The organism is Dactylosporangium sp. NPDC049525, assembly GCF_040676755.1.
Classification (GTDB): domain Bacteria; phylum Actinomycetota; class Actinomycetes; order Mycobacteriales; family Micromonosporaceae; genus Dactylosporangium.
The window spans coordinates 54,918-112,588 of sequence record NZ_JBFAPO010000027.1 but is presented as its reverse complement, the minus strand read 5'-3'; the positions used below and the strand labels follow the sequence as shown (position 1 = coordinate 112,588).

Sequence of the window (57,671 nt, the reverse complement as noted above, 5' to 3'; positions counted from 1 at the left end):
TTGCCACCTCATTACCTCCGGCTCTCGCCTCGATGGGGGTTCCGGTTCTCGGTGTCATTTCGCACCTCCGCCGGTCTCGGCCGCGGGCGCGAGCTCGCCGGCCAGTTCACGGACCACGGTCGCTTGGTAGAAGTTGCGCACCGGCAGCCGCCGACCCTGTTCGGCGTCGATCAGGTCGATCACCTCCATGGCCGTCAGGGACGTGCCGCCGAGGGCGAAGAAGTCGTCGTCCGCGGACACCTCCCGGTCGAGCTTGAGCACCCGCCGGAACACGCTCTGCACGTACTGGATGCGGTCCTCGTCGTGGATCAGGGCCGTGGTGGCCATCGTCATCACCTCGTCCTCGTGGCGGCGGCCCCGTGGCGCGCCGGTCGCTGGTTCTGGTCGTGGGCAAGCAGTTCCCGTGCGGCGTCCACCACCGCGGCGGTGCTCACCCCGTGCGCGGCGAGCGCGTCGCGCTGGCTGGCCACGCGGCCGCCGGGGGTGCCCCGCACCGCGAGCCGCCGCATCGGCACGGCCAGGTCGGCCGACACCACCTCGGCGACGGCGTCGCCCATGCCGCCCTGCGGCCGGTGCTCCTCCACGGTCACCACACCGGCGCGGCCGCGGCAGCCCGTGAGGAGCCCGTCGCGGTCCAGCGGGTGCAGGGTGTGCAGTTCCAGGACCTGCGCGGCGACGCCGTCGCCGGCGAGGTCCTCGGCCGCCTCGAGCGCGAACAGCAGCGGCAGCGGACCGGTCGCCACGATCGTGACGTCGGTGCCGTCGCGCAGCACCCTGGCACGGCCGAGGTGGAAGTCGGGCGCCGGGCCGGGCGGCACCGGCGTGGCGGAGCGGCCCAGCCGCAGGTACGCGGGGCCGGGCAGGTCGTGCAGCTGCCGGGTGGCGGCGCCGATCTGGCGCCCGTCGCCGGGGACGACGACGGCCAGCTCCGCCAGCGCCCGGGCGACCGCCAGGTCCTCCAGGGCGAAGTGGGTGGTGCCGAAGTGCGCGGCGGACAGCCCGCCGTGCGTGGCGATCACCCGCACCGGCAGCCGGTTGCCGACCACGTCCAGCTTCAGGAACTCCGCCGCGCGCATGGTGGCGAACGTCGCCATGGTGTGCACGTAGGGGATGAAGCCGCGGCTGGCGAGCCCGGCGGCGACCGTCATCAGGTTCGCCTCGGCGATGCCGATGTTGACGTACTGGTCGGGGAACTGCTTGGCGAAGGTGTCCTCCAGCCCGCCGGTGTCGGAGTCCAGGCAGATCACCCGCGGGTCTTCGGCGGCCAGCTCCGTCAGGGCCTCGCGGTAGGCGGTGCGTGGATCCGGGCCGAGGACCACCTCGGCGGTGTCGACCACGGCGGTCACGACGCACCTCCCGCAGACCGGCCGATCGCGGCGAGGGCGCGCTGCACCAGCGCCGGCTTGAGCTTGGCGTAGTGCCCGGCGACCCGCTGCTCCAGGAACGGCACGCCGCGGCCCTTCACGGTCTTGGCGATCACGACGACCGGCCCGTCCGGGGCCGGGCGCAGCGCCTCGCGCAGGGCGGGCAGGTCGTGGCCGTCGACGGTGCGCGCCTGCCACCCGAAGGCCTCGAACTTGGCGTCGAGGGGCTCCAACCCGACGGTGTCCTCGGTGCCGCCGGTGATCTGCAGCCCGTTGCGGTCCACCACCGCGACCAGCCCGGACAGCCTGCGGTGGCCGGCCAGCAGCGCGGCCTCCCAGACGCTGCCTTCCTGCAGCTCGCCGTCGCCGAGGACGGTGTACACGTGCCGGTCGCCGCCGCGCAGCTGCTCGGCGAGTGCGAGGCCCACCGACAGGCCGAGCCCGTGGCCGAGCGAGCCGGTCGCGAACTCGACGCCGGGCAGGTCGTGCCGGGGGTGCCCGAACAGCCGGCTGCCCGGCTGGGCGTAGCCGTCCAGCTCCTCCGCCGGGAACCGGCCGAGCTGGGTCAGCGCGCTGTACAACGCGGGCGCGGCGTGGCCCTTGCTGAGCACGAAGGAGTCGCCGGGGCGCAGCAGCTCGGCGTGCAGGACGGCCATCAGGTCGGCGCAGGACAGGCTGCCGCCGGCGTGTGCGCCCTCGGGGCCGCCGGCCATCCGGATGATGTCCTGACGGATCCGCTTGGCCATCGCCGCCGCGTCGAGCGTCGTGCCGGATGCGGTGTCGGATGCGGTCTCCGAGGCCGCCGGGTCCTGCGCCGCCGGTTCGAGCGTTGCCGCGGGGGAGTGCGGCGGGCCTGTCGTGGTCGGCACGGCCATGTCTGGCTCCCTTCGAGGTGGAGGTCGAGCTGGGTTCGGGTCGGGCGGGTCAGCCTCGGCGCAGCACCTCCCGCCAGCCCGGGGCGGGCCGGGAGCCGGCCATCCGGCGGATCAGGTCGAAGTGCTGCCAGACCTTCTCGAAGGCGTCGGCGTAGCGCTGCAGCAGCGGCCCGGCGTCGGGGTCCAGGTGCCGGCGCTGCAGGCACAGCGAACCGTCGATGACGTCGGCGGTCACCGGGAAACGCTCGGCCACCCAGTCCAGCGCGGCGTCCTCGGACAGCCCGGCCGGCCGGAACGCGGGATGCGCGGGCAGCGGCGCGACCTGCCACTGGGAGACCGGCACACCCTCGGCGCGCAGCGCCCGGTGCAGGGCGGTGCGCAGCCCGGCGCGGTGCTCCGGGTCCAGGCCGAGCTCCTCCGGCTCGGGCATCAGGCGCAGGATGTGCCAGGAATGCGTGCGCCCCGCGGGGGTCCGCGGCACGTGCAGCCCGGGCAGCTGCTCCAGCCGGTCCAGGAAGGCCCGGATCCCGGGCTCGCGCCGGCGGGTGTCGTCGTGGAAACGGGCCAGCTGGGAGCGGGTGAACGCGGCCGCGACCGGCGCGATCCTGGCGTTGAGCGCGGTGCGGTGGGAGATGTACGTGCGCGCCCCGGTCGGTGCCAGCTCGCCGAAGTTGCGCAGCCGCACCAGCTGCTCGTGCAGGTCGTCGTCGTCGGTGGTGACGAGCCCGCCCTCGCCGCACGTCGGCAGGTTCTTGTGGGGGTGCAGGCTGAAGCAGCCGACCGTGCCGAGCGCGCCGGCCCGCTCGCCGTCGAGCTGCGCGCCGTGCGCCTGGGCGGCGTCCTCGACGACCCGGACGTCCAGCCGGCCGGCCAGCCGGTTCAGGGCGTGCATGTCCGCCGGCAGGCCGTGCAGGTGCACCGGCAGCAGCGCGGCGGTGCGCGGCCCGGCGGCCTCGGCGGCGGAGTGCGGGTCCATCGTGTACGTGTAGGTGTCCGGCTCGATGTCGGCGAACACCGCGGTGCCGCCGGCCGCGTGGACGGCGTGCGCGGTCGCGTTCATGGTCAAGGCGGGGACGATCACCTCGTCGCCGGGGCCGATCCCGCAGGCGCGCAGTGCGACGTGCAGCGCGGCGGTGCCGGAGGCGACGGCCACGCAGTGGCGCACCCCGGTGGCCTGGGCCCACGACGCCTCCAGCCGGCCGACCTCCGGCTCCCCGGGTGAGGCGGCGTTGAGCTGCCCGCTGCGCAGGACGCGGAGCACGGCCTGCTCGTCGGCCTCGGTGACGATTGGCCAGACGGCGTCGGCGCAGTCCTTGGGCACGGCCCGCGGGCCGCCGAGCAGCGCCAGTTCGGCGCCGGGACGGGTCGCCGCGGGACGGCTCACGGTGCGGGTCGTCTCAGACATGGGTGGGGCACCTCCGGTCGGACGAGTTCGCGCCGGGACGCGGGCGGCGGCAATCCGTCGTCGCAGACACTCGGCAGACAAAATGTAGACTCTGCGCCGTGCGATGCAGTGTTGAACGTTGGCTATGTGGTCTCGTCGGCCAGCATCGCCCGGGTCGCTGGCATCCGCAAGTTGATCTTCACGGCCCCGAGCGCTCACCTGAACTCCGCCGGAATGTGGTGTGTAGCAGCACTTTCCTTGCACTGGAAGGGATTGGCGGGATCACCGCCGGTGGCCGCACCCAGTGATCGCCACCGATCAGTGGAGGGTCCGAAGAGATTGTCGCTCAGGATGTGCACTCGTGAAGCATGTGTTAGCTTCTGCAGTGTTGGCAAAACAGTAATCACACAATCTAGCGGAGGCAACTATGACTGTTGCTGTGACTGTGCAGTGCCCCGAGTGTGCGGGTGCGGTCCCTGTTTCCGACGAACTGCTGGTCGCCGAGATCGTGATCTGCCAGCACTGCTCGAGCGAGCTCGAAGTGGTGGCGACCGGGCCCGTGGTGCTCGCGCTGGCCCCCGAGGTCGAAGAGGACTGGGGCGAGTAACCGGACAACCCGACGACCGCGAGCTGGAAGGAGTTGCCCGGTGAAGGTGAGTGTTCTCGGCGCGGCCGGATACACCGGCGGGGAACTGCTCCGCCTGGTGCACACCCACCCCGAACTCGACCTGGCGCAGGCCGTCTCACGGCGGCACGCCGGCCGGCCCGTCGCGGAGGTGCACCCGAACCTGCACCACCTGGGGCTGACCTTTCAGCCGCCGCAGGACCTGACCCCGGTGGACACCGCCTTCCTGGCGCTGCCGTCGGGAGCCTCCGCCGAGGTGGAGGCGGGCGTCGCGGAGGTCGCCGGGACGATCGTCGACCTGAGCCCGGACTTCCGCTTCGGCGCCGACTCGGTGTCCGGCGAGACGTACCGGACCGGGCTGCCCGAGCTGTACGCCGACGAGCTTCCCGGCGCGGCCCGCATCAGCGTCCCCGGCTGCATGGCGACCGCCGCCGTGCTGGCCCTGGCGCCGCTGCAGCGGGCCGGGCTGGTGGCCGGCGACGTCGTGGTGGACGCCCGGACCGGCTCGTCCGGCTCCGGCGCCGAGCCGGGACCCGCCTCGCACCACGCCGAGCGCGGGCACGCCTTCCGGGTCTACCGGCCCACCGGGCACCGGCACGAGAAGGAGATCGCCGCGCTCGCCGGGGTGCGGCCAAGGATGACCGTGACGGCCGTCCCGGCGGTGCGCGGCGTGCAGGTCATCTGCCACGTCACGCCGCCCGAGCCGGTGACCCGCCGGGACGTGCTGCGGGTCCTGCAGCTCGCGTACCGCGACCACCCGTTCGTCAGGGTGGTGGCCCGCAGCCGCGGCGTGCACCGGATGCCGGACCCGCAGTTCCTGTCCGGCACCAACTTCACCGACATCGGCTGCGCGGTCGACGAGGACGGCGGACGCATCGTCGTGGTCGCCGCGCTGGACAACCTCGTCAAGGGCGCGGCCGGCGGCGGCGTACAGAGCCTGAACGTGGCCCGCGGGCTGCCGGAGGACACCGGACTGGAGTTCCCCGGCCTGCACCCCGCCTGACCGGCGGGCGCGACCGGACGGAAAGCAGCGAGACGAACAAGCGTCGGGAGGTGAGCGGGGAATGGCACGGGACGACAGCCAAGACCTGGCCCAGGAACTGATGGTCGACGCGCCGGCCGGGACCGCCATCCCCGCAGGGGTGATCGTGGTCAAGATCGGCGGCGGAGCCAACCCCGAGACGGTGCTGGACGAGGTGGCCGAACTGGCCGCTGCCGGCCTGCCGACGGTGCTGGTGCACGGCGGCGGCGCGGCCGCCGACGAGCTGGCCGACCAGCTCGGCGTGGAACGCGAGGTGATCAAGTCACCGGACGGCACGCACAGCAGGCGCACCGACGAGCCGATGCTCGAGGTCATCACCATGGCCCTGCTCGGGCAGGTGAAGCCGGAGCTGGTCAGCGGGCTGCGGGCGCGCGGCGCCCGCGCGGTCGGCCTCAGCGGCGCCGACGGCGAGATGCTGACCGCGAAACGCAAGCCGGCGATCCGGTCGGTCCAGGACGGGCGGATCGTGCTGATCCGCGACGACCGATCCGGCCAGATCGAACGGGTCGACCCCAGCTCCGTGCAGGCGGTGCTGGAGCACGGCGACGTCCCCGTGGTGTCCCCGCCGGCCAGCGACGACGAGGGGCACCTGCTCAACGTCGACGCCGACGAGACCGCCGCCCGGCTCGCCGTGGCCCTGGACGCTTCCGCGCTGGTGCTGCTCACCGACGTGAGCGGGGTGCTCGAGGATCCGAACGACCCGTCCACCAGGCTCGAAGAGGTCGGCCCGGAGCACCTGGACGGCGACATCGTGCAGGGCCGGATGCGGCACAAGGTGCGCGCCGGGCTGCGCGCCAGCCGGACCGTGGACCAGGTCGCCATCGCCTCCGCCGAACAGGACCAGCCGATCCGGCAGGCGTTGAACGGCACCGGAACCTTCGTCCGCGAAGGGGACCGCGATGCGTGACGGGCCGCGGGAGGACTACCCGGCGTGGCTGCTGCGCGCCGCGCTGAGCATCCCGTCCGTCTCCGGGCAGGAGCTGCCGCTCGCCGGGTTCCTCGCCGAGCAGCTGGACGCGCTCGGGTTCGACGCGCACGTCGACGAGGTCGGCAACGTGCACGGCGTGATCGGCCCGGGCGACGGACCCACCGTGATGCTGCTCGGCCACATCGACACCGTCCCCGGGCACGTGCCGGTCTGTCAGGTCGGTGACCTGCTGTACGGCCGCGGCTCGGTGGACGCCAAGGGCTCCTTCGTCACGATGATCTGCGCCGCCGCCCGCAGCCGCGGGGTGCGGGTGCACGTCGTCGGCGCGGTCGGCGAGGAGGTCGCCGGTGGGCGCGGCGCCCGGCACGTCATGGACACCGTGGCGCCCCCGGCGGCCGTGGTGATCGGCGAGCCGAGCGGCTGGGACGGGGTCTGCCTGGGGTACAAGGGGCGCATCGGCCTGGGATATGAGATGCACCAGCCGCCGCTGCACACCAGCAGTCCTGAGCCGACCGCGGTGGAACGCGCCGCCCGCTTCGCCCACGACGTGCAGGACTACCTGCGCGGCCTGTCGGGCGAGCCGGACCCGGACCCGGTCGCGTTCGGCGTCGCCGCCGGCACCCTCGTCCGGCTCTGCGGCGACCTCGCCGACGCCGAGGCGTTCCTGACCTGCCGGGTGCCGCCGGGCTTCGACTTCGCGGCCCTGGAGCGCTTCGCCCGCAGCCGTACGCACAGCCGGATCTGGGTGGACGAGCGGGTGCCCGGGGTGACCCGGACCCGGTCCGACCCGGTGGTGAGCCAGCTGCGCGCCGCGATCGCCGCGCAGGGTGCCCGCCCGACGTTCAAGCGCAAGGCCGGCACCTCCGACATGAACACCCTCGACCCGTGGGGCGTGCCGATGGCCGCGTACGGGCCCGGGGACGCCCACCTGGACCACACGACCGACGAACACCTCCCGATCAGCGAGCTGTACCGCGCGATCGACGTCCTCGCCCTCGCGCTGCCCCGGCTCGGCCGGCAGCTCGCCGCGACGCCGTCCCGCCCGCCCGAACCGGCCCCTGCATCGGCACTTGATTCGGCACGAGAACCGGCACTGGCCGGGTCCAATCCACTGGAGGCATGATGTTGCTCGACGGGAACGTCGCCATGATCACTGGCGCGGCCCGTGCGCTGGGCCGCTCCCACGCGCTGACCTTCGCCCGCGAGGGCGCCGACCTGATCCTGGTGGACCACTGCGATCCGGAGGCCGGCCCCTACCCGATGTCCGGCCGGCGCGAGCTGGAGGAGACCGCCGATTCCTGCCGGCGCTTCGGCAGCCGGGTGCTGACCGGCGTCGCCGACGTCCGCGACCAGTCCAATGTGGACAAAGTCGTCGACGAGGGTCTCGACGAGTTCGGCCGGATCGACGTGCTGCTCAACAACGCCGGCGTGCTCGGCCCCGGCGGGGTCCGCGCGCACGAGCTGACCGAGGAGCAGTGGCAGCTCGCGCTGGACGTCAACCTCAGCGGCACCTGGCGGTGCTGCCGGGCGGTGCTGCCGCACATGGTCGGGCAGGGCGGCGGGCGGATCGTGAACACCGCGTCCACCGGCGGCAAGGTCGCCTTCGAGATGTACGCCAACTACGTCGCCTCCAAGCACGGCGTGATCGGGCTGACCAAGTCGATCGCGCTGGAGTACGGCCGGCACGGCGTCCGCGCCAACGCCGTGTGCCCGAGCACCGTCGCCGACGACGCCGAGCTGGGCACCCGCAGCACCCGCGCGGTCGCCGAGGCCCTCGGATCCGAACTGGACGACTACGAGCAGAAGTCCGCCTCACTGCACGCGATCGGCCGGCTGGTCACCGCCGCCGAGGTGTCGGCCGCCTGCCTGTGGCTGGCGAGCCCGAACTCCGGCGGCGTCACCGGCACCGAGCTGGTGGTCGACGGCGGCTTCACCGCCCGCTGAGCCGGGCTCCCGGACGACACCGGAAGACACCGGAAGACCCCCGACGGACATCTCCACGGACATCTCGACGGACAGGGAGTTTCCAGCCATGGATCAGCCGACCGAGCTGCAGACCCGGGACGGTGCCGCCGCTCCGCAGGACCTCGCCGCGCTGCGGTCGCGGCTGGCTGAGCTGAGCCCGGACAAGCGCCGGCTGGTCGAGCGGATGCTCGCCCGCAAGGGCACCGACCTCGGGATCATCCGCCGGGCCGGCGGCGCGCCGGAGGCACCCTGCTCGTTCGAGCAGGAGCGGCTGTGGTTCATGTACGAGCTGCTGACCCGCCGCGAGATCTTCCACGTCCCGGTCGCGCTGCGCATCGACGGCGACCTGGACGCGGGCGCGCTGGAACGGGCGCTGCAGCAGCTCGCGGCGCGCCACGAGGCGCTGCGCACGGTCTTCCGCCAGCGCGACGGCAAGCCCTACCAGCTGGTCCAGGACCGCATGACGATCCCGCTCGAGCAGGTCGACTGCAGCACCGAGGCGGATCCGGTCGGCACGGCCCGGCACCTGGCGTCGGAGCTGGTCACCGAGGACTTCGACCTGACCGAGGGTCCGCTGGTGCGCTGCACGCTCTACCGCGTCGACGAGCGCACCCACCTGCTGGCGCTGGTCCAGCACCACATCGTGTCCGACAACTGGTCGCTGGGGATCCTGCTGGACGACCTCGGCCGCCTGTACGCCAACGAGCTCGGCGTGCCGGTCGAGCTGGCGCCGCTGGACGTGCACTACCCCGACTTCGCCGAATGGCAGCGCTCCACTGTGGACGGTGCATCGACGCGGCGCATCCTGGAGCACTGGCGGGAGCGCCTCGACGGTGCCCCGGACGCCCTCGACCTGCCCACCGACCGGCCCCGGCCGGCGATCCGCGGCAGCCAGGGGCAGTTCCACCACGTGCGCTTCGACGCCGACCTGGTCGCCGGGCTGCGCGACCTGGCCAGCAAGCACGACACCACGCTGCTGGGCGCGTTCCTGGCCGGCTACGTCGCCCTGCTGTCCCGGCTGGTGCGCACCGAATCCCTGGTGGTCGGGGTACCGGTGGCCGGCCGGCCGCAGGCGGAGACGCAGCGGATGATCGGCTACTTCCTCAACTGGCTGCCGATCCACGTGCGGGTCGGCGACCGGCCCGACCTGCACACCCTGGTGCGCCGCACCGGGTCCGCCCTCGCCGCGGCGATGGGCCACCAGGACATCCCCTTCGACATGCTGGTGCGCGAGCTGGCGCCGTCCCGCCGCCCCGGCGTCACGCCCATCTTCCAGACGTCGTTCTCGCTGCGCGACGGCGCGCCCACCCCGCCCAGGATGCCCGGCCTCGAGATCGACTTCTTCGAGCTCGAAGGCGGCGCGACCCACTACGACCTGATGGCCGAGCTGTGGTGCGAGGGCGACGAGGTCGTGGGCTACCTGCCGTTCGACGACGAGCTGCTCGACGCGGCGACCGTCGCCCGCTGGGCCGGCTGGCTGGAGACGCTGCTGCGAACCGGCCTGGCCAACCCGGACGTCCCCGTCGCCGACCTGCCGATGCTCGGCGAGGACGAGCCCGCCGTCATCCCCGCCCGCGGCCTGGCCGGCACCGGCGGTGTCGCGGCGACGCTGCCCGCCGCCTTCGCCGCGCAGGCCGATCGGCACGCCGACGCCGTCGCCGTCTCCGACGACCGGCAGAAGCTCACCTACGCGCAGCTGTCCGAGCGGGCCGGCCGGATCGCCGCCGCCCTGCGGGACCGCGGCGAGGGTCCCGGCAGCATCGTCGGCCTGGTGCTCGACCGCGGCGTGGACCTGCCCGCCGCCATCCTCGGCGTGCTGCAGGCCGGTGCCGCCTACCTGCCGATCGACCCGGAGAACCCGGCCGACCGCACCGCCGACCAGTTCGCCGAGTGCCAGGTGCGCACCGTGCTGGTCGTCCCGGCGACGGCGAAGGCGCCCGCGCTCGGCGCCGACGGCGGCCCGCAGACCCTCGTGCTGGACTGGCAGGACCAGGCCTGGCAGGGTGCCGCGCCCGCGCCGGTCGCCGTGGACGTGTCCCCGGACGCGCCCGCCTACGTCATCTACACGTCCGGCTCCACCGGCAAGCCCAAGGGCGTCCTCGCTGCGCACCGGCATGTGCTGCGGCTCATGGCCGCCTGCGACGAGCACATGCGGTTCGGCCCCGACGACGTGTGGACGCTGTTCCACTCGTACGCCTTCGACTTCTCCGTCTGGGAGCTGTGGGGTGCGCTGCTGCACGGCGGCCGCCTGCTGGTCGTGCCGCAGTGGGCCACCCGCGCGCCGGACGTGTTCGCCGAGCTCGTGCTGAGCGAGCAGGTCACCGTGCTGAGCCAGACGCCGTCGGCGTTCGGCCAGGTGAGCGCCGCCCTGCTGGAGCGTTCCGAGCGGCAGGCGCTGCGGTACGTCGTGTTCGGCGGTGAGGCGCTCAACCTCGCCGCGCTGCGCCCCTGGGTGCGGGCGCACGGCGACCGGCAGCCCGAGCTCATCAACATGTACGGGATCACCGAGACCACCGTGCACGTCACCGTCCGGCCCGTCCGCGAGGGCGACCTGGCCGAGACCGCGTCGCTCATCGGCCCGCCGCTGCCGGACCTGTCGCTGTACCTGCTGGACGCGTCGCAGCACCCGGTCGGCACCGGTGTACCCGGCGAGATCTTCGTCGGCGGCGACGGCGTGAGCCACGGCTACGTCGCCAACCCCGCGCTGACCGCCGAGCGGATGCTGCCCGACCCGTTCAGCGCGCGGACCGGCGCCAGGATGTACCGCAGCGGCGACCTCGCCGTGCGCCGCGACGACGGCGAACTGGTGTACCTGGGCCGCGGCGACGACCAGGTGAAGGTGCGCGGCCACCGGATCGAGCTCGGCGAGGTGCAGGCGGCCCTGACCGCCCTGGACGACGTCGCCCGGGCCGCCGTGGTGCTGGAACGCGACCGGGTCGGCGCCGCCACCCTCGCCGGCTACGCCGTGCCGGCCGGGGACGCGCAGCCCACGGGCACCGCGATCCGCCGGGCGCTGCTGCGCACGCTGCCGGAGTGGATGGTGCCGGCGTCCGTCACCGTCCTCGACGAGCTCCCGCTGACCCGCAACGGCAAGCTCGACCGCAAGGCCCTGGCCGGCCGCCGCGACAAGGCCGCCCCGACCGGGCCGCGCGGCGAGGCGCCCCAGGGCGACACCGCGGTCGCGCTCGCGGCGATCTGGACCGACCTGCTCGGCGTGCCCGCCGTGGGCGGCGAGGACAACTTCTTCGAGCTCGGCGGCCACTCGCTGATGGTGATGCACATGGTCGCCCGCATCCGCACGGCGCTCGGCGTCGAGGTGCCGATGGAGACCCTGTTCAGCAACCCGCAGCTGCAGCCCCTCGCCGATGCCGTCGACGAGGTCGGGACCCGTACCCCAAGCGCCGGCGACGGGCCGGCGGACGAGATCGAGGCCGTGCGTGCCGACATCGCCGAACGGGCCGCGGGGATCCCCCGGCCCGGGGCGCGCGACGCCGCCGACCGCGACACGGTGCTGCTCACCGGTGCCACCGGCTTCGTCGGCCGGTTCGTCCTCGCCGAGCTGCTCGGTGCCGGCGCGCACGTGGTGTGCCTGGTCCGCGGCGGCGCCGGCCGGCGCGCCGACCTCGTCGCCGGGATGACCGACCTCGGGCTGTGGCGCGAGGAGCACCACGAGCGCCTGGAGCTGGTCGACGGCGACATCGCCGCACCGCGACTCGGTCTGTCCACAGTGGACTTCGACCGGCTGGCGGACGGCGCCGGGCGCATCGTGCACGCCGCGGCGTGGGTCAACCACGTGTACCCGTACGGGCAGCTGGCCGCCGCGAACACGCACAGCATGGCGGCCCTGCTGGAGCTCGCCGCCGCCGGCCGGCGCAAGGCGCTGACCGTGGTGTCGACCAGCTCGGTGTACGACGCCGCCGGCGACACCGTGTCGCCCGGCCCGCTGCAGGCCCTGCCGTCCGCGGCCAACGGATACGTGCGGTCCAAGGCGGTGGCGGAGCTGTACCTCGACCTCGCCGGCGAACTGGACGTGCCTGCCGTGGTGGTGCGCATCCCCAGCGTCTTCGGCGACCAGCGGCGCTTCCAGATCAACGCCGCGGACGCGGTGTGGAGCTGGTCCCGGGCGATGATCGACACCGGGTCCTTCCCGGAGAGCTTCGCCCTCGACGGCAACGAGCTCTTCCAGGCCCTGCCCGCCGATGCCGCCGCCCGGGCGATCCTGCTGGCCGACCGCGGTCACGCCGACGCCGGCACCCGTTACCTGGACGCCGTTCCGGCGGCGATCGGTGGCACCCAGGACCTGGTGGAGGCGATCCGCGCCGCCGGGCACCAGCTGCGCCCCAGTCCGGACCGCGAGTGGTATGCGCGGGTCGGCGAACTCGACCCGGGCCGGGTCTGGGTGGCCGGCATCGCCGGCCAGGTCGCGGCCCAGCTGGCGGCCGACCCCTCGGTCGCCGCCCCTCGCACCCTGCGCCGCTTCGCCGTCCCCGACGAGGGTGCCATCGGCGAGCTGCTGCGGACGCGGGCGCTGCACACCCCGGCGCACCTCGCCGGGTACATCCGGACGCTCGACGCGTCCTGACCTGCCGGCCGCGTCCGGCGGCCCAACCACACGTCCACGACGGGAAACGGACCGGGAGGAATGCCCCAGGCCCAGGTTTTGCACGGCCAAGGACGAGACCGCACGTCATGAACGATGGGAGTGACAGTGAGCACGGACGAGCGTACGTATCTCGTGGTGCGTAACCACGAGGACCAGTACTCGATCTGGCCCGCCGGGCAGGACATCCCGGACGGCTGGGCCGCAGAGGGCTTCGACGGCCCGAAGGACGCCTGCCTGGCGCACATCGCCGAGGTGTGGACCGACCTCCGGCCGCTGAGCCTGCGCCACGCCGGCGTCGTCGAGGGAGGTGTGCACGTTGGCTGAGATGGTGCACACGCCGCCGATGACCCCGGACACGACCGACGAGCCGCTCGCGGTGATCGGCATGAGCTGCCGGTTCGCCCCTGACCTCGACACCCCCGGCCAGCTGTGGGAGCACCTGCGCGCCGGCCGCAGCGCCGTCGGCGAGATGCCCGCGCGCCGCTGGGACCCCTACGAGGCCGACCCGAAGACCCGCGCGATCCTGCGCCAGACGACCCGCAAGGGCTCGTTCATGAACGACATCGAGGGCTTCGACGCGGAGTTCTTCCAGATCACGCCGCGCGAGGCCGAGTACATCGACCCGCAGCAGCGCATCATGCTGGAGATGGCCTGGGAGGCGCTGTGCGACGCCGGGCTGCCGCCGACCTCCCTCGCCGGCACCGACGCCGGCGTCTACGTGGCCGCGAACACCAACGACTACGGCCGCCGGCTCCTGGAGGACCTGGACCGCACCGGCGCGTGGGCGGTCAACGGCACCACGTTCTACGGCATCGCCAACCGCATCTCGTACTTCCTCGACGCGCACGGCCCGAGCATGGCGGTCGACACCGCCTGCGCCGGCTCGCTGACCGCCCTGCACGTCGCGTGCCAGGCGCTGCGCAGCGGTGAGACCAGCGTGGCGATCGTCGGCGGGATCAACATCATGTCCTCGCCGGCCCTCGTGGTCGCCCTCGACGCGGCGTCCGCGACGTCACCCGACGGGCGCAGCAAGGCGTTCGACAAGGCCGCCGACGGCTACGGCCGCGGTGAGGGCGGCGGCGTCGTCATCCTCAAGCGCCTGTCCGACGCGGTCCGCGACGACGACCCGGTCTACGGGCTCGTCATGGGCAGCGGCGTGTTCCAGGACGGCCGCTCCGACGGCATGATGGCGCCGAACAGCGAGGCGCAGCAGCGGATGCTGGAGGAGGTGTACCAGCGGGCCGGGATCGACCCGAACACGGTGCAGTACGTCGAGGCGCACGGCACCGGCACCCAGCTCGGCGACACCGCCGAGGCACGGGCCATCGGCAACGTCTTCGGGCCCAACCGCGACAGCGACGACCCGCTGCTGCTCGGCACGCTCAAGCCCAACGTGGGCCACGTCGAGGCCGCCTCCGGCATCGCCGGCGTCATCAAGGTGCTGCTCGGCATGCGGCACGGCGAGCTGCCGCCGAGCCCGCACGAGGAGGTCAACCCCGAGCTGGGCCTGGAGTCCAGCAAGATCCGCCTGGTCGAGGAGACGACCCCGTGGCCGGAGAGCGAGCACGGCATGCGTGCCGGCGTCTCCAGCTACGGCGTGGGCGGCTCGATTGCGCACGCCATCCTGCAGGAGCCCCCGGCGCACCAGAGCGATGCGGCCACCCCCACGCAGACCGTCCGCCCGTGGGTGTTCCCCGTGTCGGCGGCCGCCGGTCAGGGCGTCCGCGACCTCGCCGGCGCCGTCGCCGAATGGGTGCGCGAGCACCCCGACGCCGACCTGAGCTCCCTCGCCCACACGCTGACCGAACGCCGCTCCCACCTGGCGCACCGCGCCGGCGTGGTGGCCGGCGATCGGGACGAGCTCCTGGCCGGCCTCGACGCGCTGGTCGCCGGGGAGAACTCGCCGGCGGTCGCCATGGGCGCGGCACGCACGTTCGGCGACACCACCGCGGAGGGACCCGTCTGGGTGTTCTCCGGGCACGGCGCGCAGTGGTCCGGCATGGGCCAGGAGTTGCTGCGGACCGAGCCGGCGTTCGCCCGGGTGATCGACGAGCTGGGCCCGGTCTTCGCCGAGGAACTGGGCTGGACCCCGCGTGAGGCGATCGACGCGGGCGGCCCGTGGACGGTGGCCCGTACCCAGGCGATGACGTACGCGATGCAGGTCGCGCTCGCCGAGGTGTGGACCGAGCTGGGCCTGCGCCCGGGCGCGATCATCGGGCACTCGGTCGGTGAGATCGCCGCGGCGACCGTCGCCGGCAGCCTCGACCGCGCCGACGCCGCCAGGTTCGCCTGCCGGCGGGCCCGGGCCCTGGAACAGGTCGCCGGGCGTGGCGCGATGGCGATGGTGCCGATGGCGTTCGACGAGGTCGAGCGGAAGCTGGCCGGCCGCGACGGCGTCGTCGCCGCGATCGCCGCCAGCCCCCTGTCCACGGTGATCTCCGGTGACATCGACGCGGTCGAGGCCGCGGTCGCCGGGTTCGAGACCGAGGGCATCAAGGCCCGCAAGGTCAACACCGACGTCGCGTTCCACAGCCCGCACGTGCGGGGTGCGGTCCTCGACGAGGTCCGGCAGGCGGCCGGCGCGCTGCGCGCCCGCGACCCGCAGGTGACGCTGTACAGCACCGCGCAGACCGACCCGCGTTCCGGCGCGGCCCGCGAGGGCGAGTACTGGGCCACGAACCTGGCCGAGCCGGTGCGCTTCAACCAGGCCGTCCGGGCCGCGCTCGACGACGGCAACCGGGTGTTCCTGGAGGTCTCCTCGCACCCCGTGGTGGCGCACTCGATCACCGAGACCGCCCTGGACGCCGGGATCGCCGACGCGCAGGTCGCCATCACCCTGCGCCGGGACGAGCCGGAGCAGCGCACCGCCGTGTTCAACCTGGCCAAGCTGCACTGCCTCGGCACGCCGGTGACCTGGTCGTACCCGGGTGAACTGGTCGACGTGCCGGCGGTGCGCTGGCAGCACCGGCCGTTCTGGATCTTCCCCGACACGCCGGCCGAGCAGGGCGCCGGCCGCGGCCACGACCCGGAGACGCACACGCTGATCGGCGGGTACACCACCGTCGCCAGCGCACCGGTGCAGCGGGTCTGGCAGACCGAGCTGGACATGTCGAACCGCCCCTACGCCCAGTCGCACAAGGTCGTCGGGGTCGAGACGGTGCCCGCCTCGGTGGTGCTCAACTCGTTCATCGGCGCCGCCGCCGACGCCGGCGAGGGCGACGTCCAGTACGGGCTGCGCGACATCGTGTTCCGCATCCCCCTGGCCGCGCACCCGACCCGCGTGGTGCAGCTGGTGATGGAGCAGGACAAGGTCCGCCTCGCCAGCCGGATCAAGCGCGAGGAGGGCAGCGGCGGGGTCCACGACAACGAGTGGCTGACCCACACCACCGCGACCGTCGTGCCGGAGCCGGTCGTCGGCGCCACCCCGATGGAGGACGTGGACGCCATCCGCGCCCGCTGCCCGGAGTCGTGGAGCTGGACCAAGGTCGACGACATCTTCCGGGGCATGGGCGTGGACGGCTACACGTTCCCGTGGGAGGTGGAGGAGCTGCTCCGCGGTGACGACGAGCAGATCAGCACGGTCCAGGTCGACCACACGCCGAAGCGGCACCCGTCCAGCTGGACCGCGGTCGTCGACGCCGCGCTGACCGTCAGCGGCGTGCGGGTGATGACCGAGGACTCCTCGGTGCTGCGGACCTGCTCGCACCTGGAGTCGCTGTCCTACCGGGGCGCGCCGCCGGCCCGCATCTACGTGCACACCACGTTCGACCCGCGCACGCCGGACACCATCAACATGGTCGTGGCGAACGACAGCGGCGAGGTCGTGTGTGAGGCGCGCGGGCTGCGCTACGTCCAGGTGCAGGACATCGGCACCGGCGCGGTCGGCCCCCGCGACCTGGTGCAGGAGCTGGCCTGGGAGCAGGTCACGGTGCGCGACGACGCGCCCGCGCCGCGGCAGGCGCTCCTGGTGGGGCAGCCCGACGGCGGTCCCGCGCTCGTCGAGGCCCTCGCCGCGCAGGGCGTCGAGGCCCGCTCGGCGCTCGACGCGGCCGCGATCAGCGACGGCACCCTCGCCGCCGGTGACGTGGTGATCGTCGCGCCGCCGGCGCTGCTGCCGGACGAGGCGCCCGAGCAGGCGGCCCGCCGCAACGCCCAGGCGCTCGTCGACGCGGTGCAGCGCATCGCCGAGATCCCCGACGAGCAGCGCCGGCCCACGGTCTGGGTGCTGACCAAGGGGGTCCGCGACGGCGACACCGAGGCCGCGCTGGCGCACGCCCCGCTGTGGGGCGCCGGCCGGATCGTCGCCGGGGAACGCCCCGACCTGTGGGGTGGCACGATCGACGTCGCCGGCGACCAGGACCTCGCGTCCGTGGCCGGGGTGATCGGTGCGCTGCCGCCCAACGAGGACGTGCTGTCCGCGACGTCCGAAGGGCTGTTCGCGGCCCGGCTGCAGCGGGTCGAGCGGCCCGCCGAGCGCGACGACGCGGCGGTCTGCCGCCCGGACGGGACCTACATGGTCACCGGTGGTCTCGGCGCGCTGGGCCTGGAGGCGGCGCGGTACCTGGTCGAACAGGGCGCCCGCAGGCTGGTGCTGGTCGGCCGGCGGGGGCTGCCGCCCCGGTCGGAATGGGGCCAGATCAGCGACCCGGCGGTCGCGGCGCAGGTGGCCGAGGTGGTCGCCCTGGAGGCGGCCGGTGCCACGGTCCGCGTGCTGCGGCTGGACATCGCCGACGCCGAGGCGACGGCCCGGGCGCTGGACCCCGGCGCGCTGGACCTGCCGGCGATCCGCGGCATCGTGCACTGCGCCGGCGTGGTGTCCGACGCGCTGGTGGAGAAGACCGGCGCGGCGAACCTGGACACCACGATGGGGCCGAAGGCCGACGGCGCGATGGTCCTGCACCGGCTGTACCCGGCCGGCACGCTGGACTTCTTCACGATGTTCTCCTCCTGCGGCCAGTACGCCCGGCTCACCGGCCAGGTCAGCTACGCCTCGGCGAACTCGTTCCTGGACGCCCTCGCCGCGCTGCGGCGGGCCCAGGGCGAGGCCGGCGCGACCAGCTTCGCGTGGGCGCAGTGGATCGGCCGCGGCATGGGCGAGACCACGGGCAAGGCCACCATCCTGGAGGCCGAGTCCCGCGGTCTGGGCGGCATCACCGTCACCGAGGCGCTGCGCAGCTGGAGCTACGCGGACCGGTACGGCCTGCCGTACGCCGCGGTGATGCGGGTGATGCCGGGCCACACGCTGCCGGTGTTCTCGCACCTGTCGGTCACCGACGCCGACGCGGAGAACGCCGCCGACGGCGCGGTGGACTGGTCCGCCGTGCCGGCGGGCGAGCTGGAGGAGAAGGTCCTCGCCGAGACGCACCAGCAGGTGGCCGCCGAGCTCAACCTCGCGCCGGACGACATCGCGATCGACCGGCCGCTGCTGGAGCTCGGGGTCGACTCGGTGCTCACCGTGGCGCTGCGGGTGCGGCTGCACCGCTGCTTCGCCGTCGACCTGCCGCCCACGATCCTGTGGAGCAACCCGACGGTCCGCGCGCTCGCCGGCTTCCTCGCCGGTGAACTGGGCGGCAGCGCGGAGGACGAGACCCCGGCCGAGACGCCGGCCGGTGCGCCGGCCGAGGCTGAGGCGCCCGAGACGGACGGCGGATCGGACCTGACCCGGCAGGTGCCGCAGGTTCGGCGCGAAGAAGCCCCGGTAGCCGCCGCCTGAGACCGGACCGGGGCGGAGATGATCTCGAAGCCCCGGTCCACCCGGGCCCGGGACGGTGTGACCCACTCGTCCCGGGCCCGTCGTATCCCTAGACTCTACATATACTTCAACATGGGCTTGAGCTGCTAAAAGGGGCCGTCAAGCGACGCTGGCGGCGCACAGTCGACAGGACGCGTTGCAGAGTCCACGATATGATTCCCACTAATGACTGTGGGGTCTGTGCCCCGAGGCACCGTTCACGTTGAACCATCGAGGGGAAGCCACTGATGGACAACTCCGAAGACCTCCGCGCCGACGACGTCGCGCAGAACGGTTGGGCACACGGCCGTCTGCCGCTGCCGACCGAAGGACGCGAATGGCAACGCTTCGCGTCGGCCTGGGACGACCTGGTCCCGGACGCCTATCTCGGCGACGCGCGCTGCCGCCGCAACCGGCGCTACGGCAGGGTGCTCGCGCACCGCGACGGCACGCTCGAGCCGCTGGTGGGCACCGAGTTCTTCCAGAGCAAGCAGATCAACCGCGCGTTCGGCGACCAGCTGCGCGTCTTCGAGCCGCTGACGGACGAGGCCCTCGCCAGCCCGCGGTTCAGCCAGATCCTGCGCGAGTCCGTCGGCGTCGTCAACGAGGCGGCCGGCAAGCGCGACTGGGAGCTCGGCATCCACTTCATCCGGGTGATTGCCGACGCCGAGGACGCCTCGGAGCCCGCCCCGGAGGGCCGGCACTCCGACGGCCACGAATACGTGGTGATCCACCTGATCGACCGGCACCGCTGCGTCGGGGGCGAGAGCCGGGTCTTCCGCCGCGGCGAGGAGCAGCCGCAGCACAAGGTCACCATGACCGAACCCCTCGAGGCGCTGGCGCTGTCCGACACCGAGATGGAGCACGCCGTCAGCGAGATCCGCACCGAGGAAGCGTGCGACTGCGGCTGGCGCGACACCATGATCGTCGACTTCAACACCGTGCCCGACCTCGCCGACGTCGAGGGACGCACGCACAGCTCGCTGCAGTGATTGGAGGGTGCAATGAGCCAGGTTTCAGACCATCCGGTGCTCACCTCCGGGGCGTATGACCGTCTCGTGCAGCGGCTGCCGGGCACGACGGCACACCCGGATTTCTGCCTGATCGGCATCGACGACCTGCTCAACAACCGCGCCACGACCGGCGTCGGTGACCTCGACGTGGGCCGCTTGAACGCGTGGGGCAACTCGTTCCCGTCGCAGGAGCTGCCCGAGCCCGGCGCCGTGATCGAGATCGCCGGCATCCCGTTCGTGTGGCCGACCGCGCACGCCGACGGCGACAACGTCCGGTCCGAGGGCCAGGTCATCGACATCCCGTCGGGCCGGTACGACTGGATCTACCTGCTGGCCGCCTCGGAGCGCCGCAGCGAGGACACGCTGTGGGTGCACTACGACGACGGGCACGCCGACCCGCTCCAGGTCGGGGTCTCGGACTTCCTGGACGGCACGCCGGCGTTCGGTGAGCTGCCGGCGTTCCGGACCGCGCAGATGCACTACCCGCACCATGTCCAGGAGAACCTGCCGACCACGATGTGGCTGGCCCGGGTCGGGATGCCCCGCCGCGGGCGCGCGCAGGCCCTGCGGCTGCCGCGGCTGGTCGCCCTGCACGTCTTCGCCATCACCCTGGTGACCGGCATCGACGTGCGGCTCGCGGACGGCGCGCTGGCATGATCGAGACCGCACCGAAGGTCCAGCTCTGGACCCGCGACCTCGGCAGCTGCCTGCACGGCACCCTCGCCACCGTGCTGCTGCACGACGGGCACGACCCGGTCACGGTCCTGGGCGCGTCGTGGGAGTTCCGCCGCCGTGCGGGCGCCTGGACCACCGAGGAGTACTACTACCTGGCCGAGCCCGACTCCCTCGCCAAGCGGCTCGCGCTGCACCACCCGTTCGAGTCGACCTGGCACCGCAGCGAGGCACCCGGCGACGGGCTCGGCGAGCTGCGCGACGCGCTCGCCGCGGGGGTGCTGCCGATCGCCGCGGTGGACAACTTCCACCTGCCGTTCCGGCCCGCCTTCCACGACGTGCACGCCGCGCACCTGCTGGTGGTGTACCGCATCACCGACACCGACGTGTACGTGTCCGACGCCCAGCCGCCGGCGTTCCAGGGTCCGATCCCCGTCGCCGACTTCCTGCGCAGCTGGGACTCGGCGAACCCGGCGCACGACGCCGACGTGTTCTTCAGCTCCAGCCCCAGCGACCGGCGCTGGCTGCACGCCCGCATGCGGGGCGACGTGCCGGAGACCAGCCGCGACTGGCTCGCCCAGGTGATCCGGGACAACGTCGCCCGCTACCGGGCCGCGTCCCCGGCCGGCGTCGAGACCGGGGTCGAGGGCCTGCGCCGGTACCTCGACGAGCTGTGCGCGCTGGAGCCCGGCACGGAGGCCGCCGACGCGGCGCTGAGCGAGCTGTACGTCATCAGCTGGAACATCCAGGCGCAGAGCGGGCTGCACGCGGAGTTCCTGCGCGAGCAGGGCCTGCGCTGGAGGATCCCAGAGCTCGCCGAGGCCGCGGCCCGCGTCGACGCGGTCGCGCACGGCTGGACCGGCGTGCGGATGACCGGCGCGCACTCCCGGGTCTGGCAGCGGCACCGCTTCGACGAGCTGCGCGGGCACAGTGCCGAACTCATCCGCCGCCTTGAGGTCGCGCTCGAACAGCTCGACCGCACCGCGGACGCCGTGTCCCGGCAGGCGTGAACCGCCGCCGGCAACGAGAAGGGCCATCGTGGACAGAACTGACTTGCCGATCGCCGTGGTCGCCTCCCGGGTCCGCCGCGAGGAACGCCTGATCCTCTCCACGTTCGAGCGGCGCGGGCTGCGCTACGAGCACGTCGACCCGCGGAAACTGACGGTGCTGCTCGCCGACGGGCGCCCGCCGTTCCGCGCGGCACTCATGCGCGAGGTCAGCCACAGCCGTGCCGCGTCCGTCGCGTCCACATTGGACGCGCTCGGCGTGCCCACACTCAACCGGCCCGAGGTGCTGGACACCTGCGGCGACAAGCTGCGCACCGCACTGGCGTTCCACCACGCGGGGCTGCCGATCCCGCAGGCGGGCGTCGCGTGGGGTACCCCCGCGGCGCTGGAGGCCATGTCCAAGCTCGGCTATCCCGTGGTCCTGAAACCGGTGACCGGGTCCTGGGGGCACCTGACGGCGCGGGTCTACGACGAGGAGCAGGCCCGCACCGTGCTGGAGCACCGCGCCGCCCTGCCGAACCCGCAGCAGCACGTGTTCTACCTCCAGGAGCACATCGACAAGCCGGGACGGGACATCAAGTCCTACGTCGCCGGCGGCGAGGTGGTGTGCGCCATCTACAAGAACGCGGTCGACGACTGGCGGACGAACACCGCGATCGGTGGCGCACCCACCCCGTGCCCCATCACCCCGGAGCTCAACGCGCTCGCGGTGGCGGCGGCCGAGGCCGTCGGGGGCGGCTTCCTCGGCGTCGACATCCTCATCGACCAGCAGGAGCGGATGTTCGCGAACGAGGTCAACCACACCCCCGAGTTCCACGGCGCCATCGACGCGACCGGCGTCGACGTCGCCGGGCACATTGTCGACTGGGTGGTCGCGTCGCTGGAGGACCTGGAAGGCAGGCAGCACTGATGGGACAGCCACTGCTCGCACTGTGGAGCGCGCCGCGCTCCCGGTCCACGGTCTTCTTCCGGATGATGCTGGAGCGCAACGACCTGGTGCCGTTCCACGAGCCGTTCTGCAACATCGCCAACGACGGCACCACCCAGGTCGGCGACCGGGCGGTGACCTCCAGCGGCGAGCTGGTCGACGTCCTGCTCGAGCTCGCCGAGCAGCGCACGGTGTTCTTCAAGGACACCACCGACTGCGAGTACGACACCGTGTTCGACCGCCAGGACTTCCTGAAGGGCGGGCGGCACGCGTTCCTGCTCCGGCACCCGCGGGAGATCATCCCATCGTATGCGGCGATCAAGCCGGACATGGCCCTGCGCGAGGTCGGCGTGGAGTACCTCGCCAGGATTCACCAGGCGGTCCTCGACGCCGGCGGCGATCCGGTGGTCGTCGACTCCGACGACTTCGTCGACCAGCCGGAGCGGACCGTGCGGGCATACTGCGCGGCGGTCGGCCTGCCGTTCAAGGACGACATACTGCACTGGCAGCCGGGGGAGCGGTCGGAGTGGCGCCAGTCCGCACGCTGGCACACCGACGTCAGCACCAGTTCCACGGTGCAGCGCCAGGAGCGCGCCTACGACCGCACGATCGACACGGATCCCTTGCTGCGCAGCTTCTACGAGCATCACCTGCCGTTCTACGAGCAGCTCTGGGATCGACGCATCCGGATCTCGTGAGGCCGCGTCCCGGGTTGCCGCTTGTAGACTCCGCAGTTACTGTGGCCTTAGCCGACACTCGACATATACGACATGGCACAGGCGATATCGAGAGGCTTGGTTGATGATTATCACGACGCCGCCGTTCTGCCCGGTGCAGTTCGACGACCCCGATCTGCTCAACTCCGCCTTCCACGCGCACACGGACATGCACGCGCTGTGGGCGCACCTGCGCGAGGTGGCGCCGGTGTACAAGGCGGACCCGGGCGGCGGGCGGGAACAGTTCTGGGTGGTGACCCGGCACGAGGACGTCAGCCGGGTCCTGCGCAGTCACACCGAGTTCTCCTCCCGGCGCGGCACGATCCTCAGCGTTCTCGACCTCAACACGCCGGACATCGCGACCGACGACATGCTCGCCGACACCGACCCGCCGCGGCACCGTGAGCTGCGCGAGCCGCTCAACCACGCGTTCGCCCCGACGCTGGTCGCCACGCACGAGGAGCTGATCCGCGGGCTGGCCCGGGACTCGATCCAGCGGGCGCTGGACGCCGACGTCTACGACATCGCCCACGACACGATGATGTTCGCGATGTCGATCACCGGCACGCTCATGGGCCTGCCCCCGGAGTCCTGGGAGCGGCTGATGCACCTGGTGATGATGATGATCGCCTACGACGACCCGTCCTACTCCGCCGGCGGCGCGCAGGCCACCGTCCGCCAGGCCCGGCACCAGGTCTTCGAGGCGTTCAAGGAGCAGTTCGCACTGCGCTCCCGCGACGACGAGCACCCCGACGCCATCGGCGTCATGCGGCAGATGGACCTCTCCGAGGGCCCGATGACCGAGCTGCAGGCAATGGTCAACGGCTACGTGCTGCTCATCGGCGCCAATGTGACCACGCCGCACACGCTGTGCACCCTCTTCTCGCAGATGGCCCAGCACCCCGACCAGTTCGAGAAGCTGCGGCAGCACCCGGAGAACATCCAGGTCGCGCTCGCCGAGGTGCTGCGCTGGGCGTCGCCGGTCACCGCGCTCATGCGGTACGCCATCCAGGACGTGGAACTGCAGGGGCAGACCATCAAGGCCGGCGACCCGGTCAGCGCCTGGCTCGGCTCCGCCAACCGCGACGAGCGGGTCTTCGAGGACCCCTACACCTTCGACCTCGAGCGCCGGCCGAACAGGCACGTCGCGTTCGGCATCGGGCCGCACTACTGCATCGGCGCCGGCATGGCGAAGGTGACCCTGCAGATCTTCATCGAGGAGATGCTGGACATGGTGGAGTCCGTCGAGATCGCCGGCGAGGTGCAGCACGTCGCGTCGCACTTCGTGCCGGGATACAAGAGCCTCCCGGTGCGGTTCACGCCGCGCAAGACGGTGGTGGCGGCCCGGTGAGCAGCCCGCCGACCTACCGCAGCGACGCGCGGTTGTGGTTCGACCGCCGGTTCCAGTCCGTCACCGCGACCCACAGCCTCTACTGCTTCCCGTTCGCGGGCGGCTCCGCCACCTACTACGCCGACTGGGAGAAGTACTTCACCGGCCGGGTCGAGCTGGTGCCGGTGCAGCTGCCGGGGCGCGGGGCGCGGATGACCGAGACGCCCGCCACCGACCTGTGCGGCCTGGCCGACGAGCTCGCCGATGTGATCGCCGACGAGCCCACCGAGGTGGTGCTGTTCGGGCACAGCATGGGCGCGATCCTCGCGTTCGAGGTCGGCCGCCGGCTCACCGCCCGTGGCCGGGCCGTGCGGCACCTGTTCGTGACGGGCCGGCCCGCGCCGCCGATCGTGCGCCCCCGCACGCCCGTCAGCGACCTGCCCCGCGCCGAGTTCCTGCAGATGCTGCGCGACTACGGCGCCGCGGCCGACGCCGTCTTCGAGCACGAGGACCTGCTGGACGTGCTGATGCCCATGATGCGGGCCGACTTCGCGATGATCGAGAACTACCGGCGCCGGCCGGGGCCGCGGCTGTCGTGCCCGGTCACCGCGTGGTGCGGCGACAGCGACCCCGGGGTGCCGCCGGAGGCGATGGTGCCGTGGGGCGACGAGACGTCCGGTCCGTTCGCGCTGTCCGTGCTGCCGGGCGGGCATTTCTTCCTCACCGAGCACCACGCCGAGGTCGTGCGGGGCATCAACGCCGCCATCCGGGGCGTCTGAGCCGTTCTGCGTCGTTCGCTAAGGAGTCTGAGCATGGATTTCGATGTTCCACAGGAGACCGCCGACTTCGCCGCCGAGGTCGACGAGGTGCTGCGCTCGCCGGAGACGGCGCGGCTGCTGCAGGACGTCCACGCTCGGCACGACGGCATGGACGGCGACGTCCGCCCGCTGTACCGGCACCTCGGCAGCGCCGGCATCCTCGCGCCCTCATGGCCGGCCGAGTACGGCGGCCGGGGCCTCGACTACACCGCGACCGTGACGCTGCTCGAACAGCTCGTCTCGCACGGGATCCCGCAGAACCTGTACTGCATCTCGGTGCAGAACGTCGGCTCGCTGATCCTGGCGTCGGGCAACGCGGCCCAGCGCAAGACCCTGCTGCCGGCGATGGCGAGCGCCGAGACCACCGCCTGCATCCTGTTCACCGAGCCGACCAACGGCTCCGACCTCGCCGCGCTGACCACGACCGCGGTCCGCGACGGCAACGGCTGGGTCCTCAACGGGCGCAAGACGTACAACCTCAAAAGCGCCTACGCGGACTTCGCGCTCATCGCGGTGCGCACCGACCCGCAGGCCAGCGTGTATGAGGGGATCACCCTCTTCCTCGTCCCGCTGAATACCCCCGGCGTGGTCATCCGCCCCATTCCCAGCATGGCCAACGAGCAGTTCCACGACATCTGGTTCACCGACGTGCGCGTCGACGACGACGCGGTCTTCGGCAAGGTCGGCGCCGGCTGGTCGCTGATCACGCAGATGTTCGCCGCCGAACGCACCGGCCTGGACTACTACGCGCGCGGCCGGCACTGGCTGAACATGATCGCCGAACGCCTCGACGAGGACGGCGACCGCGTCGGCCTGGCCCGCTACCGGACCCGCCTGGCCGCCAGCAAGCTGCTCAGCTGCCAGGTCATGCAGAACCTGCAGGATGGCAACGCCGACATCGCCGAGTCGTCGTTCGCCAAATGGCACTGCAGCGAGACCGCCCAACGGATCGCCTGGTGGTCCCTGGACGCCCTCGGCCCGGACGTGCTCACACCCGGCCCCGACGCCGGCGACCGCATCCTGGAGGCCGCGCTGCGCGAGTCGCCCGGAGTGACCATCTCCGGCGGGGCGTCCGAGGTGATGCTGGACATCCTGGCCAGCGCGCGGGTGTACTCCTCCGGCACCGGCAGCAGTGCGCCCGGCCCGCGCCTGGACCCGCTGCAGCAGCGCCTCCGCGACGCGGTCGACACGGTCCTCACCCACACCGGCGACCTGTCCACCCAGCTCGCCACGATCGGTGTCCCGGCGCTCAACGCCCCCGAGCGCCTCGGCGGCCTCGCCCTGGGCCTCACCGCCGACATCGTGGTCAACGACCGCCTCGGCTACGCGCTGCAGCCGCTCAGCTGCTACCGCGAGACCGCGTTCGCCCTGGACCTGCTCGGCGGCGACGGCGTGCGCACCGAGCACCTGAGCGAGACCATCGCCGCACTGTACGAGGGAACCCGGCACGCCGTCCTGATCGGCAACCACGGCACGGCCGGCGGCCCCGGCTCCTCCGGCCGCCACAGCGCGTCCGGCGTGCGGGTCAAGGCCGACGGCACCGTCTGGGGCGAGGGCGGCACGGTCTGGGGCGAGTCGGAGCCGCTGGCCCGCAGCAACGTCGGGCTGTGCCTGGTGCGCGCCGCCGGCGACGACGGCGGATGCGCCTGGCACCTCGTCGTCCCGGACCCCGCCACCTGCACCGTCGAGTCCTTCGAGCACTTCGGCACCCCTGCGACGCGGGTCCGCTTCGACGGCGCCACCGCCGAGCCGCTGCCCCTGACCGCCGCACACTGGGAACGCGCGCTCGCCGCCGCCCGCATCCGCCAGGCGGCTCTGCTGCTCGGCATCGCCGACCGGATCCTGGACGTCGCCCGCACCCACGTGAACACCCGCGTCCAGTCCGGCAAGCCACTCGTGGAGCGCCAGACCGTCGCCCACCGCCTGGCCACGCTGATGGGCGAGGCCGACGGCTGGCGGCTCGTGCTGCACAAGGCGGCCTGGGACGTCGACCGCGACGAGCCCGCCCCCACGGCGGCCGTCCTGGCGGCCATCGCCGAACACGCCCAGCTCGCCAGCCGCACCGCACTGCAGTTGCACGGCGTGCGCGGCATGCTCGCCCACTCCACCACGGTGACCGCCTACCGCCAGGTCTCCGTGGAGTCACTCCGCCTCGGCACCCCCGCCACCCTCTGGCAAACCGCCGCCGCCACCACCGCTTGAGCATGGCGTGCGAGACAGTGCTTGCCAGGGACGAACGGTCGTGCTTTTCTTGACGGATGGGGAAGGGTGAGGAGACCAGGCTTGCGGTGCTGGACGAGGCGGCCAGCGTTGCGCGGGGTGTGGGGCTCGGGGGGCTGACGATCGGCACGCTTGCCGAGCGGACGGCGCTGTCCAAGAGCGGGCTCTTCGGTCACTTCAAGTCGAAGGAGTCGCTGCAGCTGCAGGTGCTCCAGCACGCCAGGGCGCGGTTCGTGGACCTGGTGGTCCGGCCCGCCATCGGGGCGCCGCGGGGGGAGCCGCGGCTGCGGGTGCTCTTCGACGGGTGGCTGCGGTGGGAGGCGGTGCCCGGCGGGTGCCTGTTCGTCACGGCCGGGGCGGAGTTCCATCATCAGCCCGGTGCCGTGCGGGACGAGGTCGTCCGGGGTGAGCGGGACATGATCGACATGATCGCCACGATGTTCCGGGCCGGCGTCGCCGACGGCGCGTTCCGGCAGGACACCGACCCCGAGCAGTGCGCCTACGAGTTCAACGGCATTCTCCTGGCCTTCCATTCTGCCTTCCACCTGCTCGAGGACGAGCGTGCCGAGCCGCGGGCGCGGCGGGCGCTGGACTCCCTCCTCGACCGCGTCCGCAACTGATCCCACCCACTGCACCGGAGGAGTTCCATGGTGACCGAGGCCGTAGTATCGGTTCAAAAAAGCACGAACGATCGGTTTTTTCGACCACCACAGCCGGTGCGGGTCGCGTTCCAGGTTCTTGAGCGCGCCGCGCCCGCGATCGGCGCTCGGTGGGCGGAGCGGATCTGGTTCCGGCTGCCCAAGAGGACCGCGCGGTCCGCGCTCGCCCGGCTCGCGCCGTCGGGGGACCCGGGACGGCGGTTCACGATCCGTGTCGGCGGGACCGACGTCGTCGGCGGCACCTGGGGCGATGCAGGGCCGGTGGTGTACCTGGTGCACGGCTGGGCCGGGCACCGCGGCCAGCTGGAGGCCTTCGCGCCCGGCCTGGTCCGCCGCGGGTTCCGGGTGGTTGCGTTCGACGCGCCCAGCCACGGCGAGTCGGGTCCCGGCGCGTTCGGGCCGCGGTCCTCGTCGATCCCCGAGTTCGCCGACGCGCTGGCCGCCGTCGTCGCTCAGCACGGGCCTGCGGAGGGCATCGTCGCGCACTCGCTCGGCTCGGTCGCGGCCGCCATCGCGCTCTGCGACGGGCTGCGGGCCGGGCGGGTCGCCATGATCGCCCCGATGGCGAGCCCCGCGTCCTACGCCCGTCACTTCGCCCGGATCCTCGGGTTCGGGCCGCGGACCCTGGCCCGGCTCACCCGGCGGGTCGAGCGGCGCGTCGGAGCGCCCATGCGGCATTTCGACGTGCCGGAGATCGGGCGGGCCGTACTGATGCCGCCGACGCTGATCGTGCACGACCGGGCCGACCGGTCCATCCCCGTCACCGACGGCATCGCGATCGCCGAGGCGTGGCCGACCGCGCGGCTGCACGTCACGTCCGGGCTCGGGCACCGTAGGCTGCTGCGCGAGCCGGAGGTGGTCGGCGCCGTGGTTGACTTCATGGACGGGAAGGAACCCAGGCTCGCCGGATGACACCCGTCGGATGCACCGACCGGCGTCGACCGTATACCCTCGGTGCCGATGATGCGGGTCGATGGAAGGTGGCACGGTGCAGGTCTGGGTGCGCGACGATTCCGGGGACCGGCGGCTCGACGAGCCCGCGTCTTGACGCACCTGTCCGACCCGCGGCGGTCGCGGGTGGTGCTCGTCGGGTCCAGCACCTACGACAACTTCCCGGCCATCCCAGCGGTCACCAACAACCTCACCGCCCTGCGGGACGTCCTCATCGACCCGCAACGGTGGGGGCTGGACCCTGACGCGTGCCGGGTGGTGCACAACCCGGAGACGCCCCGCGACGTCCACGCGGTGATGCGCCGCGCCGCCGCCGAGGTCGACGTGTCGGGGCTGCTGCTGCTGTACTTCGCGGGGCACGGCGTCATCGACCCCGACACCGGCGTGCTGCACCTGGCGGTCGGGCAGAGCATGCCCGACTCGGCCTACTCCAGCGCCGTGCCGTTCGACTGGGTGCGCCGCCTCGTGCAGGGCAGCCGCAGCGCGCACCGTGTCGTCATCCTCGACTGCTGCTACGCCGGGCGGGCGATCCCCGGACTCGGTGTCGCCGACGACGCCGCGCTCGCCACCCAGGTCGAGATCGACCGCAGCTGCGTCATGGTGGCCGCGTCCGGCAACCGGATCGCGCTCGCGCCGCCCGACGAGCCGCTCACCGCGTTCACCGGCGTGCTGGTCGAGCTGCTGCGCGACGGGGTCGGCGGCGGGCCGGCGCTGCTTGACCTCGGCACCCTGCACGAGGAGATCCGGCGGGTACAGCGTGCCCGCGGCCGCCCGATCCCGGAGCTGCGGGCCCGCAACGGCGGCGACCGGATCCCGATCGTCGTCAATGCCCAGCGACCGGCGCCCGCCGCCGACGTCCCGGCGCGGCAGCCGGAGCCTCCGCCGCGGGCCGACAGCTCCCTCGTCGGGCGGATCCTGCGCGGCGGAGCGGGCGTCGCGGACCCGGAGCTGGCCGGGGTCATCGCGATCCTCGCCCACTCCCCGGTCGAGGGCGCGATCGGGGTGCGGCTCGACCGGCCGGCGACCCGCTCGCCCGCGCACGTGCTCGGCGACGAGCTCGCCGGGTCCCTGCACGTCCCGGCGGTCCTGGACGGCGGTCCGGTCCGCGACGTGGTCGTGCTCCTCGCGCTGCTGCGCGACGGTGCCGCGCCGCCGGACGGGTGGCGGGCGCTCGGCCCGGGACTCGTCGTCATACCGCCGAACGCCGACCCGGCGCAGGCGGAGGCCGTGGTCGCCGCCGCGTACCTGTTCGTCGGCTACCTCGGCTGGCGGCCGCACCAGCTGGAGACCGAGCTGGCCGCCGGCGACCTCGTCGACACGGGCACCGACCTGGCCACCTGGCTCGGCGACCCGCAGCAGGCGTGGTGACGGCATGACCGGAACCGAACAGAGCCTGGTGTACCGGCTGGTCACCACGATCCGGCAGGGCCGCGACGTCACCCTCGTCCTCGGCTCAGGGCTGACCGCCGCGGTCGTGCCGGGCGTCGACCGGATGATCGAGCTCGCCGACGAGTTCGTCGGGCAGGCGCTGCAGAACACCGACCTGCAGGCGGCCCTCGCCGGGCTGCGCGCCACCCGCCGCGACGCCGCCCTCTACACCGCGTACCGCCGGGCGTTCACCGAGTGGCTGTCCCCGGTCGAGTTCGACATCGTCGTGCAGCGGGCGACCCTCGAGGCGTACCGGCCGGCCCGCGGCACCACCGGCGGCTGGGAACGCGTCGGCTACCACCGCGGCGTGCAGCTGGAGGAGGACCGCGACGCGTGGTCGCTGCCGCCGGGCGTCGAGGCGCTGGGTGAGCTCCTCGCCGGTCAGCCGGACCGTTTCGAGCGGCGGGTCATCACGACCAACTTCGATCCGCTCATCGAGATCGCGGTGCGGCGTGCCGGCGGCACCGCGCGCAGCCTCACCCTCCGGCGGGACGGCACGTTCGCGGGGCCGATCGGCCCCGCCGACGGGATCGACGTGCTGCATCTGCACGGGTACTGGCGGCCGACCTCGGAGACCGACGAGCGCTCGCTGCTGCACGACCCCGAGCCGCCGCGGGCCGACGACACCGTCATCGTCAGTGCCCTCGCCGAGGCGCTGCGCGGCGACACGATCTGCGTGGCCGGATACCCGCCGGGCCGCAACGACGCCCTGACCCGGGCGGTCGGCGTGCAGTCCGACGTGTTGTGGGCCCGGCACGACGACGACGCGTCACCGGCCGGCACGGCGCTGATCTACGTCGGTGTCGACGTCGACCGGCTGTTCCCCGCGGTCCGGCGGGGCCTCGCCGCCCTGCCCGTCTCGCTGAAACGCGCCGAGCCGCCGGCACCGGCCGAGCCCGTCACGACCACGCCGCCCGAGTCCGCCACGGCACCCGTCGTCGCGGCGGCCGGGACGGCGCTGCACCGGGTACACCTGCCGACGCTCGAGGCAATTCTCGGCACCCGCCCATCGGCGGTGGAACTGCTGCGGCAGCTGGACTACGAGTTCCGGTGGCGGCGCGTCGACGACACCCCGGACAGGCCGCTGGACCTGGTGTTCTGGCCGGTCCGCCTGCGCCAGCCCACCCTCATCTACGCGGTGCAGGCCACCGTCGCGGCGGCGCTGTCCGCCCGTGGTGTCCGCGTCGTGCTCTGCTTCGACGACCTGGCCGGTGACCAGCACACCCGCAGCTGGCGGGCCCGCTTCACCGACGAGGTCGAGCGCTGGTTCGCCCTCGTCGAGGGCGCCCGGCCGCCGGAGGTCGACTCGCTGGTGTCGTTCTGCTCGCCGGGGCGGGTCGCCGAGCGGCTGCAGGACCCGGAGCTGCTGCGCCGCCCGACGCATCCGTGGGCGGTGCAGCTGGAGTACTACCGCGGCGACCGCATGATTCTCGACGTCGCCCGCGCGGCGAAGGCGTTCCCCGGCGTCGGCGACCTGGAGATCGACGACGCCATGGTCGGTGCGCAGATCCGCACCACCCGCGCCGAGCGGCTGATGAGCACCCCGGCGATCTGGGCGTACCTGCAGTACCTGCTGCGCGACACCCGCCCCGAGGCGGTCATGACCCTCGGCGGTGAGGACGAGGCGGTCATGTGGGACCAGTGGCACGACACCTTCCCCGACTCCGTCGGGCACCTGTTCCACCCCGTGATGGCCAACGTGCGGCAGGACGCGCGGATGCTCGGCGCCCGCAGCTTCCGCGAGGTCGAGGACCACCTGCGCAAGGCGATGCGGCTGGAGAGCTGGGACCGGGAGGACCACTACCTGCACTGGATCGTGCAGCACGCCGTGGTGCTGCACCGGTATCTGCGCAACCGGCCGCCGCTGTCGTACGACGGCCGCCTGCTGGACTCGTGGGAGTCCGTCCGCGCCGCGCTGCTCGACTCCCGGCTGCGGCCCGGCACGGTGCGGGTGATCGCCCGCGAGGTCGCGGCGCTGCTCATGCACGAGTCGGTCTGATCGGCCTATGCGCGGCGCCGCACCCGCGGGTACCGTCGAGGACATGGGCGCTTCCCCCGCCGTAGCCGTCGACGATCTCACGCTGCCCGACGCCATGGATGCCATGGACGCGTTGGACGCCGCCGAGCAGGTCTGGGGCCCCGACCTGCTGGCCTATCTGCTCGGCGCCGGGCTCGACGCGCCGCTGGCCGGATGGTCCGCCGACGTGGCGGTCCAGGACCCCGGCACCCGCACCCGGCTGCACTGCGTGCTGGCGGTGCAGCGGCTCTTCGACCTCGGCAGCGTCGCCCGCGCCTGGGCCCGCGACCTGCACCCGGCGCTGGGCTTCCGCAGCCCGGCGAGCGTGATCCGCACCGGCGACCCTGACGAGCGCCGCATGGTGCTCGAGCTCGCCGAGCGCGACTCGCTCAAGCCGCGCTGACCCGGTTCGGCCACGGACCGGCCCGGGCGATGGCATGATTCGCCGCGTGACCCGGCTTGCCGCCTCAGAGCCCAAGCTTGCCGCATCTGACTTCAAGCTTGAGAGCATCGACCTCTACATCACGTCGCGGTGCAACCGCCGCTGCACGTACTGTTTCCTGCCCGATGCCTACTTCGACCGCACCCAGCACATGACACCGGCGACGGTCGCCGCGATCGTCGGCTGGGCGTCCGGCGGCGCCACCGAGATCACCGTCCTGGGCGGCGAGCCGGCGCTGCACCCAGCATTCGTGTCCATCGTCTGCGACACGGCAGCCACGGTTCGGGTCCGTACCGTCACCAACGGCAGCAGACAGTTCCGGGCCGCCCTGCCCGCCGTCCGGCACGCCCTGAGCCGGGTGGCGGTCAGCCTCGACGCGCCCTCGGCCGCCGTCGTGGACCGCCTGCGGGGCCGCGGCGCGTTCGCCGACGCCGTCGCGACCGTCGACGAGCTGCGCGCCGCCGCCGTGCCGTTCGACCTGAACTGCACCGTCCTGGCCGACACGGTCGACACGGTGCCGGACATGCTCGCCTACGCCGAGGCCAGCGGCGCCGGCCGGCTCAACATGCACTGGTTCTCACCCGTCGGCCGGGGCGCGCTGCACGCCGCGGACCAGTCCGTGCCGGCGGCCGACTGGCGGCGCAGGGTGCTCGACGTCGTCGCCGCCTACCGCCCGTCGCGCCAGTCGTTCACGGTCGACTGCCAGGTCGCCTTCGACTTCCCCGTGCCGGGCGCCGACCCGGGCGTCTGCGCCGTCCGCGACGGCACCAACCTGCAGTTCCTGCCCAGCGGCGCGGTCTTCGCCTGCGGCATGCTGCTGGAGGACGAGACCCTCGCCGCGTACCGCTGGCAGGACGGCGCCCTGGTGCGCCGCGCCGGCGACACCGAACTGGCCCGCACGACGTCACCGTGCGGCGCGTGCCCGCTGCGACCGGCCGACGGCGGGCACCACCCGATCTGCATCTACAACCGCCTCGCGACGGTCTAGAACGTCAGCTCGCGCGCCTCGGGCCGGCCGTGCCCGCGCAGCCAGTCGGCGGCGAGCTCCGCGTAGTTGCGCCGCTCGGGCGGTCCGACCAGCCCGGCGACCTGCTCGCGGGCGAGGGTGATCTGGGCCGGGTCACCCTCGAACTCCGCGAACGTGCCCAGCTCCGGCAGCTCGTCGACGGCGACGACCAGGTCCCCGCGGCGGAACTCGCGGCGCCGCTTCGCCAACCGCCACACGGCGACGAGGCCCTGCCGGGCGAAGGCGTCCCGGACGTCGCCGGTGGCCGGGAACTCCACCTCGACCCTGCGGTAGGTGCCGTCGTCCGCATACGTGCGAGGTCCCTTGAACCCGGCGGTCACAACGCCTGCCACCAGCCGCAGCCGGGCCACGAGATCCTGCCGGCGCAGCTGCCCGTCGGGGGTGTCGTAGTACTCGTCGAGCTGCTCCTGCTCCGCAGACCCCCGGAACCCCAGCGCTTCGAGCCGCTCGACGAGGGTGGCCGGATCGGGCACGGGGTGCTTGCTCTCGACCTCGTCCACCCCGCCGGTCACCCCCCGATCCTATGCCGCGGGCGGCGCCGTACGCCGGTTGCGCATGACGCGGATGATCTCGGCCGCGCCGGGGCCGCCGGCCTTCAGCATGGCGAGCACGTCGCCGTCGTAGCTGTTCAGGACGAACCGGACGGTGGGCTCGCCCGGTGGCAGGGTCACGCCGAAGTACCGCTCGCAGGGCCACTTCGTCTCCTGGACCGTGCCGTCGGCGTGGACCCCCCACGAGTGCTGGCGCCACAGACCTTCGGACAGGGCATAGCCGGTGCCGACCGCCGGGATCGCGCCGTCGATCCAGAGCCGCGCGACGTTGTCGTGGCAGTCGCCGCCCGGCTCCGGTGCGTCCAGGACGGGACCTTGCGGGGCGCCGGACGTGAGGAGCAGGTCGAGATCGGGTTCCGGGGTCATCGGCGGCACCACCAGGTCGCCGCCGTGCGTCAACACGACGCGGCACAACGCGTGCCACCGGTCGCGCACGCCGCCGTCGACGTCCCAGTCGGCGACGCGCTCCTGGTACGTCCTCAGTAGGCGATCATGTTCAACCAGCACACGACGACCTAACCATCACGGCGGTCCCGGGGCCAGGGCCCGCGCGCCGCGGCCGGGTCACCCGGCCCGGCCGGCGCGATCCCGGCGGCAGGCGCAGAGCCGCTCCAACGGCGTCTCATCCATTGAGGGCAAACCTACTGCGACGGCCGGGCCGTCGGTGCGCGCCGGAGGGTTCAGCGGGCGAACTTCGCGACCGCGGCGGGGCTGACGGGCGTGAAGACGTTGACGAGGTTGCCGTCGGGGTCGCGCAGCAGCAGCGACCGGTTGCCCCACGGCATCGTGGTCGGTGCGTTGACGAAGTCCGCCACGAAGCCGGTGAGGTCGCGGTGCACCCGGTCGACGTCGTCGACGAGGAACTCGATGATCACGGACCGGTTGTCGGACGGGCGGGCGGCGTCCGGGGCGAAGAGCGCGACGGTGTGGGTGTCGGCGATCGCGAGCGTGGCGGAGCCGGCCCTGACCTCGGCGAAGTCCGGCGTCGACCAGGTTGCCGGCACGCCGGTCACGCGCTCGTAGAAGTCGACGAGGCGGGCGACGTCGGCGGTGATGATGCGGATCGAAATGAGGTCCATGGCGCACACGCTAGGCGGGATACTGGACAGATTCCGCCCGGTATCGGGGAGATACTGCTGGGATGGCCCGACCCACCGCCCGCGTGCTGGCGCTGCTGGAACTGCTGCAGTCCGGTGGCCTGCGGACCCTCGCGGAGCTCGCCGACCGGCTCGAGGTCGACGGGCGCACCGTGCGCCGGTATGTGGACCACCTGATCGACCTCGACGTGCCCGTCGAGTCGGTCCGCGGCAGGTACGGCGGATACCGGCTCCGCCCCGGCTACCGCATGCCGCCGCTCATGCTCACCGACGACGAAGCGCTGGCGGTGGTGCTCGGCCTGGTCTCCGGTCGCCGGGCCGGGCTGCTGGCGACCACCGGCGCGGCGCACGAGACGGCCATCGCCAAGATCCGGCGGGTCCTGCCCGAACGGCTCACCCGTCGGCTCGACGCCGTCCTCGGCTCCCTCGCCTTCACCGAGTCACCCACAGGGGCACGCACAGAGGCGCTCGCGCCGGACAGCACGGTCCTGCTCACCATCGCGTCCGCCGTCGACGCGCACCGGCCGGTCTCGATCACGTACACCGACCGCGACGGCCGGGGCAGCTCTCGCGTGCTGCACCCGTTCGGGCTGGTCGTCCACGCCGGCCGCTGGTACGTGACGGGCGCCGACCTGCGCATCGGCGAGGACCGCACGTTGCGGCTGGACCGCATCACCGACGCCCGCACCCTGCCCGGCACGTTCGAACCGCCCGCCGGCCTCGACCCCGCCCAGCGCGTGGTCACCGGCTTCGCCGCCGCTGAATACCAGCATGCGGTGACCCTGCGCATCGACGGTACCGCCGAGCAGATCCGCACCCGGCTGCCCGCCACCGTCGCCACCGTCGTCGAACCCGAGGGGCAGGGGTGGTCGCGGGTCGAGCTGCGCGCGCAGCGGCTCGACTGGCTGCCCGCGGTGCTCGCGTCGCTGGACCTGCCGTTCGTCATCGAACGACCGGACGAGCTCCGCGACCTCGTCGCCGCCCTCGCCGACCGCCTCGCCGCCTCCGCCCGGCGCACCACCTAGGCGGAGCGCCTGCCGTAATACTCGGCGATGGCGGCGAAGGCGGCCTTCGGCTCCCACGGCAGGTTGGGGTACGTGGTGCCGGGCCGGTCCTCGAAGACCTTGACGACGCCGTAGCTGGCCAGGTCGAGGTCGTCGCGGGCGGGGCCGTCGGGGCGGTGCGGGTGGTCGTAGAGCGCGAAGAGGAACACGAAGGCGGTGTCGACGCCCGCGGCGTCGAAGACGTCCAGGAGTTCGCGGATGTAGGTGGCCTGCCCGGCCTCGTCGCGGACGTGGTCGCCGGTGAGGCGGACCGGGCCGTCGTCGCCGTACTCGACGATCTCCAGCCCGTGCGCGCCCCGGTCGCCGGCGCCGCGGTAGGTGGCGGCACCGAACTCCGTGATGGCGACGGGCTTGCCCTGCAGCGCGGGGCTGCGCATGCCCTCGGCGACCAGTTCGGCGAACCGGTCGGCGATCGCGGCCGAGCGGTACACGTCCATGGACACGATGTCGAACGGCGTCCAGTCGACGCGGTCGATGGGCACAGACGCGTAGGTGACCCGGCCGCCGAAGCGTTCCCGGACGACGGCGACGGCCTGGGCGAGGAAGTCGTTGACGCGGGCGCCGACCTCGGCGATGACCTCGCGCAGACGGTCCGGCCGGCTCAGCAGCTCGAGCCGCTGCTCCATGGTGTCGGCGGGCAGGAACCCCTGGTTCATGATGCTGAGCTCGGCGCCGGTGACGAACACGATGTCGCCGCCGCGCCGCCGGAGTCGCTCCGCCCGGTCCGCGCAGTCCGCGAACAGCGCCAGCGTCTCGTGCGTGGTCAGCTCCAGTGGGTACGGCGAGTACCACACCTCCAGGCCCAGCTCGACGGCGCACGCCGCGGCGACGTCGATCCGCTCCGGGTCGCCGCCGATCACCCGGACCGCGGTGCAGTGCAGGTCGTCACGGATGATGCGCAGCTCGCGCGCGACCAGGTCCGGGTCGAACCGGCGACGAGAATTCAGGCCGTACCGGACGAACCCGGTGTCGTAGGTGATGCCGTTGCCCCGCACGTCGGTTCCTTCCCGCAGCAATTAGGTACTGGGAGTACCCTATTTTGACGAGCGGCGACGGTCAAGTGGATGCTGGGCGGGAACCAGCGGCACCGAGCGCGAGGACGGGCATGCCGGACGACCCGACGACGCAGGCCCGTGCCGGGCAGACCCGGCGGCGGGGCGCGACCCTGGAGACCGCGATCCTGCACGCCGCCGCCGCGGAGCTCACCGAGCACGGCTACGCGGGCCTGACCATGGACCGGGTCGCCAGGCGGGCGGGCACCAACAAGAACGCCATCTACCGCCGCTGGCCGGACCGCCTCGCCCTCGGCATCGCCGCGTACCGGCAACTCGCCACGACGATCGAACCGCCCGACACCGGCGCGCTGCGCGACGACGCCCTGGAACTGCTGCGCCGGGCCAACCGCCACTGGAGCTCACCGCTCGGCGCCGTGCTGCGCGAACTGCTGAGCGCCGCCGGCGGCGCACAGAGCCTCGTGGCGCACCTGCCCGAGCAGTCCACCGACGCCATGACCGCCATGTGGCTGACCGTCCTCGGGCGCGCCGTCGCCCGCGGCGAGGCCGACCCTTCGGCGCTGCACCCGCGCGTCGCCACCGTCGCGATCGTCCTGCTGCGCAACGAGTTCGTCACCCGCGGCATGCCCACCGCCCCCGACGAGGTCCTCATCGACATCGTCGACGAGGTGTACCTGCCGCTCGTGCGCAGCCGCGCCCCGCGTTGAGGGACGGGCCGCTTCAGACGGCCCGGCGGTACGCGACGACGCGCTGCTCGATCACGAACCCGACCTTCGCATAGATGCCGGCGGCCCCCGTGGGATTGTCGGCGTCGGTGTCGAGCGACGCGTGGGTGTAACCGGCCCGGCCGGCGCCGGTGAGGACCTCGGCGAGCAACGCGGTCGCCACACCCTTGCGGCGCCAGGACCCGGCGGTGCCGACGTGCCCGACGTACAACCGGCCAGGCACGTCGCTGGCGTAGGACAACACGTACCCCGCGATCGCGTCCCCGGCCAGGGCCAACCGCGACAACTCCGGCTGGAACGCCTCCGAGTGCACGGTCAGCGGCGCCCACGACTCGAACGTGCGCTCCTGGTACCCCCACAACTCCCGGAACGCCGCGGTGTGCACGGCATGCAGGTCCCGCTCCCGCGCCCGCTCATACGGCGCGATCCGGACCCCGTCGGCGAGCGGGGCCACCGGCGGCGGCGTGGTCGGTGCCACCATGTCCAGGAAGTACCGCGCGACGGCGAACCCGAACCGTTCGAACAGCCGGACCGCAGCCACGTCGGCGTCGCCCGCGATGACCTGCGCCTGCCACGGCGCGCCCGGCGCCACCTCCGCGTGCCGCGCCGCGGCCCGCTCGAGCTGCCACGCCAGCAGCTCCCGGCCGAGACCCGCGCCGCGCCGGTCGGGATGCACCCCACCGACCAGCTCCAGCCGGTCCCCGCCCTCGGGCGGCAACGGCACCATCGCGACGGCCACGAGCCGTCCGTCCGCGTCGTGGACGAGCCGCGTGTCCGTCTCCGGATCCCTGACCTCGTTGTTCACGAGGTCCTCGATCTCGGCGGCAACGTGCCCCCCGTGCCCGCCACCGGCCTCGGTCAGCAGGTTGATCAGCTCAACAACCGCCGCAGCGTCGCCGCCCCGGTAGGCACGCACCTGAAAATCCGTCACCCGTCCACCGTATGAACCCCCGCAACCGGATTGCCGCGCCCCGGGAAACTCCCTGTCCGGTACTAATCTCTGAGGATGCCCTCGGACCGCTTCGATTTCTTCATCAGCTACGCGGCGCCGGATCGAGCCTGGGCCGAGTGGATCGCGGTGCAGTTGGAGAGCGCCGGCTGGTCGGTTTGGCTCGACTCGTGGGAGCTCGCGGCGGGTCGAAACTGGGTGCAGGCCATCGCCGAGGCAACCGACCGATCGGACAGCGTGATCGCCGTGATCTCGCCCGAATCACTCGGACCGCTCCGGCACACGACCGAGGAGTGGTTCGGCTTTCTCCTGCGAGGACCTGAGAACCGCATCATCCCGGTCCTGGTGGCGCCCACAGATGTCCCAGCGCTGCTGCGTTCGATAAGCCAGATCCGAATCTACGGACTCTCCGAGGCCGACGCCCGAAAGGCTCTCCTGGCCAGCTTGGCGCCTTCGCGAACCAGACCAACGGTCGCGCCGCCGTTCCCCGGCGCCGAGACCGGCGACCAGCCTGTGCCGGACCCTGTTGCTCCACCCACCCGTCCTCGGCGGGACAAGAAGAAGGTGTTCATCAGCTACAGCCACAAGGACACTGACTGGCTGGAACGCCTCCTGGTCTTTTTGAAGCCACTGCACCGTGCCGGCATCATCGACGTCTGGTCGGACAAGGACATCAAGCCCGGCCGGGACTGGCACAAAGAGATCAATGCAGCGCTGGACCTCGCCGGCATCGCGATCCCGCTGATCAGCTCGGATTTCCTTGCGTCGGACTTCATCGCGGACGAGGAACTGCCGAAACTCCTGCAAGCGGCCGAACAGGAAGGAACGACGATCCTGTCGCTGCTCGTCCGGCCCAGTCGTTTCGAACGGACGCCGATCTTGTCGACGTTCCAAAGCGTCAACCCGCCGTCATACCCGCTGTCAGCGCTTCGCCGGCCGCAGTGGGAGAAGGTCCTGGTCGACCTTTCCTACGCGATCGAGGACGAACTCGAAAACTGACGCGTCCAGCGCCTCGGCCGTCGCCGCGGCGGAGCCCGGGAGGTCAGGCGGGTGTGACGCCGTATCGCAACGCGAGTTCGATGAGGCCGTCGACCATGGGCTTCGCCAGGCCGTTGTGCTCGAACGGCACCGGGCCGTTGGTCGTTCCCGGCGAGCCCCACGGCACGAAGTCCGTGTGGATCAGCTCCAGCACGCCGTTGCGCCGGGGTAGGTGGCCGTAGCCGCTGATCCTCACGCTGTGGACAACGCCGGTCGCGGTCAGGAGATAGCCGCTGACGTTGAACGTGTACGGGTCCGCGCGCTGCGTGTCCGGGTCCTTGAACTCGTGGGCCCGCAGCGAGAACGCCCATCCCTCGGCGACGTCCGTGACGCTCTCGGTGACGACCTCCTTGAACATCCGCCTGGACGTGGTGCGGACCCGCTGGGAGATGCGCAGGTCCGGCGGAACACCCTTGGCGGTGAGGGCGGCCGCGATGCCTGGCGCACCCTGCGCAAGGGCACGCTCATGCCCCTGCTGCTCCAGCGCTCGCTGCTGTTCGGCCTCCGCTCGGACGCGTTCGGCCGCGTCGTGCTGCTGCCGTGCGGCTCCGAACCGTGACGCGAAGTCGTCCATGTGGTGCCTCTCCTCGAACAGCTGCCCGCCCGGTGAGCACACAACGTGTGCCTCAGCCGTTGCGGTGGTGCTTCTTCACGAACGTGTAGCCGGGTGGGAGCTCGGCGTCGTCGAGCTCTTCGTGTTCGACCGTCTGCTGGTGCAGCGACAGTTGCCGCTCCGACGGCTGGGCGCCCGGTGGCAGCCTGCGCAGGAAGCCGTTGACCCAGTGTTCGCGGCGGTCGCTGCCCTCGCCGTGGACGGCGTCGTCGGGGTGCGGGGCCGGTTCGACCAGCGGGGCGTAGAGGAGCATGTCGGCGGGCTCCTCGCCGTCGACGCCCGGGTAGGACGGGTGCCCGGTCGGGTCGACGCTGCCGACGACCCGGGTGACGTAGCCCTCGCGGAGCAGCTGCTCGACGGCGTTGCGGAGCAGGAACGCGGCGCGGTCGCCGCGGCCGAGCCGGCTGCGTTTGAGGAGGTCCGCCTCGGCGAACACGGCGCTGCCGTCGTCGAACACGCGGCCCAGCCGCCGCACGGTGTGCAGGACCTTGGACCAGTTCGCCTTGCCCGGGGTGTAGTCGCGGGTGACGACCATCGGGTCGTACTCGTGGTAGTAGTTGACGCCGTCGACCCGCATCGGCTCGACGAGGGGGACGGTGCGCACGACGACCTCGTCCTTGGCGGGCCGCCACACGACGGTGACGATGACCCCGGGGTGCAGGTCCGCGGGCCACTCGATGCCGACGAACTGCCACTCGACGTCCTGCCGCAAGGTTGCCTCGAAGACCAGCCGCTCGGCCGTGACGCCCCGGACACGGTGCTCGAGCACGACCGGGACGGTGTCCCTGTGCTGGAGGGCCTCGACGCACTCCTCCGGCACGGGGCAGCCGCCGCCGTCGAGGTCCACCCGCCGCAACGCCAGTCGCCGACTCCTCATGATCGCCTCCGGGTCCCATTATGCTTCCGGCGCCGTCGACGGACGCGACTGTCGCCGACCTGGATCCGGCGGCGGGTAGTCTGCCCAGTCGATGGGCATGAGCTTCACGGTGATGGCGGTCGCGGGCGTTGACGCCCGCGACGTCGCGGCGCGGCCGTCCCGGCGATTCGACGGCGGCGCCGGGTGACGTGGCGGCTGCCGTTCTTCGAGGCGCTCGGCGACGCCCAGCGGATCCTGATCGCGGGCGCCGGCGGCGGGTTCGACGTCTACGCCGGGCTGCCGCTGGCCCTGTCGCTCATGAACGAGGGCAGGACGGTCCACCTGGGCAGCCTGTCGATCGTCAACCTGTATGAGGTGAACGCCTGGCTGGAGCCCGGGATCGCGGCGGTCACCCCGGACACCGTTGCCTACAGCGACTACTTCCCCGAACGTGCGCTGGCCCGATGGCTGGCCCTGCACCGGCTACCGTCCACCGTCTTCGCGTTCCCCCGCACCGGGGTACGACCGTTGCGCACCGCGTACCGCCGGCTGGCGAAACGCCTCGACCTCGACGCGATCGTGCTGGTGGACGGCGGGACCGACATCCTGATGCGCGGCGACGAGGCGGCCCTGGGCACCCCCGTCGAGGACGCGACGAGCCTCGCCGCCGTCAACGGCACGCCCGTGGCCACGAAACTCGTCGCGGTGATCGGCTTCGGTGTCGACGCCTACCACGGCGTCAACCACGTCCAGGTCCTGGAGAACATCGCCGCGCTGGACCGCGCCGGCGCGTACCTCGGCGCGTTCACCGTCCCGTCGCACGGCCCCGAGGCGGCGCTGTACCGGGACGCCATCGCGCACGCCCGGGCCGTCGCACCGGACCGGGCGAGCATCGTGAACGGGCAGATCGCCGCGGCCCTGACCGGCGCCGCCGGCGACGTGCCCCTCGACGGCCGCACCGGCGGGACCCCGCTGTTCGTCAACCCGTTGATGGCCATGTACTTCACGTTCGACCTGGCCGGCCTGGCGGCGCAGTCGTTGTACCTGGACCGCATCCGCACCACCGACGACATGCTCCAGGTCAGCCACGCCATCGAACGCTTCCGCGACGAGATCACCCCCAGGCCCAGGGTCCCCTTCCCGCATTGACGCCCCGGCCGGCTACAGGCGGTAGCGGATGAGGACCGGGGTTCCGGTGAGGGTGATGTTGGCGCCGGCGCTGACCGGCTCCGTGGTGCCGTCCAGGCGGAGCACCGCCTCCGCGCCCGCCTCGGCGCGCAGTGTGATCGGGCCCGCGTGGGTCCAGCGGATCAGGGCGCGGCGGTTGCCCTCCGGGGTCGACACGACGAACTCGCACTGCCACACGTACTGCGGCAGCTCCACCGCCTGCCCGTTGCCGCAGCCGGTGATCTGCGCGCCGGCCACCCACCGCTGCAGCTGCTGCACCGCCAGGGCCGCTTCCGTCGGGGCGCCCCCGTCCGGCTGCAGGACGATCGGGATCTTCGTGCCGCCCCAGTTGTAGAAGTACATCCGCTGCAGGTTGGTCGTGCGGGCCAGCAGGCCGACCAGGAAGAACCGCACCGCGTAGTCGCGGGCCCGCTCTGCGTCGAGGTGCCCCTGCAGCGGGATGTCGTAGGTCGTGCCGGTGTTCCACAGCGGCGGGTGCACGCCGATCTCCTGGAAGAGCCGGCCGATCAGCGCGGTCAGCTCCAGCATCGTCTCCGGCGGGTCCTCCGGTGAGCGCTGGTGCAGCTTGATGCCGGCGGCGTGGCAGTGCGAGTATCCGCCGAGCTCCGCGAAGCGGCGCAGCACCTGCTGGCCCTCGGCGTTCCACAGGTTGCCCATCCCGGGGCACACCACGACCGCCTTCGGGTCGGCGGCGCGGATGATGGCGTTCGCCCGCCGGGTCATCTCGACCAGCGTCTCCACCGAGCCGCTGTACAACCGAGGGTCGTTGGCGAAGACCCACAGCTCATACGCCGAGATGCGGCCCTGGTACCGGCCGACGAGCGCGCTGATGTACGTGTCCCACATCGTCAGGTCGTCCGGCGGTGCCGAGCGGGCGCCGTCCGGGTAGACCGTCAGCGGGCCGTTCGGCGCCGCCCACCCGGGCGTGCCGCCGACCACGAACAGCACCGGCAGGTCGTGGCTGCGCGCGCCCTCGACGAGCCGGTCGAGGATCGTCCAGTCGAACTGGTCGCGCGCCGGCTGGATCCGTGACCACGTCGTCTCGCTGTCCCAGAGCCGCACCGCCCCGGTCGTGAACCCGGGCATGTGGCCCGACCCGCTGTTGATCGTCACCCCGAAGTACTCCGAGGGCACCGGCTGCGCGGGCAGCGCCCAGGTCGGCCCGCTGATCCACTGCGGTGTCGGCGTCGTGGTCGCGCTGGCCGTCGCGGCGAGGTGCTTCGGTGCGGGGCCCGGCGCCAGGCTCATCCGTGTCGCCACCGCGGTCCCGGCGACCAGCAGCATGGCCGCCAGCGCGGCGAGCGCGGCGGTTCTCCACCTGCGTCGCGGCGGTGTCGGGGGTACGGCCACCGCCGGCACCGTTGTGCCGGCTTCGCCGGGTTCGGGCGCTGTGACGTCTTCCGCGTGCTGTGTCTGCTCCGCGTGCGGTGCCTGTTCCGCGGCTTCCGCCGGTTGCTGGCGTAGGGCGGCCGTCCACAGCGGATACAGCCGGTCGAGCTCCTCCCGGTCCGCGCCGCACGCCCGGGCGATCCGCTCCACCGTGCCGAAGTCGTGCGGCACCGCCCGCCCGGCGATGTACCGGTGCACCGCCGACTTGCTCAGGTTGACCTTCTGCCCGATGAGCGCATGGCTCAGCCCACTGCGTTCCTTGAGCGCGGTCAGCAGCGCGGCAAGGTCGCCAGGACGGTGCGGCATCGCCGTCTTCTCTCCAGAGGGGCCGGGGGCAGCATCGTACCGACCGTCCCGGGATTCGCACATCCCCGCAGGTCAACGCGGGGGCGGCGTCCCAGCGTCCCGAGTTGCCGGCCATCGCTGGCGCCTCGGTCGCGGACCTTGGCAGACTGCCGCCACCGCCGCAAACGGCGGTGACCGGGTGCACATCAACGGGGGTGTCCGGTCACTGCCACGCCGGCGCCTGGGGCCGAACCAACACAGTCGGCCGGCCAGGCGAGCCCGGGGGTGGGCTCGCCTGGCCGGTGGGGGAGAGGAATCAGGCGCAGTTGACCGACACGTCGTCGACCCACGCCGCGACCGTGGTGCCCGGGCCGTTGCCGACCACCGATACGCGGACCATGAAGAAGGTCGGGCTGTTCGACCATGAGGTGCTGAACTTCGTGTACGGCGCGTCGGAGGTCAGCGTGGCCGACTTCAGCGCGACGTAGTGGAAGTCGAAACTGAGGATCTCGAAGTTGATCAGATGGAAGCCGCCGGTCGGTGCCGGGTTGACGAAGACCGACGCGGAGCAGTTCTGCGGGTGGCTGAGGAACACGTTGCGGCTGACGGAGGAGAAGCCGTCGCCACGGATGGTGATGAACGCGTCGCGGACACCGCTGCGCACCTGCAGGGAGCTGAAGCCGCCCGCGCCGTCGCCGGAGTGGGTGAACGACCAGTTCTGCAGGGCGGGCGGCGGCTCGAAGCTGTCGAAGATGTTCACGGCCGCGGACGCGGGCGTCGCGCTGACCGCGAGCAGGCCCACGGCCAGGGCGACCGCGACGAGCGCGGCGCGGAAGGTGCGGATCAAGGGCATTCCGGGTACCTCACGATCGATCGGCGGGCCGGCCGGTGGGGGAGTCCACCGGCGCGGCGGTGGTTGCTGGCGTTGCGCGACCACCGCCACCACCGTCACCGCCGCGGACCGGCCCGCACCGCCACGCGGCGGCAAAGTTCCGGTCAACTGCCGGTCCGCCGCCAGGGACTGTCACCCGGGCGACATCGGCGCGGCAGGCCGGGCAGAGGTCCGGGCAGAGGTCCGGGCAGGGGGCCGGGCAGGGGCCGGGCACGGCCGCCACTGCCGGTGTCGCGAACGCGACCGGACCCTCGCCGAACCCCCGCCGTGCCGGCGCCGTGGCAGCACGTGTGGGTGTCGAGGCCGGACCGTTCGCCGAACTGATGCGGCGGCACCGCCGCACCGCCGGGCTCAGCCAGCGGGAGCTGTCGACGCTGTCCGGGCTCAGCGAGCGGGCGATCCGTGACCTCGAACGCGGCTCGACCGTCCGCCCCCGCGGGCACTCGGTGCGGGCCGTGGCGGCGGCCGTCGGCCTGAACGGCGCGGACCTCACCACGTTCCTGTCGGCGGCCCAGGACAGCGTCACCCCGGTCCCGCCGCCGCACGCCCTGGACGACCTCGTCGGCCGGGACGAGGTCCTGCGCGCCCTGCTCGAGCTCGTCACCGTCGGGCGGCGGCGGATCGTCACGGTGACCGGCCCCGGCGGCGTGGGCAAGTCACGCCTGGCGGCCGCGCTCGCCGGCGTGGCCCGGCAGCGGCACGGCCTGGACGTGCGGGCGGTGGACGTGTCCGCGCTGGGCGAACCGGACCTGGTCATCGAGGTCGTCGCGGAGGTGTTCGGCTGCGGCGGCACGTCCCGCCGCGGTCACATCGACCGGGTCGCGGCGCACCTGCGCGACCGCCGGGCGGTGCTCGTCCTCGACGGGTTCGAGCGGCTGGTCGGCGCCGCGGCCGACGTCGCGGCCCTCGCCGGGCGGTGCGCCGGGCTGACCGTGCTCACCACCAGCCAGCGGCCGCTGCTGGTGCGTGGCGAGCGGGAGGTCCGGCTCGTACCGCTGCGGCTGCCCGACGCCGTCGCACTGTTCGAGGCCCGTGCCGCCGCGGTGCGCCCCGGCTTCGCGGTGACGGACGCCAACCGGGCCGAGGTGAGCGCGATCTGCCGGCGCCTGGACGGGCTGCCCCTCGCGGTCGAGCTGGCCGCGGCCCGGATGCGGCTGCTCACCCCCGGTGAACTGGTCGACCGGCTCGACCACCCCCTGGCCGTGCTGGCCGGCGGCCCGCGCGACCTGCCCGCCCGGCACCGGTCGCTGCGGGCGACGATCGAGTCGAGCCTGGCGGTCGTCGGCGCGCCCGCCGGGGTCCTGTTCGACCGCCTCGCCGCGTTCGCCGGCGGGGTCGCGTTCCCCGACCTGGAGGCGGTGACCACGGCCCTCGGCGACGATTCGCCGTGGCTGCTCGACGCGCTCGCCGAACTGGTCGACACGAGCCTCGTGCGGGTCACGGCCGACGGCGGCTCCCGGTACGGCCTGCCCGACGCGATGCGCGAACTGGCGGCGCAGCGGCTCGCCGCGTCGGCCGACCGGGACCGGGTGGCCCGGGCCGTGGCGGTGCACTACCTCACCCGCCTCCGCAACCAGGACACCGGGCAGGACATCGGCCAGGACACCGACACCCTCAGGTCCGCGCTGGCGTGGGCGGTCACGCACGAGCCCGGCCTGTTCGACGCGGCGACCGTCGACGCGCTGTTCTCCCACTACGAGCGCACCGGCCGGCTCACCGAAGGGCAGGGCCTGCTGGCGAAGGCGGGCGCGGCCGGGGCGCCGCACGCCTACGTCCGGGCCGGTCAGCTCGCCCGGCTCCGCGGCGACCTCACCGACGCCGCCCGGCTCGCCGCGCTCGCGCTCACCGGCCTGGACCCCGGCGACCACAGCGGACGCTGCATGGCGCACCTGACGCTCGGCTCCGTCAACACCGACCGCACCGACGGCCGGGCCGCCCGCACCCACCAGCGCGCCGCGCTCGTGCACGCCCGCCGCGCCGGTGACGTCCGGCTGATCGGCCGGGTCCTGAACAACCTCGGCACCCTGTCGATGGAACTGGGCCGGCTCGCCGACGCCGGCCGTCTCCTCGGCGCCGCGCTGGAGGCCAAGCGCCGCAGCGGCGCCGGCGACGTCGACCGCGGGCGGACCCTGTTCAACCTCGCCGAGACCGCCCTGGACGCCGGCCGGCACCGCGACGCGGAGGAGCACGCCCGGGCCGCGACCGCCGCCCTCCGCGACGGCCACCCGCGCCTCGCCGCGTTCGCCGGCACCACCCGGGCGCTCGCGCTGCTGCGGCTCGGCCGCACCGGTGCCGCCCTCACCACCGTCCGGGAGGCGGTCGCGCTGCTCGGCGAGTCCGGCGACGACCGGCGCACGTTCGCGGTCATCGGGCTGCGGTACAGCGTCGTGCTGCACGCCACGGGCGAACGGCCGGCGGCGGCCGGGGCGCTGCGCCAGGTGCTCGCGGCGGCGTTGGACAGCACCGACCGGGACTGCGGCGAGGCCGCGAACGCCCTGGAGAGCCACGCGAGGTTGCTCGCCGCCGCTGACCCGGCCGCGGCGGCGAACCTGCTCGGCGCCGCCGCGCGGATCCGGCGGGCGTCGAGCCGGCCGGTGTCGGCGGCGACCGCCTCGGACGCGGTGGCCGCCGCGGACCTCTGCCGCGCGGCCCTCGGCCCCGCCCGCTTCGACCGCCAGTGCGCCCGCGGCGCCACGATGCTCCCCGACAGCCTCGCCGCCGCCGTCGCAGCGGACCGGTAGCGGCCCGCCTACCGGGCGGGTTGGAGCTCGGGGACCGGCGCGGGCTCGCCTACCGGGCGGGTTGGAGTTCGGGGACTGGCGCGGTGCGGGCCGGGCGGCGCACCAGCAGGGTCACGACGGCGAGGAGCGCGACCGCCGCGGCGAACAGCAGCCAGACGCGGCCGAGCGCGGTCGCCGCCGCGGCCAGCAGCGGGCCGGCCCACATGCCGGAGGTCATCGCAAGGGTGAGGGCGGCGTTGTACCGGCCGCGCAGCGCCTGCGGGGCGAGCGCGTTGACCAGCGCCGGGAGGGCACCGGCCAGGAGCAGCTCACCGGCGCCCATGAGCACCGCCGCGAGCGGCAGCGTGACGCCCGCCCCGAGCAGCTGTGACCGCGCCTCGACGGCGCACAGCAGCCAGCCGGCCGACCACACGGCAGCGGCGGCGGCGATCAGCTGCGGAGGCCGCAGCCGCGCGCCGGCCCGCAACGCCAGGGGGAGACCGGCGACGATGGTCAGGCAGTTGGCGACGCTCGCCCATGCCATGGCGCCCGGGTCCCCGCCGGTGACGGCGACGACCGGCAGCCCGGCGTTGTAGACGCCGTACCCGGCGGCGGACATCAGCAGGGCGACCAGCAGCACCCGCAGCAGCGCCCGGTCGGCGAGCAACGCCCGGTAGCCGCCGGCCGGTGCCGCGTCGCGGTCGCGGGCAGCGGGGGTGCCGGCGGGTGCCCTGGTGTACGAGGCCCACACGGCGGCGACCGCGACGAGGCAGGTGGCCGCCGCGACCCACCACAGCCCGGTGAGGTCGTCGGTGCCGACCAGCACCCCGGCCGCGGAACCGGCGCCCATGCCGGCGTTGAACAGGGCGAACTGCAGCGTGAACGCCCGGCCCTGCGCCGCCTCCGGGACCAGGCCGGCGATCAGCGTCGCGTACGCGGGCAGCGTCACCGACCAGCCGAACCCGACGGCGGCGACGGCGCACCCGAGCAGCACCGGGTGCCCGCCGGTGGCGACGAGGACCAGCCCGCAGACGGTCACGGCCAGGCCGCCGGTCATCACGCGGTGGCCGCGGTACCGGTCGGCGAGCGCGCCGCTGAGCCAGTTGCCGGGGAAGCTCGCCAGGGCCAGCAGCGACGTCATCGCGGTGGCGGTGACGAGCGGGACGCCCTTCACCGAGTGCAGCAGGATCACCAGGTACGGCTGGGTGAGCCCGATCCCCACGGCCGACACGACGTCACCGCACAGCAGCAACCGCAGCGCGACGGGGAGCCGGAGTGCCGGCCGGGTGTCGTCCATCGTGTGCTCCTCAGATCCGCCGCGGTCGTCGATGGTGTCGGCGGAGTCTGTGCCGGGTGTCTTGCCGAACGCTTGGCGCCGGCTTCCAAGTGCATCGCAAGTTCGGGCCAAGCGGTGCCGGGCACGCTCATGGAGCCCGGCCGGGGCCACCCGCCGGGCCTCACGAAATCGAATCCAAGGAGCATTCCGATGCAGCGTTCGACCACCGAGGCGCCCGCCGTCCGGACCCAGGTGCGGGCCGACGGCCTCGCCACCAACCACAGCCAGGCCGTGTCCGCCGGGCGGGGGCTGACCATCAACCACAGCCAGGCCGTGGCCACCGGGCGGGGCCTGAGCTGGAACCACAGCCAGGCCGTCACCCGGCTGGTCTGATCCACGGCGCGGGCGGCGGGAGCGAAGCATGACACCGGATCCCGTCGACGAGGCGGTCGCCCTGCACGACCGGGCGCTGTCCGCCTGGGACGAGTGCCATTACCCGCTGGCCGCGGACCTGTGCCGGCGTGCCCTCGAGATCCTCGAGGCGCACGCCGGTGCCGGCAGTCCCGACGTCGCCAACGTGCTGACGCTATTGGGCAGCGCCGAGGACGAGCTCGGCGCGCACGGGCCGGCCGAGGCGCACCACCGCCGGGCCGCCGCCATCATGGGCGCGCTGCCGGCACAGCCGGACGTGCTGCTGCGGCTGCGCGTCCAGGCGGCCCTCGGCCTCGGCGGGAACCTGCGCCGGCAGGGCCGCTACCTCGAGGCGGAGCAGGTGTACCGCGTCGCGTGCGACGACGCGGCGGCGAGCTACAGCGCCCTGGAGATGGTGCCGCTGCACAACGAGCTCGGGGTGCTGTACAAGTTCGCCGGTCGCCTCGACGACGCGCGTGCCCGCTACGCGACGGTGCGGGCCGTGCTGGAGGACGCGTACGGCCCCGAGCATCCCGTCCTCGCCGCGGTCTGGCACAACCTCGCCGGCCTCGCGCACAGCCGCGGCGACCTGGCCGAGGGCGAGGCGTACGCGCGGCGCTCCCTTGCCCTGCACCGCGCCGCCTTCCCGCCCGGGCACCCGGCGGTCGTCGCCGACGAGGCCCACCTCGCCGCGCTGCTGCAGGCGCGGGGCAACCACGCGGAGGCGGAGCCGTTGCTGCGCCGGGCGATCGGGTACTTCACCGACCTGCACGGGCCGGACCACGTCGACGTCCTCACCAACCTGCACAACCTGGCCGCGGTCCTGGCCGACGCCGGCGACCCGGCGGGCGCGGAGGAGCTCTACCGGCGCGCGCTGGACGGCAAGCGCCGCACGTTCGGACCCGACCATCCGGAGGTCGCGCTGACGCTGCACAACCTGGCGGCGCTGGCCGCCGGCCGCGGCGAGCGCGCGCCCGCCCGGGCCATGGCGGCCGAGGCGCACCGCATCCTCACGCCGCGGGTCGCCGCCGACCACCCGGTCCTGGTCTCCGCGGCGGGTTTCCTGGCCGGCCCCGCCGAGGTTCAGGGGCGGTCGTAGAGCGTCCAGTGCCCGAGCCGGGTCAGGGCCCTCGCGTACGCGCGCACGGTCGTGCCCGCGGTCAGCCCGGCGAGGCTGACGTGCTCGACGGCGAGCCGTTCGGCGTCCGCCGGACCGGTCGGTGGCCGCGGCACCGCGAACCCGGTGGCGAGACCGATCACCGTCGGCTCGGCGCCGTGCCGCTCGTGCCACCGGCGCGCCGCCGCGACCATGAGCTCCGGCGGGAGGCCGACCCCGCCGTACGCGTCGACGTAGGCGAACGCGGCCCACGGCTCCGGCCGCGGCAGGATCGCCAGGAACTGCGGCGCGCCATAAGCGGTCACGTCGTACGCGTCGAGGTGGTGGCCCTCGTCGCCGGTGCCGAGGGTCTCCGCGTCCTGCCGCGCCTGCCACCGCGCGACGTGCGCGTCCAGGTCCACGGTCTGCGCCCGGCGCAGCACGTCGGCGGGCGAGCTCAGGCGGCCGTCGGCGCGGAAGAAGTCCCGGTCCAGGTGCATGGTGTCCGCCAGCAGCACCGGATAATGCGCTGCCGACACGGCCCGGACCCGCTGCCGCGCCTCCTCGAACCCGCCGTCGAGCCGCACCACGACGAACCGCTCACCGTCGACCTCGTGCTCGTGCGTCAACCGGCCCGCCAGGCCGGCGGCGCGCAGCAGCTCCTCCATCGCCGAATGCTAGTCGATTCAGCGAGCTGTGCCTGGGCACCATGACGTTCGGCGACGACGCGGACGAGCCGGCATCGCACCAGCTGCTGGCCCGCCTCACCGCGGCCGGCGACGTACCCGCGCGGTTACCTGGCCAACTCGCCCCGCCGCCGGGAGCCCTGTGTGCCGGACGGATGCGGGTGGAGGGCTGCGGTGCGGCGGGGGACGTTGTATGCTCCCGCCGATGACTACCTCATGTCAGAGATTGGGGGTCCCATCCGCGCGAAGTGAGTGCTGATGCACTCTCCCGACGCGAATGGGGAATCCCGCCGCACCTTCTGGCTGCGCGTGCGCGAGTTCGCCGTGCCGCCCTCCATGATCAAAGCAGCGACCGCCCGCCGGCACGCCGGTGACTGGGCCGGGGCGTGCGCCGCCGCGCGCGTCGACGTCGATCTCGACCTGCGGGCCCTGGCCCGGGCCGGCGGCGCGACACTGTCGGCACGCATCCGCGCCGACCTGCGGCACCTGGCGCCGGACCTGTTGCGCTGGCACATGCCGCGGATCGCTCCGGACGGGCTGCTGCGCCCCGGACTGACCGTGTCACTGGCCCGGTACGACGGTGGCGTGCACCTCGTTGCCCGCACGCCACCGGCCTGGGCGGACGCCGGCCAGCGGGTCAGCCTCGCCGTCTGGGGCGGCTCGGTGCGCGGTGGCGTACCGCATCCGCATCCGCATCCCGACCAGCGGTTCCGGCTCGATCTGCACCGGCACCTCTGGGACGCGCGCCGGTCCGGTGAGCTACGGATCCGGGCCGGTCGCGGCGGCGTGCTGGCCGGTGCGCCGCCGGGACCCGACTATGCCGTGGACCGGTGGGCCGCGGAGGCCGCGATCCTGCTGCACGCCGACGGGCTGCCGGGCACGACCGTGACCGTGCGGCTGGGCGCGAAGCGCCGGCTGTCGGTCGACGCCGGCGGCACCGTGGTGCCGGCGCGTGGCCGCGACCCGGTCCTGCCGGACGCGGCGACGTGGGTGCTGCCGGACGTGGAGCTGCTGCGGGCCGGGCTGCTCGACGCGGACCGGCTGCACCCACTGGTCGCCGCGGCCATCGCACCAGACCGGCCACCGCCGGACGCAGCGCCGCCGGACGATGTGGACGCACCGCGGGCCGTCGCCTGCCGGGGCGAACGGCATCGCATCGGCCTCGTGGACGGCGTGCTCGTCGCGCTGGACCACGACCCGGCCGAGGTCCGCCGCGAGGAGCTGCTCGCGGCGCTCGGCGGCACCCCGCTGCCGTGCCTGCAGGCGATCGACGAGGCGCACCGCCGGCCGGAGTGCCTCACCGACGTGCGGGCCCGCCTCGACCACGGCGACGCCGCCGGTGCCCTCGCCGTCGTCGAGGGCCTGCTCGGCGCGGACGCGTTGCTGCGGCACGGCGCGCTGCGCGAGGAGCTGGAGACCGCGGCGCTGCGCAAGGTCGCGCACGGTCTCTTCCGCGCCGGGCTCGCCGGAGACGGCCCGGGCCCGGCACACCGCGACGGCCGCCGGGTCTCCCGGTCGCGCCCGCGCCACGCGTCGTCCCGCTGACCTCCTTCTCCCACCCCGACTCCTCAAAAGGTGATGCCTCATGCCCGCGTACACCGATCAGCTCGACGTCGCCGCCGAACTGCTTGCCCTGCTGCACGACACCGACACCGAACCGCGCGCCGACGTGCAGCTGGAGGCGCTGACCCTCGCCGTCGCCGCCGACCTGCCGGTCCTGCTGTGGGGTGAGCCCGGCATCGGCAAGACCGCGGCCCTGACCCAGCTCGCCGCCGCGCTCGACCTGCCGCTGACCACCGTCATCGCGAGCGTCCACGAGCCGTCGGACTTCTCCGGGCTGCCCGTCGTCGGCGACGACCCGGCGGTCCAGGGCGTGCCGATGGCCCCGCCGGACTGGGCCGTGCGCCTCGTCCGCGCCGGCCGGGGCCTGCTGTTCCTCGACGAGCTGTCCACCGCACCGCCGGCGGTCCAGGCGGCGCTGCTGCGGCTGGTCCTGGAGCGGCGGGTCGGCGCGCTCCGGCTGCCGCCGGGCGTGCGGATCGTGGCCGCCGCCAACCCCCGGTCCTCCGCCGCGGACGGCTGGGAGCTCAGCGCGCCCCTCGCGAACCGGTTCGTCCACCTGCAGTGGGCGCACGACCACGACGTGGTGGTCCGCGGCCTGGGCGGTACCTGGCCCCGCGCGTCGCTGCCGCGGCTGGACCCTGGACGGTTGGGCGCGTCGGTCGCGTTCGCCCGCCGGGCCGTGTGCGGGCTGCTGGCCGCCCGGCCCCGGCTGGTGCACCAGCTGCCGAGCAGCGAGACCCGCCGCGGCGGGCCGTGGCCGTCGCCGCGCAGCTGGGACATGGCGCTGCGGCTGACCGCGTTCGCCACCGCCGCCGGCACGTCCCGCGACGTGCTGTCGATGCTGGTCCGCGGCACCGTCGGCGACGGGCCGGGCCTGGAGCTGCTGGCGAGCCTGGACCGGATGGACCTGCCGGATCCCGAGACGCTCCTTGCGGACCCGGCGGCGGCGACCCTGCCGGAGCGCGGGGACCTGCGCCAGGCGGTCCTCGACGGCGTCGTCGAGGCGGTCCGCAACCGGCCGGAGAAGGCCCGGTGGGACGCGGCGTGGGCGATCCTGGCGCGGGCCCTGGACACCGGCGCCCCGGACCTCGTCGTGGTCCCGGCGACCACGCTCGCCGCGTTGCGCCGCGTCGACTGGGACGTGCCGGAGCTGATCGAACGGCTCGCCGGCGCGGTGTCGCTGTCGCAGCGCGCTGACCGGGCGGGCGCGCGGGTCGCCGCGGCGGTGGCCGCCTGATGCCGCCCACAACGGCGCCGAGCCCGGCGCCCGCGTCGGCGCCTGCGCCCCCGTCAGCGCCCACGCCCGCGCCTGCGCCTGCGCCCGGGCCCGCGTCAGCGCCTGCGCCCCCGTCAGCGCCTGCGCCTGCGCCCGGGCCCGCGTCGGCGCCTGCGCCCCCGTCAGCGCCTGCGCCCCCGTCGGCGCCTACGCCCGCGCCCGTGTCGGCACGCGGAAGGATGCCGGCGGCCGGAAGGGTGCCGGCACGCGGAGGGGCGCCGGAAACGGTGCCGGGGCTCGACTTCGACAAGCTGTTCGCCGCGCGGCTGCACGCCGCCCGGGCCCGGCCCTACCTCGCGACCGCGTTGTTCGCGCTGCACGTGGTCGAGTCGCGGCGAGTGCCGACGATGGCGGTCGACCGGCACTGGCGCTGCTACGCCTCACCCGCATTCGTCGCGCAGACCCCGGTCGAGGAACTCGCCGGCGTGTGGGTCCACGAGGTCTCACATCTGCTGCGCGACCACCACGGCCGCGGCGACCGGGTGGCGCTGGACCGCGACCTGCACGGGCCCGGGGAGCGGCTGCGGATGAACATCGCCGCCGACTGCGAGATCAACGACGACGTCTACGGCGACGGCCTGGCCCGCCCCGCAGGTGCCGTCTGCGCCGCGGACCTGGGCCTGGACGACGGGCAGCTGATGGAGGACTACCTGCGGCAGTTCCAGCTCGGCCCGTACACGCAGGGCATGGTCTGGCTGGACTGCGGCAGCGGCGCCGACGGCCTCGAGCGGGAATGGGACCTCGGTGAGGACGGCGCCAACGGGCTCAGCCGCCACGAGCTGGACGCGGTCCGCTTCCGGGTCGCCCAGGGCATCAACGCCCGCCCCGGCGACGTTCCGAAAGGCTGGCGGCGCTGGGCCGACGAGGCATTCCACCCGCCGCAGCCGTGGCGGGCGCTGCTCGGTGCCGCGGTCCGCGCCGCGGCGGCCGGCGCCGCTGGGGGAGACGACTACACGTACGGGCGGCCGGCGCGACGCTCCGCGGGCCTTCCCGGCGTCATCCTGCCGAGCCTGCGCCGCCACCCGCCGCAGGTGAGCGTCATCATCGACACGTCAGGGTCGGTGAGCGACGCCGAGCTGGGCAGCGCGCTGCTGGAGGTCGCCGCGATCGGCCGGGCCGTCGGCGGCCGGCGCGACCTGGTCCGGGTCCTGTCGTGCGACGCGGCGGCCGGGGTCGCGCACCCGCTGTGCCGGGCCGAGGGGATCCCGCTGGTCGGCGGCGGCGGGACGGACCTGCGCGCCGGGTTCGCGCGGGCGCTGCGCACGGCGCCGCGCCCGGACGTCGTCGTGGTCCTCACCGACGGGCAGACGCCGTGGCCCACGGTCCGGCCGCCGTGCCGGACCGTCGTCGGGCTGTTCCCCCGCCGCAGCTCGTGGAACGAGGCGGATCCCGACCACGTGCCGGACCCGCCGCCGGACTGGGCGCGGGTCGTCCACCTCGGCTGACTCCTGGGTCAGGTCGTCGCGTACACCCGCAGCGTCACCTCGTTGCTCAGGTGGGTCTCCCCGCCGACGGTCAGGGCCGCCTGCATGGTCCAGATCGTCGGCGGCGTGGCCTGCCCGCCGTCGGTCACCGTGACCCGCGCGTGGTTGCCCCGCCCGCGGAACTGCACCGGCCCGAGCACCGTCTGCGCCCGCACCGTCCACTGGAGCGCGTCGGCGAGCCGCGCCTCGTCGTACCCCGCCGGGACCACCACCGACAGCGGCAGCGTGAACGGCTGGACCGAGTAGCACGAGCCGCCGAACGTCTGCCCGGGACACCCCGGCACCTGCACCAGCAGCGGCAACACCTCACGGAGACGGTCCCCGGCCGGGACGAGCGGCGCGTCGGCACCCGTGGACACGGACGCCGCCGGCAGCGCCGACGGACCGGCCGGGACCTTCGCGTGTCCCGATGCGGCAGGTGTACGACCAGCGCCCGCCGACCCCGACCCCGCGACGCCCGGCGGCACCAACGCGGGCGGCGGAGCGGCCGGGCCCGTGACCGGCGCCGAGGAGAACACCGCCGCTCCGGCGAGACCCTCCGGGGACCCGCTGCGGACGCCGAGGAACCCGGCGACGGCGGCGACGGTCAGCAGCACGACGAGGATGGCCAGCAGCACCGGCGGCCGCCGCAGCAGCGGCAGCCGGACGGAGGCGACGGCCGGCACCGGGTAGTAGACCGTCGACAGTGGACGGTCATCGTCCGGGGCTGCTTCCTGGCCCGCCACCGGCAGCAGTTCAACGGTGACATCGGTGTCGTCGCCGGTCTCCGGAGCCGCGGGCGCGGCGGCGGCATCCAGCGCGGCGGGTTCTGGGGCGGCGGGTTCTGGGGCGGCGGGTTCTGGGGCGGCGGTGTCCGGCGCGGGGAGGCCCGGCGCGGCGAGGTCCGGCGCGGCGAGGTCCAGCGCGGCGAGGTCCGGCGCGGCGAGGTCCGGCGCGGCGAGGTCCAGCGCGGCGAGGTCCAGCGCGGCGAGGTCCAGCGCGGCCAGGTCGTCCGGCACGGCAGGGATCGGGAGGGCGCTCAGCACGGCCAGAGCGCTCGGGCGTGCCTCCAGCGCGGCGGTGCACGTCGCGCAGGTGGGCAGGTGCGCCGCCACCGCCTTGCGCACCGCCGGCCGCAACCGCTTCGCTGTCGTGACAATGGTGGCCAGTTCCCGGCAGCCCGCGCCACCGTCCGTGGCGGCCGCGGTCGCGTCAGCGGTGAACATGGCGACGTCGAGATGGCCGCCGGGTTCCACCAACCGGTCGACCGCCTTCCGGGTGACATCGACCTTCTTGCCGGCGGCCGCCGCGACCGCGGCGAGGTCGACCTGCCGGTGGCGGGGGCGGTCCGCGTACTCGGGCAGGATCAGCGCCAGGAGGTTCCAGTGCTGCTCGTCGAGGGCCGGGCGGGCGGCGTACAGCGTGCCGGCGGCGGGCACTCCGGTCGCCTTCCGCTGCCGCAGCTCGGCCTTGACGGCGGCGCGGGCAAGCGTGAACAGCGCCGCCGGCCCGTCCTCGCCGGCGTCCCGCTCCGCCGCCGCGCGGAACGCCTCCAGGGTGGCGGCCCGTGCCGCGGGCTCGTCGCCGCACGCGAGGGTGACGCAGTAGCGGTACACCTGGACGTGCTGCATCGGCCGCCTCCTTCGCCTGGGTCCGCGGGCTCAACGATCGGGCCGCGCCCAGGTAGCGAGAACGGGTGGAGTAATCGGGCCGTGGGCAACGATTACTCCACCCGTCCCGGGCCTTCACTGATCCGTCACGCGCCGCCGACGCCC

Annotated in this window: 50 protein-coding genes (2 of these 50 cut by a window edge); 32 read left to right on the top strand and 18 right to left on the bottom strand. The window is 73.7% G+C overall.

The window, feature by feature from the left end; translation table 11 throughout:
• The 5 genes in view from AB0K00_RS32535 to AB0K00_RS32515 are tightly spaced (at most 49 nt apart) and all read right to left on the bottom strand, a layout consistent with a single transcriptional unit that may run on beyond the window.
• Positions 1–7 carry the 5' portion of an acyltransferase gene (locus AB0K00_RS32535; RefSeq protein WP_363528186.1) on the bottom strand. It extends 1,199 nt beyond the left edge of the window, so the window shows 7 of its 1,206 coding nt (coding positions 1–7); its start codon is at positions 5–7; the stop codon falls past the left edge of the window.
• A 47-nt stretch (positions 8–54) separates the two neighbouring features.
• Positions 55–327 (bottom strand): acyl carrier protein, encoded by a 273-nt coding sequence (locus AB0K00_RS32530; protein WP_363528183.1) that lies wholly within the window; start codon positions 325–327, stop codon positions 55–57.
• Positions 328–332: 5 nt separating this feature from the next.
• A complete protein-coding gene (locus AB0K00_RS32525; RefSeq protein WP_363528180.1) occupies positions 333–1,346 on the bottom strand; it encodes a transketolase C-terminal domain-containing protein in 1,014 nt (337 codons plus the stop codon).
• The gene (locus AB0K00_RS32520) at positions 1,343–2,239 is read right to left on the bottom strand and encodes a transketolase (RefSeq protein WP_363528178.1); all 897 of its coding nucleotides are present in this window, start codon (positions 2,237–2,239) and stop codon (positions 1,343–1,345) included. The genes AB0K00_RS32525 and AB0K00_RS32520 overlap by 4 nt, the downstream gene beginning before the upstream one ends.
• A gap of 49 nt (positions 2,240–2,288) precedes the next feature.
• Positions 2,289–3,644, bottom strand: a complete 1,356-nt coding sequence (locus AB0K00_RS32515) for a DegT/DnrJ/EryC1/StrS family aminotransferase (protein WP_363528175.1) — start codon at positions 3,642–3,644, stop codon at positions 2,289–2,291.
• Positions 3,645–4,050: 406 nt separating this feature from the next.
• On the opposite strand from AB0K00_RS32515, the gene AB0K00_RS32510 reads away from it, so the two are divergent.
• The 22 genes from AB0K00_RS32510 (at position 4,051) to AB0K00_RS32405 (ending at position 33,706) form a co-directional block, all read left to right on the top strand.
• Complete coding sequence (locus AB0K00_RS32510; RefSeq protein ID WP_363528172.1) at positions 4,051–4,230, top strand: lysine biosynthesis protein LysW; 180 nt, start codon at positions 4,051–4,053, stop codon at positions 4,228–4,230.
• 40 nt (positions 4,231–4,270) lie between these two features.
• Positions 4,271–5,251 (top strand): N-acetyl-gamma-glutamyl-phosphate reductase, encoded by a 981-nt coding sequence (argC, locus tag AB0K00_RS32505; protein ID WP_363528169.1) that lies wholly within the window; start codon positions 4,271–4,273, stop codon positions 5,249–5,251.
• A 61-nt stretch (positions 5,252–5,312) separates the two neighbouring features.
• The gene (locus AB0K00_RS32500; protein ID WP_363528166.1) at positions 5,313–6,197 is read left to right on the top strand and encodes a [LysW]-aminoadipate kinase; all 885 of its coding nucleotides are present in this window, start codon (positions 5,313–5,315) and stop codon (positions 6,195–6,197) included.
• Complete coding sequence (locus AB0K00_RS32495) at positions 6,190–7,341, top strand: M20/M25/M40 family metallo-hydrolase (protein ID WP_363528163.1); 1,152 nt, start codon at positions 6,190–6,192, stop codon at positions 7,339–7,341. The genes AB0K00_RS32500 and AB0K00_RS32495 overlap by 8 nt, the downstream gene beginning before the upstream one ends.
• The gene (locus AB0K00_RS32490; RefSeq protein WP_363528160.1) at positions 7,338–8,162 is read left to right on the top strand and encodes an SDR family oxidoreductase; all 825 of its coding nucleotides are present in this window, start codon (positions 7,338–7,340) and stop codon (positions 8,160–8,162) included. Before AB0K00_RS32495 ends, AB0K00_RS32490 begins: the two co-directional genes overlap by 4 nt.
• A gap of 88 nt (positions 8,163–8,250) precedes the next feature.
• Positions 8,251–12,765, top strand: coding sequence for an amino acid adenylation domain-containing protein (locus AB0K00_RS32485; RefSeq protein ID WP_363528157.1), 4,515 nt, complete (start codon positions 8,251–8,253; stop codon positions 12,763–12,765).
• 120 nt (positions 12,766–12,885) lie between these two features.
• Positions 12,886–13,110 (top strand): MbtH family NRPS accessory protein, encoded by a 225-nt coding sequence (locus AB0K00_RS32480; RefSeq protein ID WP_363528154.1) that lies wholly within the window; start codon positions 12,886–12,888, stop codon positions 13,108–13,110.
• 1 nt (position 13,111) lies between these two features.
• On the top strand, positions 13,112–18,499 hold the full coding sequence (locus tag AB0K00_RS32475) for a beta-ketoacyl synthase N-terminal-like domain-containing protein (RefSeq protein WP_363528231.1): 5,388 nt from the start codon (positions 13,112–13,114) through the stop codon (positions 18,497–18,499).
• Positions 18,500–18,765: 266 nt separating this feature from the next.
• Complete coding sequence (locus AB0K00_RS32470; protein WP_363528151.1) at positions 18,766–19,509, top strand: 2OG-Fe dioxygenase family protein; 744 nt, start codon at positions 18,766–18,768, stop codon at positions 19,507–19,509.
• Between the two features lie 12 nt (positions 19,510–19,521).
• On the top strand, positions 19,522–20,187 hold the full coding sequence (locus AB0K00_RS32465) for a hypothetical protein (protein ID WP_363528149.1): 666 nt from the start codon (positions 19,522–19,524) through the stop codon (positions 20,185–20,187).
• Positions 20,184–21,212: a BtrH N-terminal domain-containing protein gene (locus tag AB0K00_RS32460; protein WP_363528146.1), complete on the top strand. Its 1,029-nt coding sequence runs from the start codon at positions 20,184–20,186 to the stop codon at positions 21,210–21,212. Before AB0K00_RS32465 ends, AB0K00_RS32460 begins: the two co-directional genes overlap by 4 nt.
• A gap of 28 nt (positions 21,213–21,240) precedes the next feature.
• Positions 21,241–22,119, top strand: a complete 879-nt coding sequence (gene lysX / locus AB0K00_RS32455; RefSeq protein WP_363528144.1) for a lysine biosynthesis protein LysX — start codon at positions 21,241–21,243, stop codon at positions 22,117–22,119.
• The gene (locus AB0K00_RS32450; RefSeq protein ID WP_363528141.1) at positions 22,119–22,835 is read left to right on the top strand and encodes a hypothetical protein; all 717 of its coding nucleotides are present in this window, start codon (positions 22,119–22,121) and stop codon (positions 22,833–22,835) included. Before lysX ends, AB0K00_RS32450 begins: the two co-directional genes overlap by 1 nt.
• Positions 22,836–22,938: 103 nt before the next feature.
• Entirely contained in the window at positions 22,939–24,204 is a 1,266-nt protein-coding gene (locus AB0K00_RS32445) for a cytochrome P450 (protein WP_363528138.1), read from the top strand.
• Entirely contained in the window at positions 24,201–24,962 is a 762-nt protein-coding gene (locus AB0K00_RS32440; RefSeq protein WP_363528135.1) for an alpha/beta fold hydrolase, read from the top strand. Before AB0K00_RS32445 ends, AB0K00_RS32440 begins: the two co-directional genes overlap by 4 nt.
• A 33-nt stretch (positions 24,963–24,995) precedes the next feature.
• The gene (locus AB0K00_RS32435) at positions 24,996–27,203 is read left to right on the top strand and encodes an acyl-CoA dehydrogenase family protein (RefSeq protein WP_363528132.1); all 2,208 of its coding nucleotides are present in this window, start codon (positions 24,996–24,998) and stop codon (positions 27,201–27,203) included.
• A gap of 56 nt (positions 27,204–27,259) precedes the next feature.
• On the top strand, positions 27,260–27,841 hold the full coding sequence (locus AB0K00_RS32430) for a TetR/AcrR family transcriptional regulator (RefSeq protein ID WP_363528127.1): 582 nt from the start codon (positions 27,260–27,262) through the stop codon (positions 27,839–27,841).
• Between the two features lie 96 nt (positions 27,842–27,937).
• Complete coding sequence (locus AB0K00_RS32425) at positions 27,938–28,792, top strand: alpha/beta fold hydrolase (RefSeq protein WP_363528124.1); 855 nt, start codon at positions 27,938–27,940, stop codon at positions 28,790–28,792.
• A gap of 132 nt (positions 28,793–28,924) precedes the next feature.
• Positions 28,925–30,199: a YqgE/AlgH family protein gene (locus tag AB0K00_RS32420; protein WP_363528122.1), complete on the top strand. Its 1,275-nt coding sequence runs from the start codon at positions 28,925–28,927 to the stop codon at positions 30,197–30,199.
• 4 nt (positions 30,200–30,203) lie between these two features.
• Positions 30,204–32,258, top strand: a complete 2,055-nt coding sequence (locus AB0K00_RS32415) for a hypothetical protein (protein ID WP_363528119.1) — start codon at positions 30,204–30,206, stop codon at positions 32,256–32,258.
• Positions 32,259–32,301: 43 nt separating this feature from the next.
• On the top strand, positions 32,302–32,679 hold the full coding sequence (locus AB0K00_RS32410) for a hypothetical protein (protein WP_363528117.1): 378 nt from the start codon (positions 32,302–32,304) through the stop codon (positions 32,677–32,679).
• A gap of 46 nt (positions 32,680–32,725) precedes the next feature.
• Positions 32,726–33,706 (top strand): radical SAM protein, encoded by a 981-nt coding sequence (locus AB0K00_RS32405; RefSeq protein ID WP_363528114.1) that lies wholly within the window; start codon positions 32,726–32,728, stop codon positions 33,704–33,706.
• Here the strand turns inward: AB0K00_RS32405 and AB0K00_RS32400 are convergent.
• From AB0K00_RS32400 to AB0K00_RS32390, 3 genes are all read right to left on the bottom strand, one after another.
• On the bottom strand, positions 33,703–34,257 hold the full coding sequence (locus tag AB0K00_RS32400; protein ID WP_363528111.1) for a CYTH domain-containing protein: 555 nt from the start codon (positions 34,255–34,257) through the stop codon (positions 33,703–33,705). The genes AB0K00_RS32405 and AB0K00_RS32400 overlap by 4 nt on opposite strands.
• 9 nt (positions 34,258–34,266) lie before the next feature.
• Positions 34,267–34,803 (bottom strand): hypothetical protein, encoded by a 537-nt coding sequence (locus AB0K00_RS32395; protein ID WP_363528108.1) that lies wholly within the window; start codon positions 34,801–34,803, stop codon positions 34,267–34,269.
• A 173-nt stretch (positions 34,804–34,976) separates the two neighbouring features.
• Positions 34,977–35,375, bottom strand: a complete 399-nt coding sequence (locus tag AB0K00_RS32390) for a VOC family protein (RefSeq protein WP_363528105.1) — start codon at positions 35,373–35,375, stop codon at positions 34,977–34,979.
• 62 nt (positions 35,376–35,437) lie between these two features.
• Here AB0K00_RS32390 and AB0K00_RS32385 point away from each other — a divergent pair, with 62 nt between their 5' ends.
• Positions 35,438–36,418 (top strand): YafY family protein, encoded by a 981-nt coding sequence (locus tag AB0K00_RS32385; protein WP_363528102.1) that lies wholly within the window; start codon positions 35,438–35,440, stop codon positions 36,416–36,418.
• Here AB0K00_RS32385 and AB0K00_RS32380 read toward each other — a convergent pair.
• Positions 36,415–37,452: a hypothetical protein gene (locus AB0K00_RS32380; RefSeq protein WP_363528100.1), complete on the bottom strand. Its 1,038-nt coding sequence runs from the start codon at positions 37,450–37,452 to the stop codon at positions 36,415–36,417. The two genes, AB0K00_RS32385 and AB0K00_RS32380, sit on opposite strands and share 4 nt — an antisense overlap.
• A gap of 110 nt (positions 37,453–37,562) precedes the next feature.
• Between AB0K00_RS32380 and AB0K00_RS32375 the strand changes: the two genes are divergently transcribed.
• The gene (locus AB0K00_RS32375) at positions 37,563–38,177 is read left to right on the top strand and encodes a TetR/AcrR family transcriptional regulator (protein WP_363528097.1); all 615 of its coding nucleotides are present in this window, start codon (positions 37,563–37,565) and stop codon (positions 38,175–38,177) included.
• A gap of 13 nt (positions 38,178–38,190) precedes the next feature.
• Here AB0K00_RS32375 and AB0K00_RS32370 read toward each other — a convergent pair whose 3' ends face one another.
• Positions 38,191–39,126, bottom strand: a complete 936-nt coding sequence (locus AB0K00_RS32370) for a GNAT family N-acetyltransferase (protein ID WP_363528094.1) — start codon at positions 39,124–39,126, stop codon at positions 38,191–38,193.
• A 75-nt stretch (positions 39,127–39,201) separates the two neighbouring features.
• On the opposite strand from AB0K00_RS32370, the gene AB0K00_RS32365 reads away from it, so the two are divergent.
• Positions 39,202–40,143, top strand: a complete 942-nt coding sequence (locus tag AB0K00_RS32365; protein WP_363528091.1) for a toll/interleukin-1 receptor domain-containing protein — start codon at positions 39,202–39,204, stop codon at positions 40,141–40,143.
• 43 nt (positions 40,144–40,186) lie between these two features.
• Here AB0K00_RS32365 and AB0K00_RS32360 read toward each other — a convergent pair whose 3' ends face one another.
• Together AB0K00_RS32360 and AB0K00_RS32355 are read right to left on the bottom strand one after the other, a co-directional pair.
• Positions 40,187–40,756, bottom strand: a complete 570-nt coding sequence (locus tag AB0K00_RS32360; RefSeq protein ID WP_363528088.1) for a hypothetical protein — start codon at positions 40,754–40,756, stop codon at positions 40,187–40,189.
• A gap of 52 nt (positions 40,757–40,808) precedes the next feature.
• Positions 40,809–41,672, bottom strand: coding sequence for a hypothetical protein (locus tag AB0K00_RS32355; RefSeq protein ID WP_363528085.1), 864 nt, complete (start codon positions 41,670–41,672; stop codon positions 40,809–40,811).
• Between the two features lie 183 nt (positions 41,673–41,855).
• Here AB0K00_RS32355 and AB0K00_RS32350 point away from each other — a divergent pair, with 183 nt between their 5' ends.
• Positions 41,856–42,800, top strand: coding sequence for a DUF1152 domain-containing protein (locus AB0K00_RS32350; protein ID WP_363528082.1), 945 nt, complete (start codon positions 41,856–41,858; stop codon positions 42,798–42,800).
• Positions 42,801–42,812: 12 nt separating this feature from the next.
• Here the strand turns inward: AB0K00_RS32350 and AB0K00_RS32345 are convergent, their stop codons facing one another.
• Positions 42,813–44,534 (bottom strand): helix-turn-helix domain-containing protein, encoded by a 1,722-nt coding sequence (locus AB0K00_RS32345; protein WP_363528079.1) that lies wholly within the window; start codon positions 44,532–44,534, stop codon positions 42,813–42,815.
• Positions 44,535–44,829: 295 nt separating this feature from the next.
• Positions 44,830–45,366: a hypothetical protein gene (locus tag AB0K00_RS32340; RefSeq protein WP_363528076.1), complete on the bottom strand. Its 537-nt coding sequence runs from the start codon at positions 45,364–45,366 to the stop codon at positions 44,830–44,832.
• A 317-nt stretch (positions 45,367–45,683) separates the two neighbouring features.
• On the opposite strand from AB0K00_RS32340, the gene AB0K00_RS32335 reads away from it, so the two are divergent.
• Positions 45,684–48,146: a tetratricopeptide repeat protein gene (locus tag AB0K00_RS32335; RefSeq protein ID WP_363528073.1), complete on the top strand. Its 2,463-nt coding sequence runs from the start codon at positions 45,684–45,686 to the stop codon at positions 48,144–48,146.
• A 49-nt stretch (positions 48,147–48,195) separates the two neighbouring features.
• On the opposite strand, the gene AB0K00_RS32330 is transcribed toward AB0K00_RS32335, so the two are convergent.
• Entirely contained in the window at positions 48,196–49,422 is a 1,227-nt protein-coding gene (locus AB0K00_RS32330; RefSeq protein ID WP_363528070.1) for an MFS transporter, read from the bottom strand.
• A gap of 189 nt (positions 49,423–49,611) precedes the next feature.
• On the opposite strand from AB0K00_RS32330, the gene AB0K00_RS32325 reads away from it, so the two are divergent.
• The gene (locus tag AB0K00_RS32325) at positions 49,612–49,794 is read left to right on the top strand and encodes a hypothetical protein (RefSeq protein ID WP_363528068.1); all 183 of its coding nucleotides are present in this window, start codon (positions 49,612–49,614) and stop codon (positions 49,792–49,794) included.
• 28 nt (positions 49,795–49,822) lie between these two features.
• The gene (locus tag AB0K00_RS32320) at positions 49,823–50,911 is read left to right on the top strand and encodes a tetratricopeptide repeat protein (RefSeq protein WP_363528065.1); all 1,089 of its coding nucleotides are present in this window, start codon (positions 49,823–49,825) and stop codon (positions 50,909–50,911) included.
• On the opposite strand, the gene AB0K00_RS32315 is transcribed toward AB0K00_RS32320, so the two are convergent.
• Positions 50,896–51,576 carry a DUF4253 domain-containing protein gene (locus AB0K00_RS32315; protein ID WP_363528062.1) on the bottom strand — a complete coding sequence of 227 codons (681 nt, stop codon included), beginning with the start codon at positions 51,574–51,576 and terminating at the stop codon, positions 50,896–50,898. The two genes, AB0K00_RS32320 and AB0K00_RS32315, sit on opposite strands and share 16 nt — an antisense overlap.
• 276 nt (positions 51,577–51,852) lie before the next feature.
• Between AB0K00_RS32315 and AB0K00_RS32310 the strand changes: the two genes are divergently transcribed.
• The 3 genes from AB0K00_RS32310 to AB0K00_RS32300 all read left to right on the top strand — a co-directional run bounded on the left by AB0K00_RS32310 (position 51,853) and on the right by AB0K00_RS32300 (position 55,878).
• A complete protein-coding gene (locus tag AB0K00_RS32310; protein ID WP_363528059.1) occupies positions 51,853–53,139 on the top strand; it encodes a hypothetical protein in 1,287 nt (428 codons plus the stop codon).
• Positions 53,140–53,179: 40 nt separating this feature from the next.
• Positions 53,180–54,394 (top strand): AAA family ATPase, encoded by a 1,215-nt coding sequence (locus AB0K00_RS32305; protein ID WP_363528056.1) that lies wholly within the window; start codon positions 53,180–53,182, stop codon positions 54,392–54,394.
• Between the two features lie 266 nt (positions 54,395–54,660).
• Entirely contained in the window at positions 54,661–55,878 is a 1,218-nt protein-coding gene (locus AB0K00_RS32300; RefSeq protein WP_363528053.1) for a VWA-like domain-containing protein, read from the top strand.
• A gap of 8 nt (positions 55,879–55,886) precedes the next feature.
• On the opposite strand, the gene AB0K00_RS32295 is transcribed toward AB0K00_RS32300, so the two are convergent.
• Together AB0K00_RS32295 and AB0K00_RS32290 are read right to left on the bottom strand one after the other, a co-directional pair.
• Positions 55,887–57,527, bottom strand: coding sequence for a hypothetical protein (locus tag AB0K00_RS32295; protein WP_363528050.1), 1,641 nt, complete (start codon positions 57,525–57,527; stop codon positions 55,887–55,889).
• Positions 57,528–57,652: 125 nt separating this feature from the next.
• Positions 57,653–57,671, bottom strand: partial view of a hypothetical protein gene (locus AB0K00_RS32290; protein ID WP_363528047.1) — the final stretch only. It continues 470 nt past the right edge of the window; the window shows 19 of its 489 coding nt (coding positions 471–489); its start codon lies off the right edge, out of view; it ends in the stop codon at positions 57,653–57,655.

Excerpts from the sequence above, each read along its gene's own strand:
- AB0K00_RS32325 (WP_363528068.1), top strand. The coding sequence starts at position 49,612 with ATGCAGCGTTCGACCACCGAGGCGCCCGCCGTCCGGACCCAGGTGCGG.
- AB0K00_RS32330 (WP_363528070.1), bottom strand. The coding sequence starts at position 49,422 with ATGGACGACACCCGGCCGGCACTCCGGCTCCCCGTCGCGCTGCGGTTG.
- AB0K00_RS32415 (WP_363528119.1), top strand. The coding sequence starts at position 30,204 with ATGACCGGAACCGAACAGAGCCTGGTGTACCGGCTGGTCACCACGATC.
- AB0K00_RS32365 (WP_363528091.1), top strand. The coding sequence starts at position 39,202 with ATGCCCTCGGACCGCTTCGATTTCTTCATCAGCTACGCGGCGCCGGAT.
- AB0K00_RS32450 (WP_363528141.1), top strand. The coding sequence starts at position 22,119 with ATGGGACAGCCACTGCTCGCACTGTGGAGCGCGCCGCGCTCCCGGTCC.
- AB0K00_RS32295 (WP_363528050.1), bottom strand. The coding sequence starts at position 57,527 with ATGCAGCACGTCCAGGTGTACCGCTACTGCGTCACCCTCGCGTGCGGC.
- AB0K00_RS32490 (WP_363528160.1), top strand. The coding sequence starts at position 7,338 with ATGATGTTGCTCGACGGGAACGTCGCCATGATCACTGGCGCGGCCCGT.
- AB0K00_RS32460 (WP_363528146.1), top strand. The coding sequence starts at position 20,184 with ATGATCGAGACCGCACCGAAGGTCCAGCTCTGGACCCGCGACCTCGGC.
- AB0K00_RS32435 (WP_363528132.1), top strand. The coding sequence starts at position 24,996 with ATGGATTTCGATGTTCCACAGGAGACCGCCGACTTCGCCGCCGAGGTC.
- AB0K00_RS32510 (WP_363528172.1), top strand. The coding sequence starts at position 4,051 with ATGACTGTTGCTGTGACTGTGCAGTGCCCCGAGTGTGCGGGTGCGGTC.
- AB0K00_RS32530 (WP_363528183.1), bottom strand. The coding sequence starts at position 327 with ATGGCCACCACGGCCCTGATCCACGACGAGGACCGCATCCAGTACGTG.
- AB0K00_RS32520 (WP_363528178.1), bottom strand. The coding sequence starts at position 2,239 with ATGGCCGTGCCGACCACGACAGGCCCGCCGCACTCCCCCGCGGCAACG.
- AB0K00_RS32340 (WP_363528076.1), bottom strand. The coding sequence starts at position 45,366 with ATGCCCTTGATCCGCACCTTCCGCGCCGCGCTCGTCGCGGTCGCCCTG.
- AB0K00_RS32390 (WP_363528105.1), bottom strand. The coding sequence starts at position 35,375 with ATGGACCTCATTTCGATCCGCATCATCACCGCCGACGTCGCCCGCCTC.
- AB0K00_RS32495 (WP_363528163.1), top strand. The coding sequence starts at position 6,190 with ATGCGTGACGGGCCGCGGGAGGACTACCCGGCGTGGCTGCTGCGCGCC.
- AB0K00_RS32310 (WP_363528059.1), top strand. The coding sequence starts at position 51,853 with ATGCACTCTCCCGACGCGAATGGGGAATCCCGCCGCACCTTCTGGCTG.
- AB0K00_RS32375 (WP_363528097.1), top strand. The coding sequence starts at position 37,563 with ATGCCGGACGACCCGACGACGCAGGCCCGTGCCGGGCAGACCCGGCGG.
- AB0K00_RS32315 (WP_363528062.1), bottom strand. The coding sequence starts at position 51,576 with ATGGAGGAGCTGCTGCGCGCCGCCGGCCTGGCGGGCCGGTTGACGCAC.
- AB0K00_RS32305 (WP_363528056.1), top strand. The coding sequence starts at position 53,180 with ATGCCCGCGTACACCGATCAGCTCGACGTCGCCGCCGAACTGCTTGCC.
- AB0K00_RS32485 (WP_363528157.1), top strand. The coding sequence starts at position 8,251 with ATGGATCAGCCGACCGAGCTGCAGACCCGGGACGGTGCCGCCGCTCCG.
- AB0K00_RS32355 (WP_363528085.1), bottom strand. The coding sequence starts at position 41,672 with ATGAGGAGTCGGCGACTGGCGTTGCGGCGGGTGGACCTCGACGGCGGC.
- AB0K00_RS32320 (WP_363528065.1), top strand. The coding sequence starts at position 49,823 with ATGACACCGGATCCCGTCGACGAGGCGGTCGCCCTGCACGACCGGGCG.
- AB0K00_RS32360 (WP_363528088.1), bottom strand. The coding sequence starts at position 40,756 with ATGGACGACTTCGCGTCACGGTTCGGAGCCGCACGGCAGCAGCACGAC.
- AB0K00_RS32385 (WP_363528102.1), top strand. The coding sequence starts at position 35,438 with ATGGCCCGACCCACCGCCCGCGTGCTGGCGCTGCTGGAACTGCTGCAG.
- AB0K00_RS32500 (WP_363528166.1), top strand. The coding sequence starts at position 5,313 with ATGGCACGGGACGACAGCCAAGACCTGGCCCAGGAACTGATGGTCGAC.
- AB0K00_RS32345 (WP_363528079.1), bottom strand. The coding sequence starts at position 44,534 with ATGCCGCACCGTCCTGGCGACCTTGCCGCGCTGCTGACCGCGCTCAAG.
- AB0K00_RS32465 (WP_363528149.1), top strand. The coding sequence starts at position 19,522 with ATGAGCCAGGTTTCAGACCATCCGGTGCTCACCTCCGGGGCGTATGAC.
- AB0K00_RS32445 (WP_363528138.1), top strand. The coding sequence starts at position 22,939 with ATGATTATCACGACGCCGCCGTTCTGCCCGGTGCAGTTCGACGACCCC.
- AB0K00_RS32515 (WP_363528175.1), bottom strand. The coding sequence starts at position 3,644 with ATGTCTGAGACGACCCGCACCGTGAGCCGTCCCGCGGCGACCCGTCCC.
- AB0K00_RS32410 (WP_363528117.1), top strand. The coding sequence starts at position 32,302 with ATGGGCGCTTCCCCCGCCGTAGCCGTCGACGATCTCACGCTGCCCGAC.
- AB0K00_RS32475 (WP_363528231.1), top strand. The coding sequence starts at position 13,112 with ATGGTGCACACGCCGCCGATGACCCCGGACACGACCGACGAGCCGCTC.
- AB0K00_RS32430 (WP_363528127.1), top strand. The coding sequence starts at position 27,260 with ATGGGGAAGGGTGAGGAGACCAGGCTTGCGGTGCTGGACGAGGCGGCC.
- AB0K00_RS32470 (WP_363528151.1), top strand. The coding sequence starts at position 18,766 with ATGGACAACTCCGAAGACCTCCGCGCCGACGACGTCGCGCAGAACGGT.